Source organism: Sulfitobacter sediminivivens (assembly GCF_042611115.2).
In the GTDB taxonomy this organism is placed as follows: domain Bacteria; phylum Pseudomonadota; class Alphaproteobacteria; order Rhodobacterales; family Rhodobacteraceae; genus Sulfitobacter; species Sulfitobacter sediminivivens.
The window spans coordinates 279,471-333,832 of sequence record NZ_JBHGAR020000002.1 but is presented as its reverse complement, the minus strand read 5'-3'; the positions used below and the strand labels follow the sequence as shown (position 1 = coordinate 333,832).

At 57.6% G+C, this 54,362-nt stretch carries 59 protein-coding genes (2 of these 59 cut by a window edge); 27 read left to right on the top strand and 32 right to left on the bottom strand.

Going from position 1 to position 54,362, the window contains the following annotated elements; all coding sequences use genetic code 11:
• The 6 genes from ACEWL3_RS04025 to miaB all read right to left on the bottom strand — a co-directional run.
• A protein-coding gene (locus ACEWL3_RS04025) for a hemolysin family protein (RefSeq protein ID WP_386177724.1) crosses the window boundary here: on the bottom strand, nucleotides 1–640 show its 5' portion. It extends 260 nt beyond the left edge of the window; only the first 640 of its 900 coding nucleotides appear in the window; the start codon lies at nucleotides 638–640; its stop codon lies off the left edge, out of view.
• A 27-nt stretch (nucleotides 641–667) separates the two neighbouring features.
• Nucleotides 668–1,183 carry an rRNA maturation RNase YbeY gene (ybeY, locus tag ACEWL3_RS04020; protein WP_386177723.1) on the bottom strand — a complete coding sequence of 172 codons (516 nt, stop codon included), beginning with the start codon at nucleotides 1,181–1,183 and terminating at the stop codon, nucleotides 668–670.
• Between the two features lie 61 nt (nucleotides 1,184–1,244).
• On the bottom strand, nucleotides 1,245–2,237 hold the full coding sequence (locus ACEWL3_RS04015) for a PhoH family protein (RefSeq protein ID WP_386177936.1): 993 nt from the start codon (nucleotides 2,235–2,237) through the stop codon (nucleotides 1,245–1,247).
• A 142-nt stretch (nucleotides 2,238–2,379) separates the two neighbouring features.
• Complete coding sequence (locus ACEWL3_RS04010) at nucleotides 2,380–2,691, bottom strand: hypothetical protein (protein WP_386177722.1); 312 nt, start codon at nucleotides 2,689–2,691, stop codon at nucleotides 2,380–2,382.
• Between the two features lie 20 nt (nucleotides 2,692–2,711).
• Entirely contained in the window at nucleotides 2,712–3,287 is a 576-nt protein-coding gene (locus ACEWL3_RS04005) for an OmpA family protein (protein ID WP_386177721.1), read from the bottom strand.
• Between the two features lie 203 nt (nucleotides 3,288–3,490).
• A complete protein-coding gene (miaB, locus tag ACEWL3_RS04000) occupies nucleotides 3,491–4,810 on the bottom strand; it encodes a tRNA (N6-isopentenyl adenosine(37)-C2)-methylthiotransferase MiaB (protein WP_386177720.1) in 1,320 nt (439 codons plus the stop codon).
• A gap of 113 nt (nucleotides 4,811–4,923) precedes the next feature.
• Between miaB and ACEWL3_RS03995 the strand changes: the two genes are divergently transcribed.
• The 4 genes from ACEWL3_RS03995 to ACEWL3_RS03980 all read left to right on the top strand — a co-directional run bounded on the left by ACEWL3_RS03995 (nucleotide 4,924) and on the right by ACEWL3_RS03980 (nucleotide 7,015).
• Nucleotides 4,924–5,793, top strand: a complete 870-nt coding sequence (locus ACEWL3_RS03995) for a hypothetical protein (protein ID WP_386177719.1) — start codon at nucleotides 4,924–4,926, stop codon at nucleotides 5,791–5,793.
• A 66-nt stretch (nucleotides 5,794–5,859) separates the two neighbouring features.
• Nucleotides 5,860–6,204, top strand: coding sequence for an ArsR/SmtB family transcription factor (locus ACEWL3_RS03990; protein WP_386177718.1), 345 nt, complete (start codon nucleotides 5,860–5,862; stop codon nucleotides 6,202–6,204).
• A complete protein-coding gene (locus tag ACEWL3_RS03985; RefSeq protein ID WP_386177717.1) occupies nucleotides 6,197–6,619 on the top strand; it encodes an SRPBCC family protein in 423 nt (140 codons plus the stop codon). The genes ACEWL3_RS03990 and ACEWL3_RS03985 overlap by 8 nt, the downstream gene beginning before the upstream one ends.
• 15 nt (nucleotides 6,620–6,634) lie before the next feature.
• Complete coding sequence (locus ACEWL3_RS03980) at nucleotides 6,635–7,015, top strand: DUF1761 domain-containing protein (RefSeq protein ID WP_386177716.1); 381 nt, start codon at nucleotides 6,635–6,637, stop codon at nucleotides 7,013–7,015.
• 6 nt (nucleotides 7,016–7,021) lie between these two features.
• On the opposite strand, the gene ACEWL3_RS03975 is transcribed toward ACEWL3_RS03980, so the two are convergent.
• Together ACEWL3_RS03975 and irrA are read right to left on the bottom strand one after the other, a co-directional pair.
• Nucleotides 7,022–7,819: a phytanoyl-CoA dioxygenase family protein gene (locus ACEWL3_RS03975; RefSeq protein WP_386177715.1), complete on the bottom strand. Its 798-nt coding sequence runs from the start codon at nucleotides 7,817–7,819 to the stop codon at nucleotides 7,022–7,024.
• A gap of 24 nt (nucleotides 7,820–7,843) precedes the next feature.
• Complete coding sequence (gene irrA / locus ACEWL3_RS03970; RefSeq protein ID WP_114877465.1) at nucleotides 7,844–8,263, bottom strand: iron response transcriptional regulator IrrA; 420 nt, start codon at nucleotides 8,261–8,263, stop codon at nucleotides 7,844–7,846.
• 238 nt (nucleotides 8,264–8,501) lie between these two features.
• Here irrA and fabA point away from each other — a divergent pair, with 238 nt between their 5' ends.
• Nucleotides 8,502–9,011 carry a bifunctional 3-hydroxydecanoyl-ACP dehydratase/trans-2-decenoyl-ACP isomerase gene (gene fabA, locus ACEWL3_RS03965; RefSeq protein ID WP_386177714.1) on the top strand — a complete coding sequence of 170 codons (510 nt, stop codon included), beginning with the start codon at nucleotides 8,502–8,504 and terminating at the stop codon, nucleotides 9,009–9,011.
• 45 nt (nucleotides 9,012–9,056) lie between these two features.
• On the opposite strand, the gene ACEWL3_RS03960 is transcribed toward fabA, so the two are convergent.
• Nucleotides 9,057–9,680 carry a class I SAM-dependent methyltransferase gene (locus tag ACEWL3_RS03960; RefSeq protein ID WP_435000503.1) on the bottom strand — a complete coding sequence of 208 codons (624 nt, stop codon included), beginning with the start codon at nucleotides 9,678–9,680 and terminating at the stop codon, nucleotides 9,057–9,059.
• A 233-nt stretch (nucleotides 9,681–9,913) separates the two neighbouring features.
• Between ACEWL3_RS03960 and fabB the strand changes: the two genes are divergently transcribed.
• From fabB to ACEWL3_RS03945, 3 genes are all read left to right on the top strand, one after another.
• The gene (gene fabB / locus ACEWL3_RS03955; RefSeq protein WP_386177712.1) at nucleotides 9,914–11,143 is read left to right on the top strand and encodes a beta-ketoacyl-ACP synthase I; all 1,230 of its coding nucleotides are present in this window, start codon (nucleotides 9,914–9,916) and stop codon (nucleotides 11,141–11,143) included.
• 4 nt (nucleotides 11,144–11,147) lie between these two features.
• Entirely contained in the window at nucleotides 11,148–11,939 is a 792-nt protein-coding gene (locus tag ACEWL3_RS03950) for an enoyl-ACP reductase FabI (RefSeq protein ID WP_386177711.1), read from the top strand.
• A 411-nt stretch (nucleotides 11,940–12,350) separates the two neighbouring features.
• Nucleotides 12,351–12,782: a GNAT family N-acetyltransferase gene (locus ACEWL3_RS03945; protein WP_386177710.1), complete on the top strand. Its 432-nt coding sequence runs from the start codon at nucleotides 12,351–12,353 to the stop codon at nucleotides 12,780–12,782.
• 53 nt (nucleotides 12,783–12,835) lie between these two features.
• Here the strand turns inward: ACEWL3_RS03945 and ACEWL3_RS03940 are convergent, their stop codons facing one another.
• Nucleotides 12,836–13,948 (bottom strand): THUMP domain-containing class I SAM-dependent RNA methyltransferase, encoded by a 1,113-nt coding sequence (locus ACEWL3_RS03940; RefSeq protein WP_386177709.1) that lies wholly within the window; start codon nucleotides 13,946–13,948, stop codon nucleotides 12,836–12,838.
• Between the two features lie 216 nt (nucleotides 13,949–14,164).
• On the opposite strand from ACEWL3_RS03940, the gene ACEWL3_RS03935 reads away from it, so the two are divergent.
• Nucleotides 14,165–14,536: a hypothetical protein gene (locus ACEWL3_RS03935; RefSeq protein ID WP_386177708.1), complete on the top strand. Its 372-nt coding sequence runs from the start codon at nucleotides 14,165–14,167 to the stop codon at nucleotides 14,534–14,536.
• Between the two features lie 21 nt (nucleotides 14,537–14,557).
• Here the strand turns inward: ACEWL3_RS03935 and ACEWL3_RS03930 are convergent, their stop codons facing one another.
• Nucleotides 14,558–14,986, bottom strand: a complete 429-nt coding sequence (locus tag ACEWL3_RS03930; protein WP_386177707.1) for an FKBP-type peptidyl-prolyl cis-trans isomerase — start codon at nucleotides 14,984–14,986, stop codon at nucleotides 14,558–14,560.
• Nucleotides 14,987–15,176: 190 nt separating this feature from the next.
• On the opposite strand from ACEWL3_RS03930, the gene ACEWL3_RS03925 reads away from it, so the two are divergent.
• The 12 genes from ACEWL3_RS03925 (at nucleotide 15,177) to ACEWL3_RS03870 (ending at nucleotide 26,750) form a co-directional block, all read left to right on the top strand.
• Complete coding sequence (locus ACEWL3_RS03925; RefSeq protein ID WP_386177706.1) at nucleotides 15,177–15,863, top strand: haloacid dehalogenase type II; 687 nt, start codon at nucleotides 15,177–15,179, stop codon at nucleotides 15,861–15,863.
• Nucleotides 15,863–16,687, top strand: coding sequence for an alpha/beta fold hydrolase (locus ACEWL3_RS03920; protein WP_386177705.1), 825 nt, complete (start codon nucleotides 15,863–15,865; stop codon nucleotides 16,685–16,687). Before ACEWL3_RS03925 ends, ACEWL3_RS03920 begins: the two co-directional genes overlap by 1 nt.
• Complete coding sequence (locus tag ACEWL3_RS03915) at nucleotides 16,684–17,655, top strand: threonine ammonia-lyase (protein WP_114877443.1); 972 nt, start codon at nucleotides 16,684–16,686, stop codon at nucleotides 17,653–17,655. The genes ACEWL3_RS03920 and ACEWL3_RS03915 overlap by 4 nt, the downstream gene beginning before the upstream one ends.
• Nucleotides 17,652–18,845: an endonuclease/exonuclease/phosphatase family protein gene (locus ACEWL3_RS03910; RefSeq protein ID WP_386177704.1), complete on the top strand. Its 1,194-nt coding sequence runs from the start codon at nucleotides 17,652–17,654 to the stop codon at nucleotides 18,843–18,845. The genes ACEWL3_RS03915 and ACEWL3_RS03910 overlap by 4 nt, the downstream gene beginning before the upstream one ends.
• 3 nt (nucleotides 18,846–18,848) lie before the next feature.
• On the top strand, nucleotides 18,849–19,637 hold the full coding sequence (pcaD, locus tag ACEWL3_RS03905) for a 3-oxoadipate enol-lactonase (RefSeq protein WP_386177703.1): 789 nt from the start codon (nucleotides 18,849–18,851) through the stop codon (nucleotides 19,635–19,637).
• Nucleotides 19,630–20,004, top strand: coding sequence for a 4-carboxymuconolactone decarboxylase (gene pcaC, locus ACEWL3_RS03900; RefSeq protein ID WP_386177702.1), 375 nt, complete (start codon nucleotides 19,630–19,632; stop codon nucleotides 20,002–20,004). The genes pcaD and pcaC overlap by 8 nt, the downstream gene beginning before the upstream one ends.
• Nucleotides 20,005–20,007: 3 nt before the next feature.
• Complete coding sequence (locus ACEWL3_RS03895; protein WP_386177701.1) at nucleotides 20,008–21,333, top strand: lyase family protein; 1,326 nt, start codon at nucleotides 20,008–20,010, stop codon at nucleotides 21,331–21,333.
• A gap of 4 nt (nucleotides 21,334–21,337) precedes the next feature.
• The gene (locus ACEWL3_RS03890) at nucleotides 21,338–22,543 is read left to right on the top strand and encodes a TCR/Tet family MFS transporter (protein ID WP_386177700.1); all 1,206 of its coding nucleotides are present in this window, start codon (nucleotides 21,338–21,340) and stop codon (nucleotides 22,541–22,543) included.
• Between the two features lie 97 nt (nucleotides 22,544–22,640).
• Nucleotides 22,641–23,729, top strand: coding sequence for an alcohol dehydrogenase catalytic domain-containing protein (locus tag ACEWL3_RS03885; RefSeq protein ID WP_386177699.1), 1,089 nt, complete (start codon nucleotides 22,641–22,643; stop codon nucleotides 23,727–23,729).
• A gap of 65 nt (nucleotides 23,730–23,794) precedes the next feature.
• Nucleotides 23,795–24,928 carry a 2-trimethylaminoethylphosphonate dioxygenase gene (gene tmpA / locus ACEWL3_RS03880; RefSeq protein WP_386177698.1) on the top strand — a complete coding sequence of 378 codons (1,134 nt, stop codon included), beginning with the start codon at nucleotides 23,795–23,797 and terminating at the stop codon, nucleotides 24,926–24,928.
• Nucleotides 24,925–25,521 (top strand): (R)-1-hydroxy-2-trimethylaminoethylphosphonate oxygenase, encoded by a 597-nt coding sequence (gene tmpB / locus ACEWL3_RS03875; protein ID WP_386177697.1) that lies wholly within the window; start codon nucleotides 24,925–24,927, stop codon nucleotides 25,519–25,521. Before tmpA ends, tmpB begins: the two co-directional genes overlap by 4 nt.
• Nucleotides 25,518–26,750, top strand: a complete 1,233-nt coding sequence (locus tag ACEWL3_RS03870) for a mandelate racemase/muconate lactonizing enzyme family protein (RefSeq protein WP_386177696.1) — start codon at nucleotides 25,518–25,520, stop codon at nucleotides 26,748–26,750. Before tmpB ends, ACEWL3_RS03870 begins: the two co-directional genes overlap by 4 nt.
• Before the next feature lie 18 nt (nucleotides 26,751–26,768).
• On the opposite strand, the gene ACEWL3_RS03865 is transcribed toward ACEWL3_RS03870, so the two are convergent.
• The 16 genes from ACEWL3_RS03865 to ACEWL3_RS03790 all read right to left on the bottom strand — a co-directional run bounded on the left by ACEWL3_RS03865 (nucleotide 26,769) and on the right by ACEWL3_RS03790 (nucleotide 44,895).
• Nucleotides 26,769–27,461 carry an RraA family protein gene (locus ACEWL3_RS03865; protein WP_386177695.1) on the bottom strand — a complete coding sequence of 231 codons (693 nt, stop codon included), beginning with the start codon at nucleotides 27,459–27,461 and terminating at the stop codon, nucleotides 26,769–26,771.
• Nucleotides 27,458–28,588, bottom strand: coding sequence for a cobalamin-independent methionine synthase II family protein (locus ACEWL3_RS03860; protein ID WP_386177694.1), 1,131 nt, complete (start codon nucleotides 28,586–28,588; stop codon nucleotides 27,458–27,460). The genes ACEWL3_RS03865 and ACEWL3_RS03860 overlap by 4 nt, the downstream gene beginning before the upstream one ends.
• A 19-nt stretch (nucleotides 28,589–28,607) precedes the next feature.
• Nucleotides 28,608–29,585, bottom strand: a complete 978-nt coding sequence (locus ACEWL3_RS03855; protein WP_386177693.1) for a hypothetical protein — start codon at nucleotides 29,583–29,585, stop codon at nucleotides 28,608–28,610.
• Nucleotides 29,578–30,543, bottom strand: a complete 966-nt coding sequence (locus ACEWL3_RS03850; protein WP_386177692.1) for a cupin domain-containing protein — start codon at nucleotides 30,541–30,543, stop codon at nucleotides 29,578–29,580. Before ACEWL3_RS03850 ends, ACEWL3_RS03855 begins: the two co-directional genes overlap by 8 nt.
• 73 nt (nucleotides 30,544–30,616) lie before the next feature.
• Nucleotides 30,617–31,585, bottom strand: coding sequence for a nuclear transport factor 2 family protein (locus tag ACEWL3_RS03845; protein ID WP_386177691.1), 969 nt, complete (start codon nucleotides 31,583–31,585; stop codon nucleotides 30,617–30,619).
• Between the two features lie 4 nt (nucleotides 31,586–31,589).
• Nucleotides 31,590–32,597, bottom strand: a complete 1,008-nt coding sequence (locus ACEWL3_RS03840) for a LacI family DNA-binding transcriptional regulator (protein ID WP_386177690.1) — start codon at nucleotides 32,595–32,597, stop codon at nucleotides 31,590–31,592.
• Between the two features lie 19 nt (nucleotides 32,598–32,616).
• Nucleotides 32,617–33,378, bottom strand: a complete 762-nt coding sequence (locus ACEWL3_RS03835; RefSeq protein ID WP_386177934.1) for an SDR family NAD(P)-dependent oxidoreductase — start codon at nucleotides 33,376–33,378, stop codon at nucleotides 32,617–32,619.
• Entirely contained in the window at nucleotides 33,375–34,421 is a 1,047-nt protein-coding gene (locus ACEWL3_RS03830; protein ID WP_386177689.1) for an ester cyclase, read from the bottom strand. Before ACEWL3_RS03830 ends, ACEWL3_RS03835 begins: the two co-directional genes overlap by 4 nt.
• 98 nt (nucleotides 34,422–34,519) lie before the next feature.
• Nucleotides 34,520–35,848 carry a histidinol dehydrogenase gene (gene hisD, locus ACEWL3_RS03825; protein WP_386177688.1) on the bottom strand — a complete coding sequence of 443 codons (1,329 nt, stop codon included), beginning with the start codon at nucleotides 35,846–35,848 and terminating at the stop codon, nucleotides 34,520–34,522.
• Between the two features lie 15 nt (nucleotides 35,849–35,863).
• Nucleotides 35,864–36,391: an ester cyclase gene (locus ACEWL3_RS03820; RefSeq protein ID WP_386177687.1), complete on the bottom strand. Its 528-nt coding sequence runs from the start codon at nucleotides 36,389–36,391 to the stop codon at nucleotides 35,864–35,866.
• A gap of 31 nt (nucleotides 36,392–36,422) precedes the next feature.
• Nucleotides 36,423–37,583 carry a carbohydrate ABC transporter permease gene (locus ACEWL3_RS03815; protein ID WP_386177686.1) on the bottom strand — a complete coding sequence of 387 codons (1,161 nt, stop codon included), beginning with the start codon at nucleotides 37,581–37,583 and terminating at the stop codon, nucleotides 36,423–36,425.
• A gap of 52 nt (nucleotides 37,584–37,635) precedes the next feature.
• The gene (locus ACEWL3_RS03810; RefSeq protein ID WP_386177685.1) at nucleotides 37,636–38,661 is read right to left on the bottom strand and encodes a carbohydrate ABC transporter permease; all 1,026 of its coding nucleotides are present in this window, start codon (nucleotides 38,659–38,661) and stop codon (nucleotides 37,636–37,638) included.
• A 160-nt stretch (nucleotides 38,662–38,821) separates the two neighbouring features.
• A complete protein-coding gene (locus ACEWL3_RS03805) occupies nucleotides 38,822–40,039 on the bottom strand; it encodes an ABC transporter substrate-binding protein (RefSeq protein ID WP_386177684.1) in 1,218 nt (405 codons plus the stop codon).
• A gap of 92 nt (nucleotides 40,040–40,131) precedes the next feature.
• Nucleotides 40,132–41,181 (bottom strand): ABC transporter ATP-binding protein, encoded by a 1,050-nt coding sequence (locus tag ACEWL3_RS03800; protein WP_386177683.1) that lies wholly within the window; start codon nucleotides 41,179–41,181, stop codon nucleotides 40,132–40,134.
• Between the two features lie 232 nt (nucleotides 41,182–41,413).
• Nucleotides 41,414–43,594, bottom strand: a complete 2,181-nt coding sequence (locus ACEWL3_RS03795; RefSeq protein ID WP_386177682.1) for a thiamine pyrophosphate-dependent enzyme — start codon at nucleotides 43,592–43,594, stop codon at nucleotides 41,414–41,416.
• 77 nt (nucleotides 43,595–43,671) lie between these two features.
• Nucleotides 43,672–44,895, bottom strand: a complete 1,224-nt coding sequence (locus ACEWL3_RS03790) for an acyl-CoA dehydrogenase (protein WP_386177681.1) — start codon at nucleotides 44,893–44,895, stop codon at nucleotides 43,672–43,674.
• A gap of 99 nt (nucleotides 44,896–44,994) precedes the next feature.
• Here ACEWL3_RS03790 and ACEWL3_RS03785 point away from each other — a divergent pair, with 99 nt between their 5' ends.
• The gene (locus tag ACEWL3_RS03785) at nucleotides 44,995–45,921 is read left to right on the top strand and encodes a LysR substrate-binding domain-containing protein (protein ID WP_386177680.1); all 927 of its coding nucleotides are present in this window, start codon (nucleotides 44,995–44,997) and stop codon (nucleotides 45,919–45,921) included.
• Between the two features lie 122 nt (nucleotides 45,922–46,043).
• Nucleotides 46,044–46,457 carry a cupredoxin domain-containing protein gene (locus tag ACEWL3_RS03780; RefSeq protein ID WP_386177679.1) on the top strand — a complete coding sequence of 138 codons (414 nt, stop codon included), beginning with the start codon at nucleotides 46,044–46,046 and terminating at the stop codon, nucleotides 46,455–46,457.
• A 62-nt stretch (nucleotides 46,458–46,519) separates the two neighbouring features.
• Here the strand turns inward: ACEWL3_RS03780 and ACEWL3_RS03775 are convergent, their stop codons facing one another.
• Nucleotides 46,520–47,185 carry an SOS response-associated peptidase gene (locus ACEWL3_RS03775; protein WP_386177678.1) on the bottom strand — a complete coding sequence of 222 codons (666 nt, stop codon included), beginning with the start codon at nucleotides 47,183–47,185 and terminating at the stop codon, nucleotides 46,520–46,522.
• Between the two features lie 208 nt (nucleotides 47,186–47,393).
• Between ACEWL3_RS03775 and ACEWL3_RS03770 the strand changes: the two genes are divergently transcribed.
• Nucleotides 47,394–48,689 carry an MFS transporter gene (locus ACEWL3_RS03770; RefSeq protein ID WP_386177677.1) on the top strand — a complete coding sequence of 432 codons (1,296 nt, stop codon included), beginning with the start codon at nucleotides 47,394–47,396 and terminating at the stop codon, nucleotides 48,687–48,689.
• A 70-nt stretch (nucleotides 48,690–48,759) separates the two neighbouring features.
• Here ACEWL3_RS03770 and ACEWL3_RS03765 read toward each other — a convergent pair whose 3' ends face one another.
• The gene (locus ACEWL3_RS03765; RefSeq protein WP_386177676.1) at nucleotides 48,760–50,316 is read right to left on the bottom strand and encodes a bifunctional metallophosphatase/5'-nucleotidase; all 1,557 of its coding nucleotides are present in this window, start codon (nucleotides 50,314–50,316) and stop codon (nucleotides 48,760–48,762) included.
• A 189-nt stretch (nucleotides 50,317–50,505) separates the two neighbouring features.
• Here ACEWL3_RS03765 and ACEWL3_RS03760 point away from each other — a divergent pair, with 189 nt between their 5' ends.
• Genes ACEWL3_RS03760 through arsC form a run of 3 tightly spaced genes read left to right on the top strand, consistent with a single transcriptional unit; the run spans nucleotide 50,506 to nucleotide 52,254 of the window.
• Nucleotides 50,506–50,856, top strand: coding sequence for a DUF952 domain-containing protein (locus tag ACEWL3_RS03760; protein ID WP_386177675.1), 351 nt, complete (start codon nucleotides 50,506–50,508; stop codon nucleotides 50,854–50,856).
• A 16-nt stretch (nucleotides 50,857–50,872) separates the two neighbouring features.
• Entirely contained in the window at nucleotides 50,873–51,913 is a 1,041-nt protein-coding gene (locus ACEWL3_RS03755; protein ID WP_386177932.1) for a quinone-dependent dihydroorotate dehydrogenase, read from the top strand.
• Nucleotides 51,910–52,254, top strand: coding sequence for an arsenate reductase (glutaredoxin) (arsC, locus tag ACEWL3_RS03750; protein WP_386177674.1), 345 nt, complete (start codon nucleotides 51,910–51,912; stop codon nucleotides 52,252–52,254). Before ACEWL3_RS03755 ends, arsC begins: the two co-directional genes overlap by 4 nt.
• A 62-nt stretch (nucleotides 52,255–52,316) precedes the next feature.
• Here the strand turns inward: arsC and ACEWL3_RS03745 are convergent, their stop codons facing one another.
• The 3 genes in view from ACEWL3_RS03745 to ACEWL3_RS03735 are tightly spaced (at most 27 nt apart) and all read right to left on the bottom strand, a layout consistent with a single transcriptional unit that may run on beyond the window.
• Complete coding sequence (locus ACEWL3_RS03745) at nucleotides 52,317–53,654, bottom strand: MATE family efflux transporter (RefSeq protein ID WP_386177930.1); 1,338 nt, start codon at nucleotides 53,652–53,654, stop codon at nucleotides 52,317–52,319.
• A gap of 27 nt (nucleotides 53,655–53,681) precedes the next feature.
• Nucleotides 53,682–54,200 (bottom strand): PaaI family thioesterase, encoded by a 519-nt coding sequence (locus ACEWL3_RS03740; protein WP_386177673.1) that lies wholly within the window; start codon nucleotides 54,198–54,200, stop codon nucleotides 53,682–53,684.
• A protein-coding gene (locus tag ACEWL3_RS03735) for a PaaI family thioesterase (RefSeq protein WP_114877384.1) crosses the window boundary here: on the bottom strand, nucleotides 54,197–54,362 show its final stretch. The gene runs 257 nt beyond the window's last position; only the last 166 of its 423 coding nucleotides appear in the window; its start codon lies beyond the right edge, outside the window; it ends in the stop codon at nucleotides 54,197–54,199. The genes ACEWL3_RS03740 and ACEWL3_RS03735 overlap by 4 nt, the downstream gene beginning before the upstream one ends.

Below are 54,362 nucleotides of genomic sequence, written 5' to 3'. Positions count from 1 at the left end.
TTTCGACGGTCCAGTATTTGCCTTCATCGACGTCATGTTCGTCTTCGATTTCGCCGATGACCTGTTCGATCAGGTCTTCGATGGTGACAAGGCCATCAACGCCGCCGTATTCATCTATCACCAGCGCCATGTGACGTCGTTCCGCTTGCATCTTGGTCAACAGGACGCCGATGGTCATGCTTGGCGGCACAAAAACCAGCGGACGCAGCATCGCCTTGAGGTCAAATTTCTTGGTCTTGCCGTTGAATCCGTGCGTCAGTGCAAGGTCTTTGAGATGGGCCATGCCAACGGGCGTATCAAGGGTGCCGTCATAGACAGGCAACCGGGTCAGGCCGCTTTCCTTGAAGACCTTTACCAGTTCATCAAGCGTAGATGTGATGGGCACCGCCGTGATGTCGGCCTTTGGGATTGCCACGTCATCGACGCGCATCCGGCGCAGGTTGATCATGCCATGGGTGCTGGGTCGCTCCGATGGAATCGGGGCGACATCCGCTGGCGTCTCGCTGTCTGAGGGGCTGAGCGCCTCGATCACACGGCTGAAAAATCCGCCCGATCGTGCACTGCTGTCATCAAGGTTTTCCAAGTCTTCATCCGGGAGCGCGCGTTGCGCCGCGTCAGATGGTCCGTCGTTATCGCCCATTGGGTCCTGTCTATGTGTTTCACCAGCCTAGAATGCCGGTATTTCTCTATATGGGTCATCATGACCCAATTTGCCAAGTATTTCGACCTCAAGCTGTTCCATGAGCGTGGCATCCGGGTCACGGATGTGGTCATAGCCGAAAAGATGTAAAAGGCCATGAACGATCAGATGGGTCACATGTTCTTCAATTGGTTTGCCGACCGTCTTGGCCTCGATCTTGCAGGTGTCATAGCTGATGGCGATGTCTCCCAGTTCGATCATCCCGTCAAGGCCGGGTTTTGGGTCACGCGGTTTATCGCCAGCGCGCTGCGCGGCGCGCTCTTCACTGGGCCAGCTCAGAACGTTTGTTGGCGTGGGTTTGCCCCGAAAATCCGCGTTAAGATCAGCGATGCGGGCGTCATTACAGGCCAGAATTGAAATTTCGGCTTGTTCAGGGTCAAGACCCTGGTGTGCAAGCGTCGCCTGCACAGCTATTTTCGCGAACGTCTCAATGTCCATGGCGTGCCAACGGTCGTCCTCGATCACAATGTCCAGATTGTCCATCAGACCCGCGCGGGGCCACAGCCCCACACCCCTACGATATTTGACGCCAAAGAGTTGCGCATTATGACACGCCGGTATCCGCCTCATAGGCTTCGATGATCGCAGCAACCAAAGGATGACGCACCACGTCCTTGGAGGTGAAATAATTAAAGCTGATCTTCGGGATCGCACTCAACAACCGTTCGGCATCGGCCAAGCCTGATGGCACGCCGCGCGGCAGGTCGATCTGGGTCCGGTCGCCAGTGATCACCATCCGTGAATTGTTACCCAAACGGGTGAGGAACATTTTCATCTGCATCGACGTCGCGTTCTGGGCCTCGTCCAGCACCACAAAGGCATTCGACAATGTGCGGCCCCGCATAAAGGCCAAAGGCGCGATTTCGATGCGTTTATCCTCAAGTAATTTAGCCAGTTGTTTGCCCGGCAAAAAGTCATTCAGCGCGTCATAGAGCGGCTGCATGTAAGGATCAACTTTGTCTTTCATGTCACCGGGCAGATAACCCAGCTTTTCACCCGCCTCTACTGCGGGGCGCGACAGAATGATCTTGTCGACATGGCCACCGATGAACATGCTTACGCCCACCGCAACCGCCAGATAGGTTTTGCCGGTACCCGCCGGACCAATGCCAAAGGCAAGCTCATTGTCAAAAAGCGATTGAACATAGGCCTTCTGAGCCGCCGTGCGCGGTTCGACGCGTTTCTTACGGGTCTGAATTTCCATGCCACCGGGGATCGGCATTTCAAGTTGATCACCGGAGCGCACCCCTGTGTCTGCGTCAGAATTGCCCATGCGCAGCAGGCTGTCCACCTCGGCCTGTTCGACCGAACGCCCGCCCTCAAGCCGCGCGTAAAGCGTGTTCAGCACGCCGGCAGCCTGTGCTGCAGCATCCGCATCACCCAGAATGGAAACCTGATTCCCACGTCGGATGATCTGTACCTCAAGCGCCTTTTCAACGGCGGCAAGATGCGCGTCATAGGCACCGCACAAATCAATCAGCAGGCGATTATCCGGAAATTCAAGCACCTGTTCCGTTGTGGTTTGCGTATCTGTCATGATGTCGTTTGCAGGCAAGGCGGGCTCCTAAACTGGGTCTTTCTGGAAATAGGCACGGCGCGGGGCGTTTACACCGTGCTGCAACAAAAAAGGCCGGAGCGCGCAACGCCCCGGCCCCTTGATCTGGATGCGCTTAGACAAATCAGTTCGGGTCCACAATGTCGGAACCGCCTTTGAAATCACCAACGGTGTGATTGGGCGGAGCCACGCCAGAACAAACAGGCTTGCCGCGTTTGTCCAGACGGGCAGACAGATAGCCTTCTACACCATCGTCAATGATCCAGTGATCGCAGCCGTTTGGATCAATCCAGATGCCGGCCTGAAGCTGGCTCAGGTGCTTTTTATCAATGCCGCGGTCAAAGGATTTATCCTGCGAGAAGCCGCTGTCGAGCGTTTCATAGTCGCCACAGGCCGTCAATCCAAAGGCACAGGCGGTGACGATGAGAATTTTCATTTTGATCACTTTATGTCCCCTCAACGAATGCAGATGATTTCGACGCGGCGATTTTTGGCCATGCCGGCTGCGGTCCTGTTCGACGCTGCGGGCTGCCGTTCACCGTATCCGCGCACATCTGCAATCCGTGCACCCGTTGATGCTGCGATGGCCGCAACTGCATTGGCCCGGTTGTAGGACAGGCGCATGTTGTATTCGTCAGACGCGCGGCTGTCTGTATGGCCTGTTATGATATAGGAATTGGCGCGGGTTTTTTGAAAGAACTGGGCCAAACGTGCTTTGGCCTGGCCGTGAACACGGTAGCTGTTTGTCGCAAAGAACTGGTCAGAATTCATCACGCCACAGATATTCCCACGGCGGCAGACCGGGATACCCTGTCGGGTTGTGTGTGGGGTCATATACCCTTCTGAACCGTCATCCATTACCCAGTGTTCGCAGCCATCGGGGTCAACCCAGATTGTCGGGATATAGACGCCTTTGTCTCTGCCTTCCTGCGATTTGGTTTGTGCATCGGCAATTGATGATTGAAGGGCCAGCGCCACAACAAGCGCAATGCCCGTCATCGCGCGGATCACCTTGGAGATTGTGTTCACCACAGATCTTTTCCTTGTTTTGTTCCCCCGCGAAAGAGCTGCACCGTTCCGGGTAAGGCACCGCCCCGCATTGGGGGTCAGGTTAGGTAAGTTTTGGGTGCCTGTGAAGGACAGAAATCAACATTTAGTGGCCAAATATCGCCCAACAACAAGGAAATCGGCAATTCGGGCGCTTTGACCGGCCGCAATTGCGGCAAATGTCATTTCTACACGTGGCGTGCGGTCAATGAATTGGTCTTTGCCGCAACGATTCTCACCTTTGCAACATCGCCAATCGTTGCGGTGGCGTCTTCGATATGAACGGCGTGCAGATATTCGGATTTGCCAACCACCTGCCCTGCTTCACGTCCCTGTTTTTCCACCAGTACGGATAGATCTCGTCCAACCATGCTTTGCTGGATGTCATGCTGATGCTGGGTGATCAGTTTTTGCAACTGTTGCAGGCGCGCATCCGCGACCTCAGCCGGAACGAGGGGGCGTTCAGCGGCAGGGGTGCCGGGACGGGCCGAGTATTTGAATGAATAGGCATAGCCGTAGCGGACCTGCCGCACCAATTCCATTGTTGCCTCAAAATCTGCATCCGTTTCTTCGGGAAAGCCCACAATGAAATCGCCGGACATCAAGATATCAGGGCGCACAGCGCGGATGCGGTCGATCAGCTTGAGGTAACTTTCGGCGGTGTGGCTTCGGTTCATCCGTTTGAGGATGCGATCAGAGCCGGATTGCACGGGTAGATGCAGATAGGGCATCAGTTTTTCCACCTCGCCATGGGCCGCGATCAGATCATCATCCATGTCGTTGGGGTGGCTGGTTGTATAGCGGATCCGCGCCAGCCCGTCGATTTTCGCCAGTTCACGGATCAGGTTGGCCAGCGTCATATCGCCCTTTGGCCCAGCCCCGTGATAGGCATTTACGTTCTGGCCCAAAAGAGTGACCTCGCGCACACCACGATCGACCAGCGCGCGGGCCTCCTCCAGCAATTGTGTTGCCGGGCGGCTGACTTCCGCGCCGCGCGTGTAAGGCACCACACAGAATGCGCAGAACTTGTCGCACCCTTCCTGCACCGTCAAAAACGCCGCTGGCGCACGCTTTGCGGCCCCGCGCGATTTGAGGTGTTCAAATTTGTCTTCCTCGGGGAAATCCGTGTCGAGCGCACTTTGACCAGAACGCACTTTTGCCTCCATCTCGCCCAGCCGATGATAGGATTGCGGCCCCACGACCAGATCCACAGCAGGCTGCCGACGCATGATTTCGGCACCCTCAGCCTGGGCAACACAGCCCGCGACACCAATTTTGAGGTTCGGATTCAAAGCTTTGAGCGGCTTGAGCCGGCCCAGTTCAGAATAGACCTTTTCAGCGGCCTTTTCCCGGATATGGCAAGTGTTGAGCAGGATCATATCCGCATCATCAGCTGTCTTTGTCTCAACATAGCCCTGCCCGCCCAGCGCCTCGGCCATACGTTCGCTGTCATAGACATTCATCTGGCAACCATAGGTTTTGATGAACAGCTTTTTAGGAGATGTCATGGCGCGTTTCCGGTGAGTAAGGGCAGATTTTGCCGTCTAACAGTGTGTGGTGCGGCTTGCAATGCACGTCGATTTAACCGATTCTGATCAACATCACCACCAAGTGAGGTCTTATGCACTACAGCGGTTTGGATACATTGATCAAAGACGGCGATGCAGTGCTGTCCAAAGGTCCGATTGCTGTGATCTTGGTCGAAGACGACGTCGAGATTGCCACATGTCTGCGCCATCACCTGCAGGCAGGTTTCAAGACCGTGCTCGCGCTGATGCCGGATGTGCTTGATCTGCCCAGCGATCTGCAAGAAAGTGTGGCGCGGGTTAACTACAACATGTCCGTCGAAGGCGCGATGGAAGCCGCGATCAACCGCTTGATTGATGCGGCGGCCGGTCAGTGGATGTACTACTGCTATAATGCCGAATACCTGTTCTTTCCGTTCTGCGAAACCCGCAGCGTCGTGGAACTGCTGGACTTTCATACCGAAGAGCGTCGCAGCGCGATGTTAGGCTATGTGATTGATCTTTATGCAGAAGACTTGGGCAAGCATCCTGATGCGGTATCGCTGGAACAGGCGCATCTGGACCGCTCAGGGTATTATGCTTTGGCACGGGCCGATGGCACAAAGTCAGGTGCACCAAAAGAACGCCAGCTCGATTTCTTTGGCGGCCTGCGTTGGCGTTATGAGGAGCACGTGCCCGCCAACCGCCGCAAAATTGACCGCATCCCGCTGTTTCGCGCCAAAAAGGGTTTGCGCCTGCGCTGGGATCACACGTTCAACGACGAAGAATACAACACCTTTGCCTGCCCATGGCACCACAACATCACCGCCTCAATCTGCTCGTTCCGCACCGCCAAGGCGCTGAAAAGCAATCCGGGCAGTACCTTTGATATCGAAACATTCAAATGGCACAACTCCGCGCCCTTCGAATGGCATTCACGGCAGTTGCTGGATCTTGGGCTGATGGAACCGGGACAGTGGTTTTGAACAAGGTGGCTTTCTTCATTCACCTTTAGGGTTGACTGACGGCGTGCAGAAAGGTTATTCACCCATATGGTTGAACAAGAAAGGCCCGATCGTCTCACTGAAATTCTGAAAGCGACAAGCGATCCCACGCGGCGCGAAGTCCTGACCATTCTGGTGCAGCACGGGGTCATGCGAGTTACGGATCTGGCCGGATATTTTGATATCAGCCTGAATTCTGTTTCAAAGCATATCAAGATTTTGGAAAAGGCGGGGCTTGTCAGCCGGAAAACGTCTTGGCGGGAACATCTGATCGAAGCGAATTTGGAACCCATTCGGGAAATTGACCATTGGTTCACGCAGTTGAGATCGGTCTGGGATGTTCGACTTGAGACATTGGATGAACTGATAACAAAGGACTCTAGCGATGACTGATCTCACTCTGACAACTTCGCGGACAATTGCAGCGCCGGCACAGAAAATCTTTGACGCGTGGCTCGACCCCAAAATGATCGCGAAATTCATGATCCCCGCCCCTGGCATGGGCATGCCTACGGTCAAGAATGACCCTGTCGAAGGAGGGCGTTTCGAAATCATCATGAAAGCGGGCGACAATGACATCCCGCATGCAGGCACATATACGAAGATCCTGAGGTATTCACAGTTGGTCTTCACATGGGAAAGTCCGTTCTCAATCGACGGTTCCACCGTGACACTGGATTTTGAGAATGTGGCCGGCGGAACAAACGTGACACTAACACATGTAAAATTCCCCGATGAGGAAAGCCGCGACAACCACGAGGCGGGCTGGGGTGCGATCCTGGAAAAACTTGACGCGGTCACCGGATAACCAAAAGGAATTGAGATGGAATTTGCAAATATGAACTGGCTGGCTGTGATCGTCGGGGCGGTGGTGGGTTTTCTGGTGGGGTGGCTTTTCTATTCGCCGATCCTGTTTGGCAAAAAATGGGCCGAAGGCTCTGGTGTCACCTTGAATACAGCCGACAAAATGCCGGCGCAGGCCATGATTACTCAGTTTTTGGCGCTCTTGGCACTCAGCATCGTGGTGGGCGTAACGGCAACAGCCAACGCGCTTCTCACCGCGATATTCGCCATTCTGGCCGCAGCTCTCTTTGTTGCGTCTAACGGCGGATTTTGCAAAAAATCAGGGTATGCGATTTTAGTTGATTTCGGATATATCTGCGTCGCGGGCGTGATCATGATCATTGCACAGGGTTTGTTCTAGGGTCCTCTAACTGCGCCGCCAGATCGCCGGAAACCAGTCCTCGCGCAGCCGTTGACCCTGCTTCATGTCATGGCCGGGAAAGGGTGGTGACGTGGGTCCGGGACGCTGGGTATAGCGCGCGTCATCCCCCACCAGCCGCAGCGAAAAGGCCCGCCGCCGTGCGCCATCTGGATTGCCGCGTGCGCCGTGCAGAGTACCATAGTTGAAAGCCACCGCATCGCCGGGGTCCATCTCCCATTCGCGGATGTCCATCCCTTCGGCGTTGGGGTCGGGCACGGGCATGTAAGGGTCCGGGTCAAAAAACGCGTCGCCCTTGACCCAGCGTGTCGGCAGTACCGGTTTTTCCCAACGGTGGGACCCTGCCACGCAGCGCAACGATGCGCTGGTGACTGGATCAAGTGGTGACCAAAAGCTGATCGTTTGCTGGCCTTCAACGAAATAGTATGGCCCGTCCTGATGCCACGGCGTGGCCATCGACGTTCCCGGCTCTTTGACCAGCACATGATCGTGAAAAAGCTGCACCTGATCGCTTTGCATCAGATCGGCCGCAACTTCGGCAGCGGCTGAGGTTTTGATCACCTGTTCGAATTCGGGGATGCGTTGCCAATTGCAATAATCGTCAAAAAAGCGCCCTGATTCTCCGGGCTTGTCGTTGTTTGATGCATAAGGCCCCGGTTCAGCGATGTTGCGTTCAACACCTGCGCGCAGGGTTTCCACACAATCCCCAAACAGTCCTTTGATCAGAACCACGCCATCGTTCTGGAAGGTATCAATGTGGTCTTGGGTGATCAGGCGATGTGTCATGATGTTCTCGCTCGGGCACAGGCATTAGCCCTTGCGGCGCAACCGGATCACCACGTCGACGGACGCAATTTCTGCACCCGCCGGCGCGTCCGGCAGATGCGAGATCACCAGTTGATCGGACGGGGCATCGGTCAGCCTGCCTTCGTCTTCCCAATAAAAATGCGGGTGATCATGAGTATTGGTGTCGAAATAGCTTTTGGAGCCGTCAACCGTGACTTCCTGCAAAATCCCCGCCTCGCAAAAGGCGCGTAGGGTGTTGTAAACCGTGGCAAGTGACACCGCGTCGCCCTGACCTTTGGCCGCATCAAACAGGCTTTCTGCGGTGACATGGCGGTGTTGACCGTCGCCCACCAAGAGACTGGCAAGCGTTACGCGTTGACGCGTCGGGCGCAGTCCGGCCCGTTCGAGCCAGCGCGTTCCGGTCTGTTGGTGCATCGTGGTCATGGCCGCTCCGTTGCCTGTCTTTGTGCCATATAAGGCGTCAGGGGTTGGTTTTTCAATTGAAAACCGCCAATTGGCCGATGATCCTTTGTCGCAGTTACACGCAAACTTTGATCAGATTGGCCGATTTCCCCTTGGTCCGGGTGTAGCCCCACCCCAATCGCTGCCCTTGCGACAGGGGCGAACCCGATGCTAGACCAATCGCAACAACGACAAATTGACTGAGCAGGAGAGCCGCATCATGGCCGATTACCCGACAAGTTTTGACAAAGAAGGTCTGTTGAAATGTGCCCGAGGCGAGCTTTTTGGCCCCGGCAATGCACAACTTCCGGCCCCGCCCATGCTGATGATGGACCGGATCACAGATGTGTCTGGCGACGGCGGTGCACATGGCAAGGGTCACATCACGGCAGAGTTCGACATCACCCCGGACCTGTGGTTTTTTGAATGCCACTTTCCCGGCAACCCGATCATGCCTGGCTGCCTTGGCCTTGATGGTCTGTGGCAATTGACCGGGTTCAACCTTGGCTGGCGCGGCTGGCAAGGGCGCGGATATGCGCTTGGTGTGGGGGAAGTGAAGCTGAAAGGCATGGTGCGCCCGGACCGCAAGATGCTGACCTACAAGATTGATTTCACAAAGGCGATCCAGACCCGCCGCCTGACCATGGGCGTGGCGGATGGCATCGTCGAAGCCGACGGTGAAGTGATTTACGAGGTCAAGGACATGAAGGTGGCGTTGTCAGAAAGCTGAGGTGGCATGGACGGCAGTGGTACCGACACATCTGCTTTCGGAAATTCATCCCTTTCGGATGGCGACAATACCACAACTTGTCCGTGATGGTGGGCCAGACGGGAAAGAATAAACCTGTTCGACGCCAAAACCGGCCTTGCTGACAAGCGCAAGAATTTCTTCTTTGCGAAAGGTGCGATGCCGCCATTGAAGCCAAATGATTGCATTGCACCAATGCGGCTTTGACACCACGAGATGCAATCGACCGCCCGGACGCAAAAGATCATGGATTTGCCTTAGCGCAGTCAACGGGTCTGCGCAGTGCTCGATCACATGGGCTGCCAAAACCTCGTCTGCGGGCTTCAGATCAGTTTCGCCCAGCAGGGCCTGTACGAGCTTTGGCTCAACACCCCGTGCGCGCAACGCGGCTTGACCACGTTCGAGCATCGGGCGGCTCGGCTCCAGCAGTGTCAATTCGCGCGGCGGACCCTTGATCGCGACCCAAGCTTCCGCAAATGAAGCCGTGCCAGCGCCAACGTCAACGACATGCATGTTCCGGTCCGTATACCGCTGCGGCGACGAGAGAAACCCCAGATAGCCTTCATAATAGCCCAGCGTACGCATCTTATCGCCCCACCGGGGTGCCGCCAGATCATACCGGCGTTTCGCGCGTGCTGTCGTGTTAACCATTCCGACAGGTTGCCACAAACATCCGCCGAGTTCCAGATCGTCGCGTGTTGCTGGTGGTCTTGTCATCGCGCAAAGAGCGACCCTTTGCGTAAGTGCCGCCGGTCATCGTTGCTCCAGTCAGCGGCAATATGAGGTCAAATCCGACTTTACCTGCAACCCCACCCCATCCCCCATTGCACCTCAACCCCCGCCCAGCCTAAACTCACGCCAATACTATCAAAGGAGTGCTGCTTATGCGCCGCGTCGTCGTCACAGGTTTGGGGATCGTCTCATCCATCGGAAACAACGCAGACGAGGTTCTGACCTCGCTCAAGGCGGGCACCAGCGGCATTGTCGCCAGCGAAGAGATGGCCGAACACGGGTTTCGCAGCCGGGTTGCGGGGACTTTGAAAATCGACGTTTCTGAACATATCGACAAACGCGCATTGCGGTTCATGGGGCCGGGATCGGCCTATGCCTATATCGCGATGGGTCAGGCGATTGCGGATGCGGGTCTGGACGAGGATTCTGTCAGCAACCCGCGCACCGGCTTGGTTGCGGGGTCTGGTGGGCCGTCAACATCAGCGATGTTCACGGCACATAACGTTGTGAAGGATACCGGGGCCACCAAGCGCATTGGCCCCTTTGCGGTGCCAAAGTGCATGTCCTCGACCGTCTCAGCGAACCTCAGCACGGCTTACAAGATCAAGGGCATCAACTATTCGATTACCTCGGCCTGCTCCACTTCACTGCACTGCATCGGCAACGCGGCAGAGCAGATCATGATGGGAAAACAGGACGTGATGTTTGCCGGCGGCGGTGAAGAGCTCGATTGGACATTGTCCTGCCTGTTCGACGCGATGGGAGCGATGAGCAGCAAATATAACGACGCCCCTGAAACCGCCAGCCGCGCCTTTGACGCGGATCGGGACGGGTTTGTTATTTCGGGCGGCGGCGGCATTGTCGTTCTGGAAGATCTTGATCATGCGCTTGCGCGGGGTGCGAAAATCTATGCCGAAGTCACGGGCTATGCTGCCACTTCCGACGGGCACGATATGGTTGCCCCAAGTGGTGAGGGCGGTGAACGCGCGATGCGGCTGGCGCTGGCGACGCTGCCTGAGGGGCGCAAAGTGGGCTATATCAACGCGCATGGCACCTCGACACCTGTCGGTGACGTGGGTGAAATTGAGGCGGTGCGCCGCGTTTTTGGCAAGGGCAATACCCCACCTGTCAGCTCCACCAAGTCGATGACCGGCCACGCCCAGGGGGCGGCGGGTGCGCTTGAGGCAATCTTCAGCCTTTTGATGTTGGATAACGATTTCATCACCAGGTCCATCAACGTGCAAAACCTCGATCCGGCACTGGACGCGTCGGAGATCGCGCTGGAACGCGTGGACAACGCCGGGCTTGATAGTGTCATGACCAATTCGTTCGGGTTTGGCGGCACCAATGGGTCGATGATCCTGTCTAAATATAAAGGGTAACGCAATGTCAGAACTCCTTAAGGGAAAGCGTGGCCTGATCATGGGCGTCGCTAATGAGCGCTCCATCGCATGGGGCATTGCAAAAGCGATGGCCGAAGCGGGTGCCGAGCTTGCCTTTACCTATCAGGGCGAAGCGTTTGGCAGCCGCTTGAAACCCTTGGCGGAATCCATCGGATCCGATTTCATGGTCGACGTCGATGTTACTGATGATGCATCGCTGGATACAGCGTTTAGCGAGTTGGGCGCGCGGTGGCCTACGATTGATTTTGTCGTCCATGCGATTGCGTTTTCAGACAAATCCGAACTGACGGGGCGTTTTTTGAACACCAGCCGCGCCAATTTCAAACATTCGATGGATATCTCGGCCTATAGCTTTATCGAAGTGGCCCGCCGTGCGCATCCGTTGATGGTAGAAAACGGCGGCACGTTGATGACCCTGACCTATCAGGGGTCGAACCGGGTTGTGCCGAATTACAACGTGATGGGCGTGGCCAAGGCGGCGTTGGAATCTGCGACACGGTATCTGGCCAACGATCTGGGGCCAGAGGGCATCCGCGTAAACGCCATTTCTCCCGGCCCGATGAAAACACTTGCCGGTGCGGCGATTGGCGGTGCGCGAAAGACCTATAAACACACCGATCTCAATGCGCCATTGCGGTCGAACGCGACGCTTGAGGCGGTGGGGGGGACGGCCGTGTATCTGGCTTCAGATGCCGGGGCCTGCACCACGGGCGAGATCATTCGCGTCGACGGTGGGTTCCATGTTCTGGGCATGCCGCAGCAGGAATATCTCTGACGCTTTCGATATGTCATGCTGATCCGCCCGCTTGATCCTTTTGACGATATGGGCACGCTTGTACCGCGACGCGCCAGACCATTGGCTGCTTTCGTGGGCCAACGATGGCGGCGGAATTCTTTACCGATGGACCACCAAATTGTGAACCGGTGCCGTCGCAAAGGTCGCTCAGGCAAATCTGATATTGGCGCGAAAATGTGATGCTCTGTCTTTTGGAAGCGCACGATCCGTGGTAGCCAGTTCCGACAGCAACGGAGATTTCATGTCCAAGTAATCGCAGATGGTCCAAGGACCATCGAGCATCAGCACGAAAGTCAGCCGCATCGCGGCCCTGTTCGTGTGGATTTCTGAAAAATCAGTGTCGGCCCCGATGTCATGTCGGCGGCTGGGACCCATGAAAGCTACTTAACAATGATTAGAAAATATCGACCCAAGGACACCGATGCGCTGATTGCGATTTGGCACGACGCGAATGCCCTGGCGCATTCGTTTCTTCAAGACGACTTCGTCGCACAGGTCGCACTGGACATGCGAAACATCTACCTTCCAAACGCGGAAACTTGGGTGCTGGAGAATGCCGGTGATCCAGTTGGTTTCATCGCCCTCGTTGGCAATGAAATAGGCGGGTTGTTCCTTGACCCGGCCTTTCATGGTCGCGGTTTTGGCAGGACGCTAACGGATCATGCGGTCGCACTGCATGGCCCATTAGACGTTGATGTCTTTGAGAAAAACAGCGTTGGACGGCGGTTCTATAACGGATATGGCTTTATCGAGAATACCCGATATGTGCATGAACCAACCGGCGAGATGACGCTCAAGATGACCTTCATCGCGCGCGCATAAAATCTCGGAAGGTGCCCCCAAAGGGGTGCCTTCCGTTCAATGACACCAAAGAATCATCGCAAAGGCGGCGTCTGCCAGAGCCAGATTTTCATGCCACCATGTGCCACAGGGGGCCCCAATGGTTTCCATGGCAATCCGGTGGCTTTGGCAAGGGGTGGCTCTGATGTCACTAGCCCAACGCGCCAGCCTTTGAACCGCGCCAGCAAAGTCTGTCCCAAGGTTCCATAAAGCGGATAGAGCAGTTTTTTGTTGCCGATCCTGCCGCCGTAGGGAGGGTTCACAATGACCAGTCCGGGCGGTCCATCGGGCGGCGTCACCTCGCCTGCGCCGTGGCACGCAAAGGTGATTGCATTCCCAACCCCCGCGCGTGCGGCATTGGCGTTGCTCATGCGGATGGCACCGGCATCGCGGTCAGATCCAAAGAAACGCGGCGTCAGGCCGACAGGACCGGTGCGGCGCATTGCCTCAAAGGCGGCCGCATCAAAGCTGGCCAATTGCTCAAACGCAAACTCTCGCGAGCGACCCGGTTGCAGATCTGCGGCGATCTCGGCCGCTTCAATCAGGAACGTGCCAGATCCGCACATCGGATCGACCACAGGCTCAAGCCCGTCATACCCACACTGACGCAGAAACATCGCCGCCAGATTTTCGCGCATCGGCGCTTTGCCAACCGCTTCCTTGTGGCCGCGTTTGTGCAGCGCATCGCCGCTGGTGTCGATGCTGATGGTCACCTGATTGTCATGGATGCGGACCTTGAGAACCATGGCGGCATCCGGCGACACGGCGATGCCGTGGCTTTCGGTCAGCGCCGTGACAATGCGCTGGGTCGCGGCCCCGGCGTGATAGATTTTCGACGCTTTGCTTGTCACCTGTACCCGAACCGGCACATCGGCGCGCAGCACTTCGCCCCATGCAAATTTGCGGCTGCGTTTATCTAGTTGCGCAAGATGGAACGCCATAAAGCTGCCCACACGGACCAGAACACGCGCCGCGCCGCGCAGTTCCAAATTAGCGCGCCAGACCTCGGGCCAGCCGCCCTGCACCGTCACGCCACCGGGGACAGCGATCGCATCTGCGAACCCTTTTTCCTGCGCTTCCTCACACAGAACGGCCTCAAGCCCGGGGGCACAGACGAGGAAAATTTCATATGTCTGGCTATCGTCCATTGCCCGTCCATAGCGACAACATGCGCCGTCTGCGAGGGGGCATCGGCGTTTTGGAAAGTTTCGGTAGGGGAAATCACTGGTATTCCCATACAGGATCACGCTTCTCGCAGGAATTCGTCAATTTGCCATGCCACTGCCCAGCAATTGCCCGGTTTGTCCGCAAGATGAAAAACATGTGCAGTGCCGAGACAAAACCCAACTCTTTGGACCGATGACATGAGCTTCAAAGAAACATACCGCAGTGAAGTCCTGCAATCGCGGCGCGACAGGTCGCGGCGGGCGTTTTTCTGGGGACGGATTCTGGGACTGGCGCTGATGCTGACCATCGGCGCAATTTTGCGGTCAGAACCAGAATTGCGCCGCGCTTTGGCGGGCGCGGGTATGGATGCGATCATGGCGGTGTCAGGGGCCAGACAGGCCCCGCAGCAGGTTGCACAAGCGCCCCAAAGCCCCACCAGCCTGCCGAAAAGCCGGATCAAGGTAAACCGTTTTGGCGACCCTGACGACGCGTCGCCCGCATCACCCGATGCACAGAGTGTTGCGGATGATCTGGGCCGCAGTCTGGCCGCTCAACGACCGGTCGAATAGCCGGGGGGTTCCCCCGCTACCTTAACCGATCTTCACCAACTCAATATCGAATTGCAGGTCCTTGCCGGCCAATGGGTGGTTGGCATCCAGCGTCACAGTCGCTTCGTCCACCTCAACCACCATCACTGGCATGGCCTGACCATCGGGGGTCTGCATCTGCAACTGGGTCCCGACTTCCAGCGGAATGTCTGCCGGAATGCCTTCGCGCGGGACGGCCTGACGCATTTCCGGGTTCAGGGGGCCATAGGCCTCGGTGCAGGCGATTTTCACCACTTTCTGTTCGCCCACTGCCATCCCCGGCAGCGCCACGTCCAGACCCGGAATGATCTGACCGGAACCGACCACGAATTCGAGCGGGTCGCGCCCTTCTGAGCTGTCGAATGTGGTGCCGTCCAGCAAGGTGCCGGTATAGTGAATTGCAACGGTATCGCCTGATTTGACCTCGGCCATGAAGAACTCCAAAGATGTTGGGGGGTAAGGAATGCAGAGGCCACGTATCTGCGCGGGTGCTCCAATTTCCGGGGCAACCTGTCAAAACCCGAGCCAAGAGTAAACCCCCGCACATTGGCTCTTCATTTCCGCCCTTTTCGACCCCCGCTTGGCGTGCCACTCTGCATGCCAACCTAATGAGGAGAACGCCATGCCGATCACAACATGTGTCTTTGACGCCTATGGTACCTTGTTTGATGTGGCTGCCGCCGCACGCCAGGCGGCCTCAGAACCGGACTTTGCCGCGATCAGGGATGACTGGCCGCAGGTCGCCGAACACTGGCGGCTCAAGCAGTTGCAGTATTCATGGCTGCGCGCGGTCACAAAGTCGTATGCGGATTTCTGGACCGTCACGCAGGATGGCTTGGATTGGGCATTGGAAAAGACCGGGCATGATGGGGATGCAGCCCTGCGCGCGCGGCTGCTCGCGCTTTACTGGGAATTGCAAGCCTATGCTGAGGTGCCGCAAATGCTGAGCACCCTGAAGGCCGCAGGGTTGAACACCGCAATTCTGTCAAACGGATCGCCGGAGATGTTGGACGGCGCCGTACGTTCTGCCGGGATCGAGGATGTGCTTGATGTGTCCTTGTCGGTGCAAAGCGTCGGCATCTTCAAACCAGATGCCTCCGTTTACGATCTGGTCGGGGAACATTTCGGATGCGCCAAGGATGAGGTTTTGTTCGTGTCCTCAAACGGCTGGGACGCCGCTGCTGCCTCGGGGTACGGTTTTCGGACCGCATGGGTGAACCGAAGCAATGAGCCGATGGACCGCTTGCCGTGGAAACCCGCAGATGTGCTGCGTGATCTGATCGGCATCCCTGCACTGGCGGGTGTGTAATGGCAACATTTCAAACCTCAGACGGGCTGTCGTTATACTATACCGATGAGGGTAATGGCCTGCCGATCCTGTGCCTTTCCGGGTTGACCCGCACCACGGCAGACTTTGACTATGTCACGCCGCATTTGACGGGCAACCGGTTGATCAAGATGGATTACCGCGGGCGCGGCAAATCAGATTTTGACCCCAATTGGCAGAACTACATCCTGCCCATTGAATGTCGCGATGTGATGGAGCTTTTGGCGCATCTGAGCCTCGACAAAGTTGCGATCCTTGGCACATCACGCGGTGGTCTGAACGCGATGGGATTGGCCATGGGCGCAGCCGACAGCTTGCTGGGTGTGGCGCTTAACGATATCGGGCCGTTTATTGATCCGATGGGGCTGGATTTCATCATGGGCTATCTGGGTCGTAATCCTGCGGCCAAGACCCACGCGGAAGCCGCTGCTGCCATGCCGCATGTGTTCACTGAATTCCAGAATGTGCCGGCAAGCCGCTGGATGGAAGAAGCGGTCAAGCATTACGCGCAAACAGACGCGGGCCTTGAGATCACCTATGATCCGCATCTGCGCGACGCGGTTGAGGCCGCAGGTGCGCAGGCGGCACCGGATCTGTGGCCGTTTTTCGATGCGATGGCCGGCATGCCGATTGCGTGTATCCGTGGGGCGAACTCAAATCTGCTGAGTGAAGAAACGCTTAAGGAAATGCAGCGCCGTCGCCCTGATATGATCACCGCTGTGGTGCCGGGGCGCGGCCATATTCCGTTTCTGGATGAGCCGGAGGCCGTGGCAGCACTGCACAAATGGGTGGGACAGATGACATGAACATCGACATGATCCGCGCCGCGAATACGCGCCTTGAGGGGCATGTGCGACGCACGCCCTTACTCAACTCCACGCTTTTGGATGATGTCGCCGGGCGGCGGGTCTGGGTGAAGGCCGAGTGCCTGCAACATACCGGCAGTTTCAAATTTCGCGGTGCCTGGGCGGCGTTGTCGGCGCTGGATCCGGACACGCGTGCCAAGGGCGTGATCGCCTATTCCAGCGGCAATCACGCACAGGGCGTGGCACTGGCGGCCAAACTGCACGGGGTGCCTTCAGTTATCGTCATGCCAGCCGACAGTCCGCGCCTCAAGATCGACAATACGCGCGCGTATGGTGGCGAAGTGGTGCTTTATGATCGCGCAACAGAGAGCCGTGAAGACATCGGCTCGCGCCTCAGCACTGAACGGAATTTGACGCTGATCCGGCCCTATGACGAACCCGAAGTGATTGCAGGCCAGGGCAGCGTCGGACTTGAGATTGCGGAGCAGGCTGCGGCGCTTGGGATCACGAACGCCCAAGTGATCGTGTGTTGCGGTGGTGGCGGGCTGACTTCTGGCATCGCCTTGGCGCTTGAGGCTGACGCGCCGGGGCTGCGGGTGCGCCCGGCCGAGCCGGAAGGCTTTGATGATGTGGCCCGTTCGTTACGGTCGGGTGGAATTGAGCGAAACAATCGGATGACCGGGTCGATCTGTGACGCGATCATTTCCCCGCAACCGGGGGATATCACCTTTCCCATTCTCAAACGCCTTGTCGGTCCGGGTCTGGTGATCAGCGATGATGAGGCGTTGCAGGCGATGGCGCATGCGTTCAACCGCCTCAAAGTGGTCGCAGAACCGGGCGGTGCCGCGGCATTGGCCGCCGCACTGTTTCGCCGCGACGAGATTGAGGGCGACGATGTGATCGTGACAATTTCGGGCGGCAACGTTGACGCCGACATGTTTGCCCGCGCGTTGGAGACATTGGCATGAGCCAATTCACCATCGCCAGTTTCAATGTGAAAAACCTGATCGGACCCGATCAGGAATATTACAAATTTCAATCCTACACGCCTGAGGAATATGCGTGGAAGTCGGATTGGCTGGCCGATCAGTTGGTGACCCTGAACGCCGATATTGTCGGGTTTCAGGAAATATTTGACGAAGCTTCATTGCGCGACACGATCGCGAGTGCCGATGAGATTGGCACCGCAAACAATGCGACCGCAATACCGGGGCAAAACAAACGCTACCGCCACCGCGCGATATTTGATCGGCTGGCGTACCGGGATTATGGCGATGCCGCCCTCGCTTTTGCCCCCAACCTGCATGACGGCGCACCGGGCCAGCGTCGGCCCGGGCTGGCAATTCTGTCGCGGCTTGGCTTTGACGAAGAGCCGCAAATCATTCAGGCCTTGGATACGCCCCTGCACATTCCGTTTCAGACCTTTGGCGGGGATGAGGGGGGCAGCTATACCATCCAGAAGCTCAGCCGCCCGATCCTGAAATGTCGCGTGCCTGTTGGCGATCAGGTGATCACTGTGTTCAATTGTCACCTGAAATCGAAACTGGGCGAATACATCCGCAGCGACGGTGCCGCCTTCCCTGTTGAGGCTGACCTGACAGATTACGATCCCGTCGGTCGCGCCTTGGGGGCGGCGCGTGCCGCGATGCGCCGGATGGCAGAAGCCTGGGTGCTGCGCGGGGCGATCATTGGCGAGTTGCGACAGGGCCGACCGGTGATGGTGCTGGGTGATTTCAACGACAATGAAAACGCGGTGAGTTCCAAAATCATCGCCGGGGAAGCGCCGTTCAGGAACTATGCATGGATGCTGCGCCATGACGCGAAACACCGTGCAGATCGCTATTCGGACGCAGAGAACGCCCAGATCACCGAGGATATCGAAGCCGTGCGCCTGCATTCGGCAGAGAAGCTGTTTGTGCGCAAGTCGCTGCGCGATATGGTATACACATCGGCCTTTGGTGGCGTTTATGAGAGCATCGACCAGATCCTGATGTCGCGGCATTTCTTGCCCGAGTGGCAAGGCCACATTGGCGAAATGGAATATTTCAGCGTGCTCAATGACCATCTGACTGATGGGTCGCACCCTGAGGCACCTTACAACAAGCTCGCCTCTGATCATGGACAGATCATGGCGACCATTCGGCTGAAAGGGGAATAGGATATGCAGCTTTTTGATACCGGCGACGTGCGCCTGCATTACCGCGTTGATGGGCCAGACGATGGCGCGCCAGTTGTCTTTGCCAATTCGCTGGGCACAGACATGCGGCTTTGGGATCCGATCCTGCCGATGTTGCCTGATGGCCTGCGGATTATCCGTTTTGACAAACGCGGGCATGGGTTATCGACTTGCCCCACTGGTCCCTATTCGATGGGGTCGTTGATCACGGACACGGAAAAACTGTTGGATTTTCTTGGCGTTCAGGGATGTGTGTTTGTCGGGCTGTCCATCGGCGGGATGATTGCACAGGGGCTGGCGGTCAAACGTCTGGACCTGATCCGGGCGGTGGTGCTGTCGAACACGGCCGCAAAGATTGGCAATCCGGACCTTTGGGCCGAACGGATTGCGGATGTCGAAAAAGGCGGCATCGAATTCATTGCCGATGCGGTAATGGAGCGCTGGTTTTCACCACAGTTTCGCAAAAGTCCAGAGCTTGAGCTGTGGCGTAATATGTTGGTGCGCCAGCCCGATGATGGATATGCGGGTTGTTCTGCGGCAATTTCCGGTACTGATTTTCTCACGACCACAAGCAGTCTGCGTCTGCCTTGTCTGGGGATTGCAGGATCAGACGATGGGTCGACGCCCCCCGATCTGGTGCGCGAAACAACCGACCTCATTCCGGGGTCCAGGTTTCATCTGATCCGCAAGGCGGGGCATTTGCCTTGCGTCGAGCAACCGCAAGAATTTGCGCGCGTACTGAGTGAATTTCTGAAAGGCGTTGGCCATGTCTGAACGTTACGACAGGGGCATGAAGGTCCGCCGCGAAGTATTGGGGGACGCACATGTCGACCGCGCTGAGCTGGCCAAGTCAGAGATCGACGCGCCCTTTCAGGCCCTGATAACCGAAGGCGCGTGGGGCACTGTCTGGGCCTCGGACGCGATCACCCGGCGCGAGCGGTCGATGATCACGCTGGCCCTTTTGGCGGCCATGGGGAATTTTGATGAGATTCCCATGCACGTCCGCGCCTGCGCAAACACCGGGGCCACGATGCGTGATGTCATGGAAGCGTTTCAGCACGTCGCGGTCTATTGTGGGGTGCCAAAGGCCAACCATGCCATAAAGCTGGCCAAACAAACCTTTGCCGAGATGGAGCGCTGACATATGGCCGCATCGGTTTTTGACAGCCCCCTTTACGCACAGCTTTTTGACACCGGTGAAGCAGGCCGCTTGTTTTCAGACAGCGCCGCAATCCGCGCGATGTTGCTGGTTGAGGGGGCATTGGCAAAGGTGCAGGGCAGCTTGGGCGTGATCCCGGAATTAAGCGCTGCCGCGATCCACCGCGCCAGTATGGAAATACAGGTGGATCCCGGTGCGATTGCGGAGGCCACGGGGCAAAATGGGGTCAGCGTGCCGGGTCTGGTGAGCGCCTTTCGCGCCGAGATGAATGCGCCCGAGCACGCACAATATGTGCATTGGGGGGCGACAAGCCAGGACATCATCGACACCGCACTGATGCTGCGCCAGCGACAGGCATTAGTGTTGGCCGAGGATGGTCTGCGCCAAGTGATCACTGATCTGGGCAAAGCCGCCAAAGACAACGTGCATTTGCCGATGCCCGCACGGACCTATGGGCAACACGCCACGCCAACCACATGGGGCGCAGTTCTGGCGTCGTGGGGCGCGCCGTTGATCGATGCATTGGAAGCGCTTGAGCCTTTGCGGCGCGCCTCGCTCTGGGTGTCCTTGTCGGGTGCGGCCGGGACTGCGTCGGCTTTGGGACCACTGGCCGCAGAAACCCGCAGCGCCTTGGCAAAGGCACTGAACCTGCACGATCCGGGGCGGTCGTGGCACACGGATCGCGCGCCGATCCTGCGGGTTGCCGATTGGCAAGGCCAAGTGATGGCAGCCTTGGCACATATGGCGCAGACGTTGATCGCCTTGACGGGCAGTGACACAGGCGAGGTTTCATTGGGAAAGGCTGGTGCGTCGTCCACAATGCCACAAAAACAAAATCCGGTGGCCCCTTCGGCGATGGTCGCGCTGCATCATCATTTCACCGGGGCGCGCGCCAGTTTACAATCAGCAGCGATGCACCAGCATCAACGCGACGGGGTTGCATGGTTTGCGGAATGGATGGCGGTACCGCAGCTGTCGCTCTGCCTCGCCGCTGCTTTGTCCCATGCCAAAACTCTGGCCACACATGCCACGCCACGCCCGGTGCAGATGCAAAACAATCTTGAAGCGAATATGGGTCTGATCCACGCAGAAGCGCTCAGCTTTGCGCTGGCGAAGTTCATGCCGCGCCCGGAAGCCCAGAAAGTGACCAAGGCGCTGTGTCTTGAGGCGCTGGACAAGCAAACCCCACTGGAGACGCTGGCGCGCGCAGATTATCCTGACCTTGCCGACGATGTGTTTGCGCCCAGCGCCGGGATTGGCCATGCCGCCCAGGATGCCTTGACCTTTGCGGCCCGTGCGGCGGCCATCTGACTTCATGCGTCCAGCCGTCGTTTTCATCATTATCACGATCATGATTGATGCCATGGGGATTGGCCTGATCATCCCGGTGATGCCTGATCTGATCCGCGAAGTGAACGGTGGTGATCTGTCCCATGCAGCGCTTTGGGGTGGGATCATGGCCACCACATTTGCGGTGATGCAGTTTCTGTTTGGCCCGGTCATGGGCGGTCTTTCAGACAGGTATGGCCGCAGGCCTGTGTTGTTGCTGGCGCTGGTCGTGATGGCAGCCGATTATGTGTTGATGTCAATTGCGGGCAGCATCTGGTTGTTAATGGTCGGTCGGGTCATCGGCGGGATCACCGCCGCCACTCATGCCACCGCTTCGGCCTATATCGCTGACATTTCAAAACCCGAAGACCGTGTCGCAAACTTTGGCCTGATCGGGGCAGGCTTTGGTGTGGGCTTTGTCCTTGGACCGCTTATGGGCGGTGTCCTGTCGGAATACGGTACCCGCGCGCCCTTTTGGGCGGCTGCGGCCCTTGCGATGGGCAATGCAACCTTGGGGTGGTTTGTCCTCAAGGAAACCGTCAGAAAGGAAAACCGCCGCCGCTTTGAATTGCGGCGTGCAAATCCGCTTGGGGCGATCCGGGCCTTGGGGCAATTGCCCGGAATTCGGCGTCTGTTGGTGGTCTATTTCATCTATCATGTCGCCTTTGCAGTCTATCCATCGGTCTGGGCGTATTTCGGGCAGGAACGCTATGGTTGGAGCCCGGCTGTTATCGGCTATTCACTGGGACTTTTTGGGGTGATGATGGCGCTGGTGCAGGCCGGGTTGATCCGTGTGGTGCTGCACCAGTTTGGCGAGAGAGGCACGGTATTTGCCGGGCATCTCTTTAGCATCCTTGCGTTTGGGGTCATCGCCATCGTCACCTCGGGGACTGTGGCGTTGATCCTTACGCCCTTGGCGGCGCTGGCGGGCGTCATTCCGCCCGCGTTGCAGGGCATCATGTCGCGACAGGTCGCCGCCAATGCACAAGGCGAATTGCAAGGCGCGTTGAGTTCGTCCACGGCACTGGCAATGATCATCTCACCAATGGCGATGACGTCAGCATTTGCGTATTTCACCGGTTCCGGCGCGCCGATCTATTTGCCCGGTGCGCCGTTTCTGTTGGCCATGTCTTTGGCAATCGTCAGTCTGTTCATTTTTCTGAGCCGCCCGGCATCACAGAATATGGCGTAATCAGACGTCTGACGCGTCGCGTTGGTGCTTGCAGCGGAATTGCTTTGCGGCCAACCTGCCTGCAACCGGATCAAAACTTGCGAAGAGAGACCTGAAATTGCAAATCATCAAAGCCGCTGTTGCCCATGAATTTGGATCCCCGTTGGTCATCGAAAATGTACAGTTGCGCGCGCCAGAGGGCACCGAGGTTGAGGTGGCATTGGACGCGGTGGCAATCTGTCATTCGGACATCACCTATGCCTCGGGCGCATGGGGCGGATCGTTGCCCGCGGTTTACGGCCACGAGGCCGCAGGCCGGGTCAGTGCGGTTGGTGACCGGGTCAAAGGCCTCGGCATTGGTGACAGTGTTGTAGTGACCCTGATCCGCGCCTGTGGTGCCTGCCCCAATTGTGCCAGCGGCAGACCCACGGTCTGTGAAACGCCGTATGACGGCGATCACGGTCCTTTGAAAACCGCCGATGGTGGCAAGCTGCATCAGGCGATGGCGTCGGGGGCCTTTGCAGAAAAGGTGGTGGTGGAGCAGGGTCAGGTGGTGAAGATCAGCCATGATATCCCCAAGGATGCCGCCAGTCTGATTGCCTGTGGGGTCATCACTGGCGTTGGTGCAGTAGTGAATGCCGCGCAATTGCGCGCCGGTCAGGATGTTGTCGTCATTGGTGCAGGTGGTGTGGGTCTGAACGCGATCCAGGGCGCGCGCATCGCCGGCGCGCGGCGCATCGTTGCGGTAGACATGAGCGAGGAAAAGCTGGCCATTGCGCGCGAATTCGGCGCAACGGATGGCGTGTTGGCGACAGCGGAAAAACCATGGCGTGACGCGATGGACGCGATGGGCCGAGGTGCCGACGCGGTGATTGTCACGGTAGGTGCGATTCCGGCCTATGATTCCGCGCCAAAATATTTGGCTGGCGGCGGCAAGGTGATCATGGTGGGCATGACCCATTCTGGTGCAATGTCGAGCTATGAACCTGTCATGCTGGCCGCAATGGCGCAGGGGATGACGGGATCGAAAATGGGCGATGTGGTGATCCAGCGGGACATCCCCTGGATCGTGGATTTGTACGAACAGGGCCGGTTGAAGCTGGATGAGCTAATTTCAGGCCGCTGGTCGCTGGATGAGATCAATGAAGCGATTGAGGATACCAAGACCGGTGCCGCGCGTCGTAATGTGATCATGTTTGGCACCTGACAAAGCGGGGATGAAGCATTTGAATTCCCATGCAACGTCGTTCTGGCCGTGAAAGGGGCGGTATCATGCAACTTGAAAGTGCCGTGCTTGAAGATGAAGGCAACGTTCTGCGCTTAAGAGGTGCGGAGTGTGACCTGCGATTTCATGGCATCTGGTTGCGCGACAATGCGCAGGATGCGGCGACACGCGACCCCGGCAACGGACAGCGATTGATCACGCTGGCCGATCTGCCGGAAGATTGCGCACTGGCTGAGGCGCATATTGACCGCCGTAAAGTGCACGTGACTTTTGCCGCCGATGGCAAGCAGGTTGTGTTCGATGCGGCTTGGCTGATCCGCCACGGGTATGACATCCCTCACGATCGCACCACTGGTCGCCTGCCAGAGCTTGCTGAGGTCTGGGACAGCGGGCTGAGTAGGTCGCTTCCCACGGGCGCGTTGATGGATATGCAAGCCAATCGCGCTGCCTTGCGCGATTGGCTTGTTGCGTTGCGGCGGTATGGCTTTGCCAAGGTAACAGGGCTGGGCCAGGAACCCGGCGCCTTATTCGATATAGTTGATCTTTTTGGCTACGTCCGCGAGACCAATTACGGGCGGCACTTTGAGGTGCGTACCGAAGTGAACCCGGTGAACCTTGCCTATACCGGGCTTGGTTTGCAGGCCCATACCGACAACCCCTACCGCGACCCACAGCCCACGGTGCAGGTGTTGGCCTGTCTCGAAAATTCGGCGCGGGGCGGCGAAAACATGGTTATAGATGGCTTTGCCGCTGCTCAGCGTTTGCGCGACGAAGACGCGACAGGCTTTGCCTTGCTGACCCAATATTGCGCGCGCTTCAGCTTTACGGGCAGTGCGGGTGTGGCGCTGCATTCCAGACGGCCAATGATTGAGCTGTCGCCAGATGGACAGTTGCAGGCGCTGCGGTTCAATGCCCGGTCTGCAGCCCCCCTTGTTGATGTGCCATTTGACAAGATGGCGGGATATTATGCCGCCTATCGACGCCTCAGCACGATCATTGATGATCCGGGCATGGAGGTGCGTTTCAAACTGTCCCCCGGCGAGGCCTTTGTTGTCGACAACACCCGCGTGTTGCATGCCCGAAAGGGATATTCCGGCGCTGGCACCCGTTGGTTGCAGGGATGTTATGCCGACCGCGATGGCATCCTGTCCACCCTTGCCGCATTGGAGGTCGAAGCATGAGCGCACCTAACATGGCCACGCTGGACGCCAGCAACATTGTTGAATTCATTGGTGATATCTTCACGCGACGCGGGGCTGAAAGCTATCTCGGTGAACAGGTGACAATGTCGCAGCACATGTTGCAGGCGGCACATCTGGCCGAAATTGCGGGCGCGTCAGAGACAGTGATCACCGCCGCGCTGCTGCATGATATCGGACATTACACCAATGAATTTCCCGACGACGCGCTGGCGCAGGGCACCGACAATTTGCACGAAGAAGCCGGCGCGCGGGTGTTGGCCCCGTTTTTCCCCAGCGCAGTTACCGATTGCATTTTGCATCATGTCGCGGCCAAACGGTATCTTTGCGCCACGGATCCAGGATATTTTGGGCGGCTCAGCCCCGCGTCTGTGCACACTTTGAACCTGCAGGGCGGGCCGATGGGTGCGGATGAAGTTGCCAACTTTGCCTGCGAACCCAATCTGGAGGCCATCGTGCAAGTGCGTATTTGGGATGATCAGGGCAAAGACCCCGCCGTCACCACGCCAGATTTCAACCATTACGCCCCGATGATTTCCCGTGTCGTTGCGGCCCACCAGAAAGACCAGTCATGAAGCTTCAGGATCTCGATGTCATCATCACCAGTCCCCCGGCCCCCGGCTGGGGCGGACGGTATTGGATATTGGTCAAGCTGACCACCGACACCGGGATCGTGGGCTGGGGCGAATGTTACGCGTCCTCCGTCGGGCCGCAGGCAATGCGCCATGTGATTGAGGATGTGTTCGCGCGGCACATGCAGGATGAAAACCCCGAGAACATCGAATTGATGTTTCGCCGGGTCTATTCATCGGGGTTCACCCAGCGGCCTGACCTTAGCGTCATGGGTGCGTTCTCGGGGTTGGAAATCGCCTGTTGGGACATTCTTGGCAAAGATCGCGACCGGCCTGTCTATGCGCTGTTGGGCGGCAAGATGAATGACCGCGTGCGGGCCTATACGTACCTTTACCCCCTACCCCACCACGACATTGGTGCATTCTGGACATCGCCGGAAATGGCGGCAGAATCGGCTGCGGACTGTGTGGCGCGTGGGTACACGGCCGTGAAATTTGACCCCGCTGGCCCTTACACTTTGCGCGGCGGGCATATGCCCGCAATGTCGGACATCACGCAATCGGTCGCCTTTTGCAAAGCCATCCGCGCTGCGGTGGGCGACAAGGTGGACCTGCTGTTTGGCACGCATGGGCAGTTCAGCACCGCGGGCGCGATCCGGTTGGGTCAGGCATTGGAGCCGTATTCACCCTTGTGGTTCGAAGAACCTGTCCCGCCGGATTCAGTTGAGGAAATGGCGAAGGTCGCACGTGCTGTCCGCATCCCAATTGCCACAGGAGAGCGCCTGACCACCAAGGCTGAATTTGCGCCAGTCTTGCGATCCGGGGCTGCCACGATATTGCAGCCTGCACTGGGCCGCGCCGGAGGTATTTGGGAGATGAAAAAGGTCGCAGCCATGGCCGAGGTCTATAACGCGCAGATGGCACCGCATCTTTATGCCGGACCTATTGAATGGGCGGCCAACATTCATCTGGCGGTTTCGATCCCAAACATCCTGATGGCGGAAACGATCGAAACTCCTTTCCATGATCAGTTGATCAAAGGGGCCATTCGGGTTGAAGATGGATACATCTGTGCACCTACGGCACCCGGTTTGGGAATCGATGTGGACGAAGAAATGGCGCGGGCAAACCCGCTAACCGACGATCATTTGCATTTGGAAATGCAGGAAGCCCCGTGTGATTATGTGAACGGCAACAGCTTCGAAGGCGGTGCGCCTGCAGCGCGGGAGTAGCCGGTCTGGCGTTAGGGCTCAGGTCCTTGATGCCTCGAATGCCGCCCATGCAGCCTCGAACCCGGCAAAATCTATTCGCTTGCCTTTGACCGCATTCAGCACGACTTTCTCCGATTTGAACAACTGCGCAATGGCGGCCTCAAGACGCGGCACCACATCATCTGGGATCACCACGGCACCATGGCGGTCGGCATGAACCATGGCACCGGGGGCGACCTTCATGCCCTGAATGTCGACGGGGTGGTCAAAATCCACCACATGCACAAACCCGTGGCTTGGCCCGATGGATCCTGCAACCACGGCAAAGCCATCTGGCAGATCGCCGAGGTCGCGCATCACCCCATCGGTCAGTGCGCCGTTCAGACCAAAGGCCTTGTGCACATTTGTGTTGATCTCACCCCAATAGGCCCCAATGGCGTTTGGCACATCCATGTCTTGCACCACGGCGATGCCGGGGCGCGGACCCTCGGCCATGTATTTATAGTAGGCCATGCGGCGTGCCTTGATCACCTCTGGCGGTTCGGACGGCGGGTTGACCGCCTGAATTCGGGCGGTGCGGGCATAGCCGACCATCGCATGCCCCGGTGCCGAACACTGCATCGTGCCACGGGTGAAATCGTCAAACCCGCGCTTTCCTTGCGCGACCTCAATGGCGTTGCAGACAGTGGGCGTATCCACCCGTTTCAGCAGATCATACAGTGCATCATTCATCTGTTTGCCCCCGCGATTGCCGCCCCTTCGGCCAAGGCCCCCAGCTTGGCAAAAGCAATTTCTGGGTCCACCGCCCCAAAACCCGCAAAGGTGCCAAAGCCGCAATCGCTGCCTGCGATGACACGGTCATGGCCCACGATATCGGTAAACCGCTCAATCCGCTGTGCGACAAGCTGAGGATGTTCGACAAAGTTTGTCGTTGTGTCCACGACACCCGGCACCAAAACCTTGTCATCAGGAATGTCAGCTTTACGGTCCCGAAACACGGTCCATTCGTGGGCATGACGCGGGTTTGAGGTCTCGAACAGGACGTAACGTGACTTGGTCGACATCAGCGTATCAAAGACCTTGTCCATGCCGATGTCACAAACATGCGGCCCCTCATAATTGCCCCAGCAAATGTGAATGCGAACCTTGTCCTGTGGCACATTCTGCAGGGCATGGTTCACGGCCTCAACATGGGACGAGGCGATCATGAGGAATTCCGCATCGGTGAGATCATTAAACAGCATATGCCGTGACAGCGCGAGGTCGGGGCAATCCAGTTGCAGGTCCAGACCCGCAGCGACGATGGTTTCGTATTCATCCTTCATCGCATCAGCAAGTGCAGCGAGATAGGCATCTCGGGTCTTGTAGTGGTCGTTTTGCAAAAACAACGAGATCACGCCGGGAGAGGCCGCATTCATGAACCCACGGGCAGCATCATGGGAAGCCATGGCAGCCTTAAGATTGGAAATGTCTTTTTGCAGCTCGCCCTGTCCTTTGGATATCACGTCACCGGTGCACATCGGGCGCGCATATTTTGGTGTGCCACCATCCTCGGCCAGGCGTTTGAGAAAACTGGGAAATTTCTTTAGGTCTGCGGGCGCGTTGCGCGGGCTGTCGCCGGAGAACCCAGTGTAGCGGTCTTTGACATAGGTGGCATAACTGATTTTCGAGGTCTCGCCGTCGCTCACGATATCCACGCCCGCGGCGACCTGCTTGGCAACCGTGTCGGACACGGCGGCTGTCATGCAGGCGTCAAAGGCGGCCTGATCGTAGGGTGTGTTGTTTTCACGGGCAAAGATGAAATCGACCACCTCCTGAGTGCGGGGCAATGATCCGACGTGGGTGGTTTTGATGGTCATCTGATTTCCTTTGTTGATCTCATGGGACCTGCTCGAATTCAGAGCCTGTCCAAATCCATGGTGTATCGCAAGCGCCCTGCCCGCAGACACTGAATGTTCCGCCGATGTCCAAGGCCAAGGCACCGCTGCGGTGGGGTACAATGCCAACGCCTGTGCCCAGCATGGCCCAAGGGTTGGCGTACCCCCGTGACGACAAAAACACGTGGATTGAACAATTCGCAGCACCGCAAAAGCCACTCAGCGTCTCACCGGGGCAGAGCACATCGCGCCAATTCATGACGACATCCGGCACGCCGTCACGATCAAGATCGCCTGCTTGCAGGGCGTCCGGTGCAATCGCGGCCGGGCCGTTGCATTGCTGGTTGGCATAGGCCTGCACCTGCATTGGAAGTTCAAACCTACCGGGCTGCGGCTGTGGCACCGGGGGATTGGCTGCTGCTGTGATTGATCCAAATCCTGATGGTGCGGGATTGCCAGTTGCAAGCCAAGTTGCCGCACAATGTTGGCGCGCCTGTTCCAGCGCGGGGCCCAAACCCGTGACGGGGATGTCCCATGCCGCTTGGGAGCCAACCTGCAAAACCAACCGGGTGACTGTCTGAAGCGCGCGGATTGACGCGTCCGTCATGGACAGGTTGACCTGCCATTCACCGTCCAGTTCGTTCCACTCCATTGCGGGCAGGCGGTATCCGGTCTGATCTACAAACATGACGATATCGGACCGCTGCGGACGGTCGCTGGGCACCAGGTTTTGGTCAAAGGTTATCTGAAACTGATAGGGCGGAGCGACTGTCGATTCAAACCACATCGTGTCCATCAGCGGCTTGTTCTGGACAGACCGCGCGGCGCAATTAAAACCCATGCCAAGACCGGGGTAGATGACAAACCCGCCGGCATATCCGCCATCATCACTTACATCAGCATTCCAGTTCTGCGCCGCCAGTGGAGCCGCGCAAAGCACCCACAAAAGGGCAAACAGACCTGTGCCTATCTTAACCATTCCACGTCAGCCCCGCAGGATCACCAGTCGCGATTACATGATAAAGCGCCGCCTCGCCTGTCATTGATGGCACAGCGGAATGTGCAAGGTTTTCGGGCACCGACATGGTGTCGCCGGGGGCAAGTGTCGCCACCCCACCATCCCATTCCACACGCCAATGGCCAAATACCGGCATCAGGACCGACGGCCTATCATGACTGTGTTTGCTGTCCGTGGTACTTTGCCGGGTGATCAGATCAACCTCGAACCCCGGCTTGTCGCGAATGATGCCTTTTTCGCCGATCACTTTGACGGGGCCATCGCGACCAATCGCCACCATATCCAGATAACGACGCACATAGCCGCCAACGACCTGCATACCTGTGGGTTCAGGATAGGATTTCAGCGCTTCTTGGGTCAATACGGGCATCGGGCCAACGCCATCCGGCAGGGCGGCACCCTTTTTCGTGTCATAAAGTTTGCCATTTTCGCCCAGAACAAGCCCGTGATCTTTTGCGTCCTCAATCACTTGCGGTGCCCAGATCACACCGCCGCCCGCATCGTCGCCGCCAAGGATCGCCATGATCATTCCGTAATCCGTGCCCACGTTCTGAAAGCCCCGGAAAATCCCAGTGGGAATGTCAAAGATATCGCCCTCGTTCAGGATCACCTCGCCCGCGTCGCCCCAGCGGCCCCAGAAAAAACGCCAGCGTCCGGACAAAACAAAAAACACCTCTGCCGTGCGGTGGCTGTGCAGTGAGTTGCGGCAATGTGGGGGCTGGCCTGCGGCCCCGATGTTGAACCCATGGGGCAGGTTTATGTGAACGTGTTGATCGGGGCTTTCTGAGACGCCGCCGCCGATGATGGTGAAGTTTTCCTTTTGGTCGCTACCGGGCGTATGGGCGTCAATGAAGGCCGTCTTGCACGGCTGCAGATCGCCGTAGCGCACGATGCGTTTTTCCATTTCAGCAGGGGTCATTTCATATTCCTTAGATGCTCGGGTCGGTCCGCGATGGCAGGTTTGAGTACGCTCATGTGTTTGGGAATGTCCCTCATCCGGACCGTAAGAGTATCTGCTTCCAGACCATCGCTTCATCATAAATCGCATATTCACGGCGGATACCCCATGGGCCGAACTCCACATGGCAGATACCAAGGACATAGACATCTGCCCCGGTGGGCGTACCAAAGCTGCCCCAGCCATCGTGCTTGCCGGTCAGCGACCACCGCACGGCCGCACGGGGTGGCATCAGCGGGTCATCGCGGCCAATCACGTGTTCAATCTTAAACTCTGAATCGGGAAAGGACGCGCGCAGCCCCATCCAGAAGGCATCAACCGCCCCATGGCTGTGGCCCGTTGCGCCGCCGGGGTATTCGGTTTGCACAGCGCGGTCGTATTCATGCGGGATCAGCGCCATATCGGCCCCCATGAGGCGGGTCAGGATATCGGCGTATTTTGCGCCCCATTCATTGTCATTGCCGCGCCCCTTGTAAGGTCCCGGTTGATCAATTGCGGGGGTCAGCGGTTTAATACAGGTCTCTGGCCCGCCTTCGCGTTCAATTAGATCAGCGGCATATTGTTTTGGGTCCCTGCCCATCTGGCGCACAATCGCCCCCTGATCGCGGATCAGCCATTCATCGTTGATTTGATTGTTGATCGCATGGCAGTCGGCCATGATCCGGTACACCAGAGGTTTGCCTGTCGCCTTGCCATACATTCCGTCATTCAGATGCGTCGCCGTCGACAAAAGACGGTGCGAGGACAGCATCCCCTGTTCCGGCGTCCCGGACCAGATCACATCCTCGCCCAGCAAAGTGCGATCAGGGAATTCGGCCAATGTGGCCATGGTCGCACCAATGACTTTTTGATTGCCGATCACCACGGACCCCGGCGAGCGGACAACAATATCGTCGCTGTAGTATTGGTGCAGCGTGGCGATGCCGCGGTCTTCCCAAATCTCTTTTGTGATGCCGATGATGTAATCTGGGAAATCTTTGAACTTGGGGTCGAAACCTTGCATGGGGTTATCCTTTTGGTTTGCGCGCAGAGCCGCGCATGATCAGCGGTCCGTCGATGGTGATTCGGCGCGCAGGCATGTCTGTGTCATCGATACGGGTCATGAGAATATCAACCGTCTCTGCCACCATGCGGTTCGCGGGCTGGCGCACGGTGGTCAAATCATAGCTTGGCCAGGCGGCAAGGCTGACGTCATCATAGCCCACGACCGACACATCGCCCGGAATGGACAGGCCCAGTTCAAACCGCAGCACATCCATCACCGCAAAGGCCATATGATCATTGGCCACAAAAACCGCATCGGGGTGGTCGTCGCGGTCAAACATCTCGCGCGCTGCTGATTTGGCCTGTTCAAAGTTGAAATTGCCAACCTCGCGTGCCACCAGTTTGAGGCCCGCATCCATCAACCCGGCCTTGAACCCCGCTTCGCGGTCAATCTGGGTTGAGGCCCCTTCCCATCCGGCAATATGCCCGATGCGTTGATGCCCGCCCGCTGCCAGAAACGCCGCCAGCTTGCGGCCCCCCGCCATATTGTCAGAGGTCACGCTGGACAAACGGTCATCATATTGATCGCGGTTAAAGAGCACGATGGGAATGCCCGCCTCTTCACACCGCCGGGTGAGGTCATTGGACATGCCAACCGATGCGGCGATGATCCCGTCGACCTGATAATCGAGCAGCTCGTCAATCACCTTTTGGGTCGCCTCGCTGTCGTTTGAGGCCATGAAGACCAGCACGTGATACCCCCGTTCCTGAAGCGACTTTGACAGCCTTTCGATCGCTTCGGGATAAAACTGGTTTTCAAGATAAGCGACGACCAACCCAATGATCCGGCTGCGCCCGGTAATCAGGCTGCGCGCCAAGACATTTGGGCGATACCCAAGTTCGCGCGCGGCGGTGCGCACCTTGGTCGCCGTCGTCTTGCTTACCGATGCGCCGGGGGTAAAGACCCGGCTGACCGCCGAGCGGCTGACGCCCGCTTTCTGGGCCACATCAAGGGCTGTTATTTTGCTCATGATCGTATACCCATGGCCATCAGTCCGCCGTCCAGCCGCCGTCGATCATCATCGACGTGCCGGTGACCATCGCAGAGGCATCAGAGGCCAGAAACAGGGCGGCCCCCATGATATCGGCAACCTCGCCCACACGCGGCAGTTTGATCTTGTCCATGATCCACGCAAGCCGTTCGGGGTTGTTGAACGTCGCTTCGGTCAGCGGGGTGCGGATGAAGGTGGGGCATATCGTGTTGATCCGGATACCGGCCTTGCCCCATTCCACGGCCATCGCTTTGACCATGCCCTGCACCGCATGTTTCGACGCGCAATAGACCGCGCGGTCAATGCCGCCGACATGGCCCATCTGGCTGCTGATATGAATAATCGATCCGGGCTTTTGTGCCGCCATCAACGCGCGCGCTGCCGCCGCTGACAGGAAATACGCCCCCCTCACGTTCAGATCCATTACCGCGTCAAAATCATCCGGTTGGGTGTCGATTGCCGCTGAATGCCGCGCCAGTCCAGCCGAGTTCAACACGATATCAAATGGCCTATCAAAGGCCGCATCAATCGCACCAAGGTCAGATTGATCGAGGCCAAGTGCTTCGACCGACCAACCTTGCGCCGCCATCGCATCTACTGACGCTTGCAAGACATCCAGGCGGCGAGCGGCGCAGACCACATGCGCGCCCGCTTCGGCCAATGCCACCGCACACCCCAGACCAATGCCAGAGGAGGCACCAGTGACAAGCGCGCGCTTGCCCGTAAGGTCAAAAGACGGTGTTTTGGGCAACTGGGTCAACATGCCACTCCGGTATCAGGGTCAAATCCGGGGCGTGCTTTGTTGAACTCGCGCATGCGCGCCAACACATCCACCCCGATCTGATCATACATGTGCAGCATGTCAACCAACACCCAGTTTTCGCGGATCAACCCGTTTTCAAGCCGCCAGAAATCAAGGCTGCGCATTTCGATCTTTTTGCCTGTTGGTGCAATACCAAGCCATCCGCTATGGCTGATTGACTGATACATGTCCGGCCATCCGGTGACGGCGGCGTACTGGCGGTCACCAAAGAAGTGGTAGGTGATCTCATCCACATATTGGCCCCGGTCGGGCATGCCCGCCAAGAACGGCTTTTGGTGCCAGTTGCGAAACCCTACAATGCCGCGGCCTGTGCCGATGCCCGCCGGCCCGTACCAATTCATCCGAGGATGCCAAAAGCGCGGCATTTCCATCACCTCAGGGCCACCTTGGCTTGGGTGTCGTTTCAGATGTTCCAACATGTCGATGATGTGCTGGCAGGTGGCGCTGCCCTGATCCGCATCATAGGGGCTGGGGACGATCCCATCATTGCTGGCGGGTCCGGGAATGTGCCACTCGCGGCCCAACGATGGCACCATCGGCCATGCTCCTGCCTGCATCATCACTTCCGGTATGTCCCAGAGCGCCTGCATCTCGACGATCTTGCCGTCGACCACCCGGTAAAATTCATGAAACCGCATGTGCACCAGATGCCCTGTCGCAGGGATATTCAACCAAGGCGCGCTGAACGTGCCGCAATAGAACCCGCCGCATCCAATCCAGTCGTTGCCGTCGGGCGTTGGCCCCGCCATCACTATGGTATCGCGCCGCTCCAGATCCGGCAGGGCATGCAAAAGGGGCCCATAAGCCTTGTCAAAATAGGCATCGACCCCAACCGTACTTTCGAACGGGTAAGCTAGCCGAAACACCACATCTTCGGCACAGATGTAATGAAAGGCCGCGCGCACGGTCCGCTCTTCGAAATCATACATCGCTGCCCTGAGGGGGGCGATGAGTGTTTTATGGTTGGAATGCCTGTCCATATCTTTTCTTTATTGCCTATCTAATTCAGGGAATTTGAGAGGGTCGCCATCTGCCTCCGCTATGCCTGGCGGTATCCCTCAAAACACGCGCATGTGCCCTATTCCGCCGCCTCACCCACCGGGGCCCCTTCACCATAGGGGACGTTCACACCCCCATACCGCCGGACCCGGACATTGCATTGCTCGGCATGGCCGACAAATCCTTCAAGCATACAAAGCCGTGATCCATAGGCCCCGATCTCGGCCGCGGCCGCATCGGTGGTGATCTTTTGATAGCTGTGGGTTTTGAGGTATTTGCCGACCCAAAGACCGCCCGTATAGCGCCCCGCCTTTTTTGTGGGCAGCGTGTGATTGGTGCCGATCACCTTGTCGCCATTCGCCACATTGGTGCGCGCACCAAGAAACAGCGCGCCATAACAGGTCATGTTTTCCAAGAACCAATCGTCGCGGTCAGTCATCACCTGTACGTGCTCTGACGCGATATCGTCGGCAACGGTCAGCATCTCTTTGTAGGTGTCGCAAAGGATGACCTCGCCGTAATCTTCCCAACTTACCCGCGCCGTACCAGCGGTGGGCAGAATATCCAAAAGCCGGTCAATTTCGCGCAGTGTTTCTTCGGCCAGTTTGCGCGAGTTGGTCAGCAAGACGCAGGGGCTGTTGTAGCCATGTTCAGCCTGCCCCAAGAGGTCCGTCGCACAGATCTCAGCATCGACCGTCTCATCGGCGATTACCATGGTTTCCGTCGGTCCGGCAAACAGATCAATGCCCACGCGACCGAACAATTGCCGCTTGGCCTCTGCGACAAAGGCGTTGCCAGGTCCGACCAAAAGATGCACGGGATCAATGGTTTCGGTACCGATGGCCATCGCCCCCACAGCCTGAATGCCGCCCATCACATATATCTCATGTGCGCCGCCCAGATGCATTGCGGCAATCACCGCCGGGTTCGGTTCACCGTTAAATGGCGGGGTGCAGGCAATGATGCGCGGCACGCCGGCGACCGATGCAGTTGCCACGGACATATGGGCCGACGCGACCATAGGGAACTTGCCACCGGGGACGTAACAGCCCACCGATTGCACCGGGATGTTCTTGTGGCCCAGGATCACGCCGGGTTGCATTTCAATTTCGATATCCAGCATTGAATCGCGCTGCGCCTGCGCAAAGCGGCGCACGTTATCTTGGGCAAACTTGAGGTCCGCCATTTCGCGCGGGGTGACGCGGGCCATCAATGCTTCGATCTCACCTTGCGACAGTTTGAAGTTTTTCGGAGAGTATCTGTCAAACTTCTCGCTCAGCGCGCGCACCGCTTCGTCACCACGCGCCTCGATGTCTTTCAGCGTCGCCTCAACCACTGCCCGTGTCTTGGCGTCATCTTCACCGCGTTCCGCGTCGGATTTGCCGCGCTTTAGATATTCAATCGTCATTTTCTACCTCGTACATCACGCCGGTCGCGGCGCGGTTTTTTCGCCGCGATCAAAGGCTTCCCAGCCTTCGCCGTTGAACACGTCAACACCAAGCTGTGCCAGCACATGCGGGAAATCGACCATCACCCAATTGTCGGAAATGCGGCCCTCCTCGACTTTCCAGAAATCCATGTACCTGATTTCCACCCGCTTGCCTGTGGGGTCGATTCCCATGAATCTGCCGGAATGGGTGGCTTCCTGGCGACCAAAGGCAGCCGCCCATTCGCCCATAAAGAGGCGTGCCTCGTCCACGCAGATCTTGTCCGAAAAAGCGGCCTGAAACGGGCGTTGCCAATTGTCCTGAAATTCGGCCAGCCCGGTCTTGGTGCCGCAGCCTTGATTGCCCATCCAGCGAAAGCTGTCATGAAAGAACGCACCGATCCCTTCGATGGTGTGATCGTTGAGACCATCCACCATGTTTTCGATCACCGCTCGGGTTTCGTCCGTTTTGGACATGTCCGTGTCGCGGCTCAGCACCGCCTGCTCAGGGCGTGCGCCTTTCATGGCAGGCACCAGAATGTTGAAAAGAAATCGCTCATCCCTTCACCGCCCCGGCCGTCAGTCCCGATACGATCTGGCGCTGGAACACCATCACCAATAGAAACAGCGGTGCAGTGATGGACACGGCCGCGGCCACCGCCTCGACCTGATCGGTGGTTGTGGTCTCGCGGTTAAAATATCCTGCAATCGCTGGCACCATCGTCTGGTTTTGCGCGTCCAGCAACAGTGAGGTCACGAGGAAATCGTTGTACCCCAAAAGGAAGCTGAAAAGGCCGGTTGTGATGACGCCGGGCCACATCACCGGCATGATCACCCGGCGAAACGCCTGAAAGTGAGAACAGCCATCAACGCGCGCCGCCTCATCCAATTCGGCCGGGATGTTTTGAAAAAACGATCGCAGCATCCAGATTGTAAACGGCTGGTTGATCGATACCAACACCGCAATCACAGCCCAAGGCTGGCCATAAAGCGTGGGCGAAATGTCACCAAAGATCGGTCTCAGGATTTCGGCGGAATTGATGAACCAAGGCAGATACCCCGCGACCAATACCGAATGTGGCAACGCCCGAAAAATAAGCGCAAGGATCAACAACCAAAAAGCAAAGTCAGACCCTGACCGCGCCAATCCATAACCAGCCAAGGTACCAACGGTCAGTGAGATGGTGACAACTCCTGCCGTAACAAGCATCGAATTTAGAAAATTGCGATAGAATTCATTCTCCGCCCAAACCGAAATGTAATGCTGTGTCGTCATGCCAAGGACCGGTTCGCCCAAGGGACCAAGCAGACCATTGATCGGCCCCATGATCAGCGGCAACAGACCAAAGAAAACAAGCAAAAATACCAGCGCGTAGGCACCCGCGCCCACGAGCCAGCCAAGCACGAGGTAAGGCCCGCTTGAATATTGCGTCACAAGCCCCGGCAGTTTGGTAAAGGCCCAGCGGATTGCCAAATAGAGCACGACCAGCCCCACCACGATATCCAGAATTGATAAACCATCACCGTTTGCGCGGGTGGCGGGTCCCATGATCACGTCCCACGGGCTGTCTGCGAACGCATCGACCGGGGACTTGAAACTCATGATCGCGATCCACGCAATCGGGAAAGCTGCGATCACACACCAGAAGGTCAGGAACGCACCTGAGGCAAATCGCAGGCCAAAAGATTGCCGCATGGCTTTGGACGTCGAACTCATGTCGTGGCCCTCCTTGGTTGGAATGACGGCGTGGCGTTTTGTTCGACAAACATCAGTGCGCGCCCCCTTTGTGGTCACGCCAGGTGCGGCGCAGCGGCCAGATCAGCAGCAGGACAATTCCGATCATGGTCAACATTGCAGAGGCAGAGGCGCGGCTGATGGCGCGGTTGCCCGCATCATCCGGCACTAGGAAATCATATGTCAGCCATTGCAGCGAGATCACATGCGCCTGAGAGCGGAAGCCGACGATTTCCTCAAAAACGCGGTAGCAGTCCATCAAATGTATGATGGCGATAAAGACAATGAGCGGCATCAGGTGCGGAATAATCACATGCCGCAGGCGTTGCAGACGGCTGGCCCCGTCGATCACCGCAGATTCCAGCGTGTCCATATTGACCGACTGCAAGCCCGCGTAAAAGATCACAAAGGCAAAGGGGGCCACATGCCAGACGCGATAGAAATACATCAACAATTCAATGGTCCAGGCTTGCGCAAACATCGAAATATTCGTGCCTGTCCAGCGCTCCATCATTGAGGTTAGAATGCCGTCACCCACGAACAGCCAATAGATCGACAGCGACCCGATGACCGGCGTGATAATAAAGGGCAACAGGGAAACAAAGATAACCGGGCCTTTGACCGACCGCGCCGCATTGTTGACCGTCAGCGCGATCAGTAAGCCCACCCCAATCACCAATGGCAGCGTCAGCAAGGTAAACATCAGGGTGAACCGCAGTGCCTTCCAAAAGTCGATTTGCAGGATGTCACCAAAATTGCCAGACCCAATTGCCGCCCAGAATTTATCCATCTGCAAAACGGACCGATAGCTTTCAAGGCCCACCCATTCGGTGATCTTGATCGGCTTACCATCCTCACCAAGCTTGGGGACATTCTTGACCTCAGTCACGCAGGTTTGGGTTAGAAATCCGGGTGTGCAGGTTTCCACCTCGATCTGTTCGCGCAGGTCATAGGTATTCTTGAAACTCTCCATGAACACGCTCATCAACGGCAGCGCGATGAACAAGATCATCATGAAAACGGACGGGCCGACAAAGGCTGCAAAGGTTTTGAACTTCATGACATTTCCCCTTGGTGGTTGCCGGCCCTTCGGCATCAGATCGCGTGATCTTTGCGGTCTTGGCAGGGGGCACATTCAGGATGCCCCTAACGAAACCCACCTTACCTGGTGGTCTAGCAAGGTGGGCTGGCCGGGATATCTCCGGCCAGCCGCGCGTGATTTATTTCAGAACGCCCGCTTCTTTTGCGGAAGTTGTGTAGGCTTCTTCGATGGCTGTCAGGGTTGCTGCGGCGTCCCGATCACCTGTCAGAAAAGCAGGAATTTCGTTGCCAAGGGCAGTGTGCAACAGACCCATCTGCGTTGTTGAGGGATAGGCGGGCGGGGCCGGGTTGGCCGTGGCTGTATCAATGGCACCTTTGGCCAGCGGACCAGGCACATAGCCCGGGATCAACCAGATCGCCGCCTCGTTGTTGGCGGTGACCATCTCCTCGTCCATGCCTTCCATCGCGACACGAAAAGCGGCGTCTGCGTCTTCATCGCTGATGTTGGTGGCAATCACGATACCGTCCCACCACAATGTCGTCGCAGGGGCACCGCCGTCCATGGCAATTGGTGCCGCGGCCATTTTCACTTTGCCGACGACCTTGCTTTCGGCGGCATCATCCATCGCGCCACCACGGCTGGCCCAGAGGTTCGCCATGGCAATTTTGCCTTGCTGGAATTGCTGCTGCACGGTTGTGCTGTCGCTATTCAAAACTTCTGGATCGGTATAGGGCAATGCCGCTTTCATCGTTTCCAGCGCCTTGATACCTGCTTCGGAATTGACCGCTGTCGTGTTGTCGTCATTGAACAATTGACCGCCAAAGCCGGGATACATGTTCACGAATTCCTGTGCGAGGTTCCAGCCGGATTTCATCGTCGCCCCAAGTGGGTATTCGACCACGCCAGCCTCTTTGATCTTTTCGGCTGCGGCGTAAACTTCGTCCCATGTGGTTGGCACGGCAATGCCAAGATCAGACAGAATATCTTCGCGGTACATCAGATGCTGCGTGTTCACCATCATCGCCACGGCCATGATTTTTCCATCGATCTTGATCAACTGGTTCGGTGCAAGGTTCTGACCATATTTCGCAACCAGATCGTCAAGCGGACGGATGGTTCCCGCATTCAAGAGCGGCGTGATCGTACCGTTGGAGACACCGCCGATCTGATAAAGCGCCGGGTTGGCCTCAAACGCGGCAGGTTGTTTAGTGCGGAATTCCTGATCAAGCTCAGCCTGAACATTGCCACATTCGGCCATCGCATCGGTGACCGCTTTCCACGCCTCAAAGCCCGCCGAAAGCGATTTGACCTCGGAGGTGTTTTCAAAAGCGCAGGCGGACCAGGCGGTTGTGCCCATCAAGGACACGACGCCGGCAAGTGCTAATTTCTTCAACATTATGTGCAAACTCCCTGTTGCATGGTGTTGGGTGCATCTTGCAAGGCTGCACCCATGGTTTGGCCCCATAGATCAGGGGCAATTAATCGCATTCAGACGCGTTCACCTGTGGCACGATCAAATATGTGGCAGATGTCGGCGGGGACAGAGAATGAAATCTCGCTCCCGATATCTGCCCGGAAATCCTTGCCCTCCTTGACAGAGACCAGCTGCCCACCTGCACGCACGGCCAGCATGACCGCGTCGCCCAAAAGTTCGATGGTATAAATTGGTGCAGTGATTTGGCCTTTGTTGCCTGTCGGTGTCACCTCGGCATCCTCGGCGCGGAAACCCAACGTGACCTCGCCGTCAGCAGCCTCCAGGCCTTTGATTTCAACATTCTTGCCCGTAAAGGTGCCGCCGCTGATCGTGCCGTCCATCAGGTTCATTGCAGGTGAGCCGATAAAGGACGCAACGAAGGTATTCGCCGGATTGTCGTAAATCTCGGTTGGGGTGCCGACCTGCTGGACCTTGCCCTGTTTCATCACCACCACGCGATCGGCCAGGGTCATCGCCTCAATCTGATCGTGGGTCACATAAACGGTGGTGACCTTGAGTTCATGGCTGAGGTTCTTGATCTGCGCGCGGGTTGAAACGCGCAATTTGGCGTCGAGGTTCGACAGTGGCTCGTCCATCAGGAACACATTTGGTTCCCGCACAATGGCGCGTGCCAGTGCGACACGCTGGCGCTGACCGCCTGACAGTTCGGCGGGTTTGCGGTGCAGGAATTCGTCCAGTTCCACCATCGCAGAAGCGCGGCGCACGCGTTCATCATGATCCGCCTCGGGCACCTTGCGGACCTTGAGCGGGAACCGGATATTCTCATACACATTCATGTGCGGATAAAGACCGTAGGATTGGAAAACCATCGCCACATCGCGGTCTTTTGGGTCCAGATCATTGACGACCTTGCCATCGATCAGGATATCGCCTTCGGTGATGTCCTCAAGGCCCGCAATCATCCGCATCGTCGTTGTCTTGCCACAGCCTGACGGGCCAAGCAGAACCAGAAATTCCTCGTCCGCGATGGTCAGATCGAAATTTTCGACCCCCACAAAGCTGCCCCAACGCTTATTGATGTTGCGCAGTTGAATTTCAGCCATGTGATCCCCCTGATCCCCGCCAAAGCGCGGCGTATCCTTACGGTGGGTCAAGTCCGCGATTTTTACAACAGATTTTTGCACACGTGTGCAAAAAATAGAGAAGGACGAGCACAGCGATTGTTAAGCTTTTGAATCGATACAAAAATTCCTTGTGGCTTTGGCGCGAGTCTTGGGTCAGATGAGCAATGATTTAGGGTCGTGAGGCGCGTAAGCGCGAATCAGACGTCGGTCATTATCTGCTTAAAAGAGCCTGCGCGGCGGCCACAATACCTGCCCGCGACGGCAGCGTTGCCCCATATGCCGGACCGGTTGCGATAAAGCTGTCTTCGGCGGTCAACCGAGCCATCCGGGTGATCCCCTCTTCGGCAAAAAGCGCCATGAGTGCTTCTGCCTGCCCCCCAGTTCGACGGCATTCATCAACGATCAAAACAGGCCGCGCGCCAATTGCTGCACGCAACGCATCAACCGGCAGAGGGGCCAGCCACCGCAGATCTATCACCCGTGCATCCACCCGCGCCGCTTTCAGATCATGTTGCGCCTGACGGCTGAGGTAGTGACCGTTGCCATAAGTGACGATGGCAAGGTCGTCCCCATCGCCATGCACCCCAACATTGTCCAAGGCGATGCGACGGTCCGGTGCCGGATAGGTCCGCATCCATCCGCCATCGCCCGGTTCCAGCAGGTCGCGCATCGGATAAAGCGCAATGGGTTCAACAAAGACCACGACACGCTGTTCTTCGCGGGCAAGGCGATGCGCCTCGCGCAGCATCAATACGGCGTCCTCTCCGGTTGAGGGGCAGGCGATGATCAGCCCCGGAATATCGCGCAGAACGGCGAGGGAATTGTCATTGTGAAAGTGCCCGCCAAAGCCTTTTTGATATCCCAGACCAGCAATGCGAAGGACCATTGGGTTGGTCCATTGACCATTTGAGAAAAAAGGCAGCGTTGCCGCCTCGCCGCGCAACTGATCCTCGGCGTTGTGCAGATAAGCCAGAAATTGAATTTCCGGCATCGGGATGAAACCGTTGTGCGCCATGCCGATGGCAAGGCCCAGAATGCTTTGTTCATCCAGAAGCGTGTCAATGACGCGCGCCGGGCCAAAGCGGGCATGCAGCTTTTGTGTCACCCCGTAAACGCCCCCCTTTCGGCCCACATCCTCGCCCATCAGAAGCGTCTCGGGGTAGGACAGCATCAGGTCATGCAGCGCCCAGTTGATCAGGCGTGACATCGGTTGGGCCGTGTCCATCTGCGCCATGTCACCGCCAAAAGCCACCTGACGTGCCTTGGTCGTGGGGCCATTGCTGGGTGCATTGCGGCGGGGCGGCGGGATCAGACTGGCCATCACGTCGCCCGCGGTTTTCAGGCGCGGTATCTCAGCCATTTCCTTGGCCGCCTCTGCAACATCTGCAAGTGCTTGTTCATAGATCGCCAATGCCTTTGACGCGGTCGCCGCACCTGCTGCCACCAAGGCACCCACAGAGTAAAGCAATGGATCATGCGCCTCATCCGCTTCCACCTCAGCGCGGGGCAGATAAGATGTGACCACGTCAGGCCCAGCGTGGCCGTACAGGCGCACGGTGCGCAGATGCAGAAACGCCGGCTTGCGATGGGTGCGAACCCAGGCGGCGGCCTCTTTTGCGGCTGCAAAGGCAGAAAAAAGATCAAGGCCGTTGCCTTCGAAATACTTCAGGCCGGGGCGCTGCGACATCGACCCTTTGATCCATCCTGCCGGTGTCTTGGTTGAGATTCCGATGCCATTGTCCTCGCAGACAAAAAGTAGCGGCAGTGGCACGCCCTGCACGGCGGTCCAGCAGGCGGCGTTGATCGCCCCTTGGGCGGTGGAATGGTTGGCCGACGCATCGCCAAAGCTGCACATCGCTATGGCATCGCGGGGCAGGATCGCATGCTCGGGCCGGTTGCGGCGCGCCAGGGTAATGCTGTGCGCCGCGCCCACCGCCTTGGGCAGATGGCTGGCGATGGTGGAGGTTTGCGGCGGGATCATCAAGGGCCTTGACCCCAAGACCTTGTGCCGTCCGCCGCTGATGGGATCCTCGGATGCGCATGCAAATGACAGCAACATATCCCGCATCATGCTCTGGTGGCCAAGCTGATCGGCCCGTGCGATCTGAAAGGCCGCATCCCGGTAATGCAGGAACGCGATATCATCAGGGCGCAAGGCATGGGCGACGGCTGCCATCCCCTCATGCCCGCTTGATCCGATTGTATAGAAACCCTGCCTTTCTTTCTGCATCAGGCGGCTTTGCAGATCGAGGGCGCGGGACAGCACCTGTGCGCGGTAAAGGCCAAGCGCATCTTCGGCTGTCAACGCCTGAACATTCCCCTCAGACGCCGGAAAATCCTCAGCGCGCACCCGCGCCAGGAAATTTTCGTGCACAATAGATACGCGATCCATATCTGCCCTTGTTTGTTTTTGGCTTCAATTATTCAGATTGGAGGGATGAAGGGACAAATAGCCCCCTCATGCCATCATCAGAAAAACGCCTGAAGCCCGGTTTGAGCGCGCCCTAGGATCAGCGCATGCACATCATGCGTGCCCTCATAGGTGTTCACCGTCTCAAGGTTCATCATGTGTCGGATCACCTGAAATTCACCGGAAATGCCGTTGCCGCCATGCATGTCACGGGCCATGCGCGCAATGTCCAATGCCTTGCCACAGTTGTTGCGTTTCACGATTGAGATCATTTCGGGTGCCGCACTGGCCGCATCCATCAACCGCCCGACCTGCAATGAAGCTTGCAGCCCCAGCGAAATCTCGGTCATCATGTCCGCCAGTTTCTTTTGGAAAAGTTGCGTTTGGGCCAGCGGTTTGTTGAATTGCTTGCGGTCCAGCCCGTATTGCCGCGATGCGTGCCAACAGAATTCAGCAGCCCCCATCGCGCCCCATGAAATGCCATAGCGGGCGCGGTTCAGACAGCCAAACGGTCCTTTCAAACCCTGGACATGCGGCAGCAAAGCGTCCTCGCCCACCTCAACGTCTTTCATCACGATCTCGCCAGTGATCGAGGCGCGCAAAGACAACTTGTTGCCGATCTTGGGTGCGCTCAGACCGGTCATGCCTTTTTCCAGAACGAAGCCCCGTATTTTGCCGCCGTGCTCTTCAGACTTGGCCCAGACCACAAACACATCTGCAATCGGCGCGTTTGAAATCCACATCTTGGACCCGGTCAGCTTATAACCGTTTTCCGTTTTGACAGCGCGGGTTTTCATGCCCGCAGGGTCAGAACCCGCATCCGGTTCGGTCAGGCCAAAGCACCCGATCCATTCACCGCTGCACAATTTGGGCAGATATTTCTTGCGCTGTGCCTCGGATCCATAGGCGTAAATCGGATACATCACGAGGCTGGCCTGCACCGACATCATCGAACGATAACCACTGTCCACCCGCTCAACCTCACGTGCAACCAGACCATAAGACACGTAGTTGCCGCCCAGCCCACCGTATTCTTCGGGGATGGTGATGCCCATCAGGCCCATCTCACCCATTTCTTTGAAGATGCCAGCATCCGTTTTTTCATTGGCAAAGGCGTCAATGACCCGTGGCTGCAGCTTTTCCTGTGCATAGGCGCGGGCGCTGTCCTGAATCATACGCTCATCTTCGCTCAGCTGATCCGACAGGCGGAACGGGTCCGACCAGTCAAATGTGCCTAAATCGGGGGCATCTTTGGCGCGCAAAACGGGGGCTTCAGCGTTCATGGGGTATCTCCTGACAAACTGCAGATTTGGACGCAGTATTGCAAATCTGGCATCAGAACTCTATCGCTGCTTTATCCTGCATTCATGAGAAAAACTCATATGATCGCGCCACGCCGATTTTTGCCATCCATCTCTGCCCTGCTCGCATTTGAAGCGGTGGCGCGTCTTGGCTCTGCGACCAAAGCAGCGCAGGAATTATCGCTGACGCAAAGCGCGATCAGCCGCCAACTCAAGACTTTGGAGGACCAATTGGGCGTTGACCTTTTGGCGCGCCAAGGGCGCCAGCTGACGCTGACACAGGCGGGACATTCATATGTTGTGGAAATCCGGGACATTCTGAACCGGCTGGCGCATGCCTCTGTTTCGGCGCGCACGAACCCCACGGGCGGTTTGCTGAACCTTGCGATTCTGCCGGCGTTTGGCATGCATTGGCTGGCCCCGCGGCTGGCGGATTTCGCGCGCGCCCATCCAGAAGTCACCGTGAACCTCAGCACGCGATTGCAGCCTTTTGCCATTCAGGACAGCCAGTTTGATGCCGCCATTCATTTTGGGCATGAAGACTGGCCGGGCGTGCATTATCTGCCGCTGATGCCGGAAACTGTTGTGCCTGTGTGCGCGCCAGACCTCTTGGATGCGCCGGTGTCACAGGCGGCGGATATGTTGGGTCTAACCTTGTTGCACCTTGAAACGCGACCGCGTGGGTGGGTGCGGTGGTTTGCTGCCCTTGGGGTGGATGGCGCGCCAACGGGCGGCATGATGTTTGATCAATTTGCCACGATGGCGCAGGCCGCCATTCACGGGCTGGGCGTCGCCTTGTTACCGACATTTTTTGCAGAGCCATATTTGCGCGATGGTCAACTGGTACTTGCCTCGGCACAAACCACTCAAAGCATTGGAAATTATTATCTGGTCTGGCCCCAAGGCCGCGCCGAAAGGGCGGCCTTGTCGTCCTTTCGGATGTGGTTAGCAAATCAGGCGTCCGCCAGTCTGGCAGATCAAGATGCCGAGACAGCATCAAACGCCTGATTTGACAGCGCCAAGCCTGAAACCCTTACCTAAAATTGGCTGCTTTGCCTAAATTTCGCCTCAATTAACCAGTATTAGAAACTGTCTGTTACCGGGTGGGGCCGTTACAAGGAGCATTTGTCATGCTTAAGAATTTTAGCAAAGGTCTCTGCGCCGTTGCTGTTGCCATATCATTCATGGCCACCACCGCGCAGGCTGACACAGTCCACACCGTTCTGATTATGGATGGTGGGTTTTTTCCTGCCGTGACCTATGTGAAGCCGGGTGATTCCATCGACTTCACCAATAACAGTGAAGAAGTCATCACTCTCGCCAGCGCAGATGAAAGCTGGGTCAGCGATGCCTTGGCAGCAGAAGAGAACTATACACTGCTCATCACGGCCAATACGCCGCTGAGCTTTGTCGCCACCTTCGAAGAAGCCGCAGTTTCGGAAGATGAAGGCGAGGTCGATTCGGAATACATCGCACTTGATACCGTGGTGATGGAAGGCGCTGTGTCCTTTGACACCGCACCGCTGGACGAAGACGCAGGCTAACGCCATCTGGCGGACCGTTAAAAGCGCCCCGCTTGCTGAGTGCAGGCGGGGCTTTTCCTGTGTCAAAATGGCTCGATCAATTCAGGTCCGGTTGCGCGGTTGGAATTGACCGCCCGGCCCACCCGGTGCCATTCCACTACGTTGTCTTGTGATGCCCGCATCAGTGGTGCAGCCCCTTTGCCTGCCTCGCCCAACCACAGTGGCCAGTCCGCAGGTTCCAGAATGACCGGCATCCGGTGGTGGATGGCAGACATTGGCGCATTTGCCTCCGTAGTGACAATCGCACAGGTTGAGATGCGGTTGCCATCAGACTGACCCCAGTCCTGCCAGACGGCAGCAAAGGCCAAGGGTGATCCGTCCTGGCGGGTGATATACCACGGGTCGCGCGCACCGCTTTCGTCTTTGGTCCATTCATAAAATCCGCTTGCCACGATCAGCCCGCGCCGGGCACGCACGGCGGCCCGAAAGGCCGGTTTTTCCGCGATGGTTTCGGCGCGCGCGTTGATCAGAAGCGGTCCGTCGTTTGGTTTTTTGTACCACGTCGGGATAAGCCCCCATCGCATCGCTGAAAGACGCCTGTGCCGCCCGTCATCGGAGGTCACCACAAATACGTCCGTCGTCGGACATACATTGAAGTTTGGCACCTTTGGCAAATCGTTTGCAGGCGCTGCGGCAAACAGTTGAGACATTGCGTCATGGGGCAATGTCACTGCCATACGTCCACACATGTTTTGTCCTTTCTCACCGATGCCGCGCTGGGGTCTTCGCTTTTTGATGCGCGATCCTATGGTCTGACTTTGGGCCAGAAATCTCAAATTCATGACCCTGGTTGAGGGCACCTGAGTTGATCAGGCCCACAGGGATTGGTTTCACTTTTATTCCATTTCTGGCAGACAGGAACAACGCTCAAGGGCCCATTCATTGTCAGGACGCGATATGATCAGACAGTTCCTTCCCGTCACTGCGCTTTTGCTTGGGTCCGCTTTTTTGCTGTTTGCCGGGGGGATCAACAGTCTGATCCTGCCCATCCGGGGCACAAATGAAGGCTTCAGTGATGTCTCATTGGGGCTTTTGGGGACCGGTTGGGCCTTGGGATATGTGTCCGGGTGCATCATGACATCGCCGCTTGTGGCGCGGGTCGGACACATCCGCTCCTTTGGCGCAATGGCCGCCATTGCGGCAATTTCGATCCTTGTCAGCGCCATTGTGATCGACCCCTGGGCATGGATCGCGCTGCGCGGTGTTTGCGGGTTTTGCTTTGCTGGGGCTGCGATGATTGTCGAAAGTTGGCTGAGCGAGCAAGCCGCACCAGAGGCGCGCGGACGTATCTTTGGCGTCTATACAATGGTCAACCTTGGCGCGACCACCGCCGGTCAGATGATGTTGACGCTGGGCGATCCGAACGGATTTGTGTTCTTTGCTTTGGGGGCGATTTTCTATTGCATGGCCTTGGTTCCGACTGCGATCAGTTCAACAAAAACACCGGCACCGCTCGCCTTGGTCAAGCTTAACATCCGAAGCCTGTGGCGCAATTCGCCGGTCGCGGTTTTTGCGGTCTTCTGGGTCGGTGTCTCGAACGCCGCCTTTGGCACTTTGGCGGCGGTTTATGCGTCAAAGGTTGGGCTGACGTTGGCATCTGTGGCGCTTTTTACATCTGTCCCGATCCTCGCGGGGGCATTCATTCAGATCCCGGTTGGCGTGTGGTCCGACAAAACGGACCGGCGCAGGGTCCTGATCGCGGTGGCGGCGATCGCTTTGATCGCAGATTTGGCATTCATCCTGCTGGCCCCGGAAGGGCGGCTTATAAACCTTATCCTCGCGGCCCTCCTGGGCGGCTCGATCTATGCGATGTATCCGGTGATCGTCGCACATGCAAATGATCACGCCGAACCAGGAACGGCCATCCAGATTTCCGGCGGCCTGTTGCTGACCTATGGCATGGGTTCAATCATCGGGCCGCTGGTCGCCGGATTTGCCATGTCAGGCATTGGCATTCGCGCCTTGTTTCTGGTCACCTCTTGTTCTCATTTCATGGTCATCGGCTATACGATCTGGCGGATATGCAAACGCGACAGCGTGGCCGACGCGGAAAAATCGAATTTCCAACCTGCCACTGCCGGGCGCACATCGACTTTGCAAACAATGGAAAGCAGCAATTTCGTTCGACGCCCGCAAGATCAGTTTCGATCGATCCGGGAAGCGACCAAGTCAAAGACCAAATCGAGCAGGTAGAACTACTTTTGAGATGAAAAAAGGCGCGTCCGGACGGGACGCGCCTTTGTCTTGAGACCTGTGTGGTGAATTACTTCATCACAATCCGGCCGTCCGTATAGGGTGTATAGGCACCATTCTTGGCCAAAAACTCTGCTGTGACATCGGCCAGATCGGGGCCAAAGTCATAGGCATCCTCTGCTGTCTTAAACATGTCATACCCATCACCGCCATTGCGGACGTAGTTGTTTGAGACGATGCCGTACATCTTGGCCTCATCAATCGGCGCACCGCCGACCATGACATCGCTGATGCGGCTGCCGACCTCGGCCTTTGGATCAAACGCATAGCTCAGACCGGCGACCTGGGGGAAACGACCCGCGACTTCCTCATGTTGGCTCACGCCATTTTCCAGTGCGGCAATGACGGTGGCACCGCTCACAGAAAAGGTCGACAGCGTGTTCTGGAACGGCAGCACAGTCAGCACCTCGCCCATTGTCACCTCGCCCGCATCAATGGACGCGCGCAAACCACCAGAGTTGGCGATTGCAATCTCGACACCCTGATCCTTGACCCTGTCCAGCATTGCATCCGCCACAAGATTGCCCATCGCGCATTCCTTGGTGCGGCAGTTGTCGCGCTCGCCGTCGATCGCTTCGGTGGTTTCTGCCACAACCTTGCTGCGGATTTCTTCCAGCGGTGCGGCTGCTTCGGCGATGCGTGCAACGGTTCGCTCATCCTCGGTCACGGCTGCGTCCATGATCAAAGGCTCGCCCGTGGCTGCGGTCAGATTGCCCGCGTCATCAAAGGTCACGTTCAATTCACCCAAGAATTTGCCATAGGCATAAGCCTGCACAATCGCTGTGGCACCCACCATTGTTGGATAGGGTCCATCGGCACGCTCGTTGGTGTTTGACAGCAGCGAATTGGAATGGCCGCCCACAATCACGTCAACACCTGTGGTTTCCGCTGCCACACGTTGGTCCGTCAGATACCCAGAGTGGCTGAGCACGATGATCTTATTCACGCCCTCGGCGGTCAGCTTGTCGACCTCGCCCTGCACGGCGGCGACCGGGTCGGAAAATATTACATTGTCGCCAGGTGACGCAAGTTCATCTGTGTCCTCAGGTGTCAGGCCAATCAGGCCGATTTTTTCACCGCCACGTTCGATAACTGTGGATTTCGCCAGCTTGTCGGCCAAAAGCGGTTCAGCAGAAACATCGGCGTTCGACATCAGCACCGGAAAGTTAACGGCATCCATGAATCCGCGCAAAACTTCGGGGCCGTCATCAAATTCGTGGTTGCCCACGGTCATCGCGTCATAGCCCATCTGGTTCATCATCTCAGCAGCAAGGGCACCTTTGTAATAGGTGTAAAAGAGCGTGCCTTGAAACTGATCGCCGCCATCCACCAGAATGGCGTTATTGGTGCGCCCGCGCGCCTCTGTGATCGCGGTTTGCAAACGACCGGAGCCGCCAAAGCATTCGCCTGCGGTGTTGTCCTCGACTGAACATGGTCCATCATATTTGCTGATTGGTTCAAATCGGGCATGGAAGTCGTTGGTGTGCAGAATGGTCAGGCTATAGTCGGCAGCGGCCATGCCACTGGTCAAGGCCAGCGCCGCCGTGGCTGTTAGGAATCGTTTCATCGGTTTTCCCCCGTTGGAATGTGATGTTGTCATGGTGGCGATTGCTGTGCCCTGAGTCAAAGCAGTTGTTGGCCGCACCTCGCCTCTCGCTACGTCAAGCTTGGGGGTGCCCGGACCTTGCCAGTTAACAGGCGAATTTCAGCTTGCCCGCTCTTGACGGCCACCGGGGTCCGGTCCATCACTTTGGACATGTTGATTTTCAAAATATTTCAGACTGATGAATGGGCTGCCTTGCGCGAAAATGGTGAAACACCCGGTGCGCCGATTGATATCGCTGATGGCTATGTGCATTTCTCGACAGCCCAGCAGGTTGAGGAAACCGCGGCCAAACATTTCGCTGGTGCTCAGGGGTTGTTTTTGATCGCCGTGGATACGGATTTAGCCGGCACTGCGCTCAAGTGGGAAAAGTCACGCGGCGACGCGCTTTTCCCGCATCTCTATAGAAAGCTGGCCCTGGCTGATGTCGTCTGGGCGCAGCCTTTGCCGATTGAAAAAGGCGTGCACCAGTTTCCTGTGGGTCTGGCAGAGGCCAGCGCGTAGTGGCGCAGACCTGATGATGACCCTGCTGGAGCGGATGGGCCTGAGCGCCCTGCACCGCATTGATCCCGAATCCGCACATGGATTGGCGATCCGCGCCTTGCAGATGGGATTGACCCCTTGCCCCGGACCCATATCAACACCGCGTCTGGCGACGACCCTTGCCAGGCTCACCCTGCCCAATCCGGTGGGGCTGGCGGCGGGATTTGATAAGAACGCCAGTGCGATTATGCCGCTGTCGCGCGCAGGTTTCGGGTTTATTGAGGTCGGTGCCGCCACGCCTTTGCCCCAACCGGGCAACCCAAAGCCACGCCTGTTTCGACTGACCCAAGACCGCGCGGTGATCAACCGGTTTGGCTTTAACAACGAAGGCGCGGATGCGATTGTGGCGCGACTGGCGCGGCGCGGTTCGGGTATTCCTGTGGGCCTGAATTTGGGTGCAAACAAGACCAGCACCGACCGCGCTGCTGATTTTGCACGCGTAATGGAAGCGGCAAGACGCCATGTGGATTTTGCGACGGTCAACGTCTCGTCGCCCAATACCGAAAAGCTGCGCGATCTGCAGGGCAAGGCGGCGTTGACCGGGCTTTTGGACGGGGTGATGGCGGTGCGCGGTGAAACACCCGTGTTTCTGAAAATCGCGCCCGATCTGACGCCGGGTGAAATCGAAGATATTGCCGAGGTGGCCGAAACCACGGGGGTTGCCGCGATCATTGCCACCAATACCACGCTTGATCGTCAGGGCCTGCAAAGCGCGCATCGCGATCAGGCAGGTGGCCTGTCAGGTGCGCCGCTATTTGGCAAATCGACACGGGTATTGGCGCAGCTGTCGTCGCTGACCGATATTCCTTTGATCGGCGTTGGTGGCATCGGTTCGGCCAAAGATGCCTATGCCAAAATCTGTGCCGGTGCATCGGCGGTCCAGCTTTATACAGCTTTGGTTTATGGTGGCTTGTCTCTGATTGCCGAGATCGCCAACGGGCTTGACCGGCTTTTGGCGCAAGACGGATTTGAAACTGTGGCGGACGCAGTGGGCAGCAAGCGCGAGGATTGGCTATGATCACACTTTGGCACAACCCGCGGTGTTCAAAATCGCGCCAGACACTGGCGTTGATCGAGGCGGCAGGCCACCCTGTCACGATCCGCAAATACCTCGACGACGCGCCCAGCATTTCCGAGCTTAAAGCGGCACTGGCCGCATTGGGCAACCCACCCGCCATCCAGATGATGCGCAAGGGTGAGGCTGTTTTCAAAGAACTGGGTTTGCGCGGGGACACAGCCGATGCCGACCTGATCACCGCGATGGCCGCCCACCCTATCCTGATCGAGCGACCCATCGCATTCACAGGCGCACGCGCGGTAATCGGGCGACCACCTGAGGCTGTGAAAGACCTGCTGTAACAGCCCTACAAGCGATCCATGGCGCGGCACGGTCTTCATTAAGGCTTCTCACCAGAAAACCTTTAACCCGCCGCTCTTTCCAACGCCGGATAGCGCAGGCCCAACGTGATCCCGCGCACCACAAAAGAAATCAGCAGCGACAGCCAAAGCCCATGGTTGCCCAGAGACGGCACCAAAATCAGCGCGGCCACCACGTAGACGGCAAAGGATATCGCCATCATGTTGCGCATGTCGCGCGACCGCGTGGCCCCGATGAATATCCCATCCAGCATCCATGCCGCACATCCCGCAAGCGGGGCGGCGATCATATAGGGCAGATAGGAACGGGCCGCGTCCTGCACCTCGGGGGCTTTGGCCATCAGGTCAATGATCGGTCCTCCGGCTGCCGCAAAGGCGAATGTCATTAACACGCAGATGATCAGCCCCCACCCAGACGTCAGCAGCGCGCCGCGCCGCAGCACGTTGCGTTGTCTTGCCCCCAGTGCGCGACCCACCAGTGCTTCTGCGGCAAAGGCAAAGCCATCCAGGGCATAGGCGGTGATCATCAAAAACTGCAGCAACACCTGATTGGCCGCCAGTGTCACATCACCGAGGCCGGAGCCCATGAACAGGAACGACACGAACATGGCCTCAAGCAGAAGCGACCTGATCAGGATGTCTGTGTTGACGCGCATCATATGGACCCAACGCGGGCGGTCGAACACCTGCACCCAATTGCGCCAATCCGGAAGGGCAAAAGCCGCGCGGCAAAACCACAGGCCCAGCAGCGCGCCGCTCCATTCTGCGAGAAAGGTGGCATAGGCCACGCCCTGCACACCCCAATCGAGGCCAAGAACAAACCACAGGTCCAGTACGATGTTCAGACCGTTCATCCAGACCTGAATGACCAAAACGGCACGGGTGCGTTCCTGAGCGATCAACCAGCCGGTGATGGCATAAAGCGAGATTGCGGCAGGGGCCGACCAGACCCGGATCGCCATGTATTGGCGTGCCAGCCCCTCCACTTCGGCCGATCCCGGCGCGAGAGAGAATGAAGCCCAAAAGAGCGGAATTTGCAGGGCCACAATCAGCGCCCCGGCCCCCACGCCAATCAGCAGACCGCGGGTCAGCAAGGCGGCAACCTCAGCCGTATCATCGTTGCCCGCAGCTTGCGAGGTCAGGCCAACGGTGCCCATGCGTAAAAACCCGAACACCCAATAGAGGGCAGTCAGGATGATCGCACCCAGACCCACGGCCCCAATCGGTGCAGCAAGCCCCAATTGGCCGACAACGCCGGTGTCCACCGCCCCAAGGATCGGAACGGTGGCATTTGAAATCACGATCGGGATCGCGATGTTAAGCACCCGGCGGTGGGTCACCACTTCGCGTGGGTCACTCACACCTTTGTTCGCCACGCGCATCTCGGCAGTGCCGATGGGGTCCGCCATTTACTCGCGCTGGGGCATGACAAAATGCCCCGTGGCCTGTGCAAACAGTTTGGCGCGGTTGTCTTGCCAGCCCTCCACATGGACGCTGGCATAGCGCCGGCCGGATCGGTTGATCCGCGCGCGCGCATAGGCATCACGCGGCAGGCCAGAGCGCAGATAATCAACCGTGAAATCAATTGTCTTTGGCAGTCTGGGCAGGTGGTCTTGATCAAGCTGGGTAACATCCAGCGCGCCGCTTTCCATATCTTCCCAGATCAATCCCCAGCTTAAGGTTATGATCGCAGTGACCTCAAGAAACGCCGCAGTGGCACCACCATGCAGGGCCGGCAGAATTGGATTGCCGATCAACGTTTCCGAGAAAGGCAAGACAGCCGTCAGCTCATCACCCCGCCGCTCAAACTGGATGCCGAGAAACTGAATATAGGGCACGCCTTCGACCATGGCGCGCAGCACCCCGTCACGGCGTTGCTTGATCACCTGAACAGGCTCGGGGGGGCGTCTTTTGGGCTGCGTGGTCATCTTTTCCCCTCCACCGTAAAGGTGCCGGTGGCGGTGGCCACGGGATTGTCCGTATCTTCGTCGGTCGCCGTGGCCCGCACGAAAGCAACCGAGCGGGTCACGTGGTAACAGGTCGCGCGGGTGGTGATCGTCTGTCCCGGCTTGGCCGCACGCAGGTATTCG

What these genes read in the sequence shown, in the direction of transcription:
- ybeY (WP_386177723.1), bottom strand. Translation starts at nt 1,183, where the DNA reads ATGGACAATCTGGACATTGTGATCGAGGACGACCGTTGGCACGCCATG.
- ACEWL3_RS04015 (WP_386177936.1), bottom strand. Translation starts at nt 2,237, where the DNA reads ATGACAGATACGCAAACCACAACGGAACAGGTGCTTGAATTTCCGGAT.
- ACEWL3_RS04010 (WP_386177722.1), bottom strand. Translation starts at nt 2,691, where the DNA reads ATGAAAATTCTCATCGTCACCGCCTGTGCCTTTGGATTGACGGCCTGT.
- miaB (WP_386177720.1), bottom strand. Translation starts at nt 4,810, where the DNA reads ATGACATCTCCTAAAAAGCTGTTCATCAAAACCTATGGTTGCCAGATG.
- ACEWL3_RS03995 (WP_386177719.1), top strand. Translation starts at nt 4,924, where the DNA reads ATGCACTACAGCGGTTTGGATACATTGATCAAAGACGGCGATGCAGTG.
- ACEWL3_RS03990 (WP_386177718.1), top strand. Translation starts at nt 5,860, where the DNA reads ATGGTTGAACAAGAAAGGCCCGATCGTCTCACTGAAATTCTGAAAGCG.
- ACEWL3_RS03985 (WP_386177717.1), top strand. Translation starts at nt 6,197, where the DNA reads ATGACTGATCTCACTCTGACAACTTCGCGGACAATTGCAGCGCCGGCA.
- ACEWL3_RS03980 (WP_386177716.1), top strand. Translation starts at nt 6,635, where the DNA reads ATGGAATTTGCAAATATGAACTGGCTGGCTGTGATCGTCGGGGCGGTG.
- ACEWL3_RS03975 (WP_386177715.1), bottom strand. Translation starts at nt 7,819, where the DNA reads ATGACACATCGCCTGATCACCCAAGACCACATTGATACCTTCCAGAAC.
- irrA (WP_114877465.1), bottom strand. Translation starts at nt 8,263, where the DNA reads ATGACCACGATGCACCAACAGACCGGAACGCGCTGGCTCGAACGGGCC.
- fabA (WP_386177714.1), top strand. Translation starts at nt 8,502, where the DNA reads ATGGCCGATTACCCGACAAGTTTTGACAAAGAAGGTCTGTTGAAATGT.
- ACEWL3_RS03960 (WP_435000503.1), bottom strand. Translation starts at nt 9,680, where the DNA reads ATGGTTAACACGACAGCACGCGCGAAACGCCGGTATGATCTGGCGGCA.
- fabB (WP_386177712.1), top strand. Translation starts at nt 9,914, where the DNA reads ATGCGCCGCGTCGTCGTCACAGGTTTGGGGATCGTCTCATCCATCGGA.
- ACEWL3_RS03950 (WP_386177711.1), top strand. Translation starts at nt 11,148, where the DNA reads ATGTCAGAACTCCTTAAGGGAAAGCGTGGCCTGATCATGGGCGTCGCT.
- ACEWL3_RS03945 (WP_386177710.1), top strand. Translation starts at nt 12,351, where the DNA reads ATGATTAGAAAATATCGACCCAAGGACACCGATGCGCTGATTGCGATT.
- ACEWL3_RS03940 (WP_386177709.1), bottom strand. Translation starts at nt 13,948, where the DNA reads ATGGACGATAGCCAGACATATGAAATTTTCCTCGTCTGTGCCCCCGGG.
- ACEWL3_RS03935 (WP_386177708.1), top strand. Translation starts at nt 14,165, where the DNA reads ATGAGCTTCAAAGAAACATACCGCAGTGAAGTCCTGCAATCGCGGCGC.
- ACEWL3_RS03930 (WP_386177707.1), bottom strand. Translation starts at nt 14,986, where the DNA reads ATGGCCGAGGTCAAATCAGGCGATACCGTTGCAATTCACTATACCGGC.
- ACEWL3_RS03925 (WP_386177706.1), top strand. Translation starts at nt 15,177, where the DNA reads ATGCCGATCACAACATGTGTCTTTGACGCCTATGGTACCTTGTTTGAT.
- ACEWL3_RS03920 (WP_386177705.1), top strand. Translation starts at nt 15,863, where the DNA reads ATGGCAACATTTCAAACCTCAGACGGGCTGTCGTTATACTATACCGAT.
- ACEWL3_RS03915 (WP_114877443.1), top strand. Translation starts at nt 16,684, where the DNA reads ATGAACATCGACATGATCCGCGCCGCGAATACGCGCCTTGAGGGGCAT.
- ACEWL3_RS03910 (WP_386177704.1), top strand. Translation starts at nt 17,652, where the DNA reads ATGAGCCAATTCACCATCGCCAGTTTCAATGTGAAAAACCTGATCGGA.
- pcaD (WP_386177703.1), top strand. Translation starts at nt 18,849, where the DNA reads ATGCAGCTTTTTGATACCGGCGACGTGCGCCTGCATTACCGCGTTGAT.
- pcaC (WP_386177702.1), top strand. Translation starts at nt 19,630, where the DNA reads ATGTCTGAACGTTACGACAGGGGCATGAAGGTCCGCCGCGAAGTATTG.
- ACEWL3_RS03895 (WP_386177701.1), top strand. Translation starts at nt 20,008, where the DNA reads ATGGCCGCATCGGTTTTTGACAGCCCCCTTTACGCACAGCTTTTTGAC.
- ACEWL3_RS03890 (WP_386177700.1), top strand. Translation starts at nt 21,338, where the DNA reads ATGCGTCCAGCCGTCGTTTTCATCATTATCACGATCATGATTGATGCC.
- tmpA (WP_386177698.1), top strand. Translation starts at nt 23,795, where the DNA reads ATGCAACTTGAAAGTGCCGTGCTTGAAGATGAAGGCAACGTTCTGCGC.
- tmpB (WP_386177697.1), top strand. Translation starts at nt 24,925, where the DNA reads ATGAGCGCACCTAACATGGCCACGCTGGACGCCAGCAACATTGTTGAA.
- ACEWL3_RS03870 (WP_386177696.1), top strand. Translation starts at nt 25,518, where the DNA reads ATGAAGCTTCAGGATCTCGATGTCATCATCACCAGTCCCCCGGCCCCC.
- ACEWL3_RS03865 (WP_386177695.1), bottom strand. Translation starts at nt 27,461, where the DNA reads ATGAATGATGCACTGTATGATCTGCTGAAACGGGTGGATACGCCCACT.
- ACEWL3_RS03860 (WP_386177694.1), bottom strand. Translation starts at nt 28,588, where the DNA reads ATGACCATCAAAACCACCCACGTCGGATCATTGCCCCGCACTCAGGAG.
- ACEWL3_RS03855 (WP_386177693.1), bottom strand. Translation starts at nt 29,585, where the DNA reads ATGGTTAAGATAGGCACAGGTCTGTTTGCCCTTTTGTGGGTGCTTTGC.
- ACEWL3_RS03850 (WP_386177692.1), bottom strand. Translation starts at nt 30,543, where the DNA reads ATGACCCCTGCTGAAATGGAAAAACGCATCGTGCGCTACGGCGATCTG.
- ACEWL3_RS03845 (WP_386177691.1), bottom strand. Translation starts at nt 31,585, where the DNA reads ATGCAAGGTTTCGACCCCAAGTTCAAAGATTTCCCAGATTACATCATC.
- ACEWL3_RS03840 (WP_386177690.1), bottom strand. Translation starts at nt 32,597, where the DNA reads ATGAGCAAAATAACAGCCCTTGATGTGGCCCAGAAAGCGGGCGTCAGC.
- ACEWL3_RS03830 (WP_386177689.1), bottom strand. Translation starts at nt 34,421, where the DNA reads ATGGACAGGCATTCCAACCATAAAACACTCATCGCCCCCCTCAGGGCA.
- hisD (WP_386177688.1), bottom strand. Translation starts at nt 35,848, where the DNA reads ATGACGATTGAATATCTAAAGCGCGGCAAATCCGACGCGGAACGCGGT.
- ACEWL3_RS03820 (WP_386177687.1), bottom strand. Translation starts at nt 36,391, where the DNA reads ATGAAAGGCGCACGCCCTGAGCAGGCGGTGCTGAGCCGCGACACGGAC.
- ACEWL3_RS03815 (WP_386177686.1), bottom strand. Translation starts at nt 37,583, where the DNA reads ATGAGTTCGACGTCCAAAGCCATGCGGCAATCTTTTGGCCTGCGATTT.
- ACEWL3_RS03810 (WP_386177685.1), bottom strand. Translation starts at nt 38,661, where the DNA reads ATGAAGTTCAAAACCTTTGCAGCCTTTGTCGGCCCGTCCGTTTTCATG.
- ACEWL3_RS03805 (WP_386177684.1), bottom strand. Translation starts at nt 40,039, where the DNA reads ATGTTGAAGAAATTAGCACTTGCCGGCGTCGTGTCCTTGATGGGCACA.
- ACEWL3_RS03800 (WP_386177683.1), bottom strand. Translation starts at nt 41,181, where the DNA reads ATGGCTGAAATTCAACTGCGCAACATCAATAAGCGTTGGGGCAGCTTT.
- ACEWL3_RS03795 (WP_386177682.1), bottom strand. Translation starts at nt 43,594, where the DNA reads ATGGATCGCGTATCTATTGTGCACGAAAATTTCCTGGCGCGGGTGCGC.
- ACEWL3_RS03790 (WP_386177681.1), bottom strand. Translation starts at nt 44,895, where the DNA reads ATGAACGCTGAAGCCCCCGTTTTGCGCGCCAAAGATGCCCCCGATTTA.
- ACEWL3_RS03785 (WP_386177680.1), top strand. Translation starts at nt 44,995, where the DNA reads ATGATCGCGCCACGCCGATTTTTGCCATCCATCTCTGCCCTGCTCGCA.
- ACEWL3_RS03780 (WP_386177679.1), top strand. Translation starts at nt 46,044, where the DNA reads ATGCTTAAGAATTTTAGCAAAGGTCTCTGCGCCGTTGCTGTTGCCATA.
- ACEWL3_RS03775 (WP_386177678.1), bottom strand. Translation starts at nt 47,185, where the DNA reads ATGTGTGGACGTATGGCAGTGACATTGCCCCATGACGCAATGTCTCAA.
- ACEWL3_RS03770 (WP_386177677.1), top strand. Translation starts at nt 47,394, where the DNA reads ATGATCAGACAGTTCCTTCCCGTCACTGCGCTTTTGCTTGGGTCCGCT.
- ACEWL3_RS03765 (WP_386177676.1), bottom strand. Translation starts at nt 50,316, where the DNA reads ATGAAACGATTCCTAACAGCCACGGCGGCGCTGGCCTTGACCAGTGGC.
- ACEWL3_RS03760 (WP_386177675.1), top strand. Translation starts at nt 50,506, where the DNA reads ATGTTGATTTTCAAAATATTTCAGACTGATGAATGGGCTGCCTTGCGC.
- ACEWL3_RS03755 (WP_386177932.1), top strand. Translation starts at nt 50,873, where the DNA reads ATGACCCTGCTGGAGCGGATGGGCCTGAGCGCCCTGCACCGCATTGAT.
- arsC (WP_386177674.1), top strand. Translation starts at nt 51,910, where the DNA reads ATGATCACACTTTGGCACAACCCGCGGTGTTCAAAATCGCGCCAGACA.
- ACEWL3_RS03745 (WP_386177930.1), bottom strand. Translation starts at nt 53,654, where the DNA reads ATGCGCGTGGCGAACAAAGGTGTGAGTGACCCACGCGAAGTGGTGACC.
- ACEWL3_RS03740 (WP_386177673.1), bottom strand. Translation starts at nt 54,200, where the DNA reads ATGACCACGCAGCCCAAAAGACGCCCCCCCGAGCCTGTTCAGGTGATC.